Here is a 57,671-nt window from a genome sequence, read left to right as displayed (position 1 = left end):
AATATGCTCCTTCTCAATCTCCTGTAATGTTTTGATATACAAATCATTTTCAGAAGTTGTAGATTCGTTTTTAAAAATCTGCGGAAAACTCATTTCTTTTATCACATCTTCTTTGGCAAACAAAATACTTCTCTCAACAATATTTTCTAATTCGCGTACATTTCCAGGCCATGCATTTGCGGTCATATTTTTAAGTACTTTTTGAGAAAAACCTTTTACTTTTTTGCCCATTTTTGCTGCATGTTTTTCTAAGAAAAAATTCCCTAAAAGCTCAATATCTTCCGGACGTTCACGCAACGAAGGCAATGGAATTGGAAACACATTTAAACGATAATACAAATCGCTTCTAAAACGAGCTTCGGCAACTTCTTTTTCTAATGTTCTGTTTGTAGCTGCGATAACACGAACATTTACTTTTATGGTTTTATTACTTCCTATTCTTTGTATTTCTTTTTCCTGAAGCACTCGAAGCAATTTCCCTTGCAATTCTAAAGGCATCTCTCCTATCTCATCTAAAAAAATAGTACTATTTTCAGCCTCTTCAAATTTACCAATTCTAGATTCTAAAGCTCCTGTAAAAGCGCCTTTTTCATGTCCGAATAATTCGCTTTCGATAAGATTTTCAGGAATCGAAGCGCAATTTACTTTGATCATTTTTTTGTTCGAAACCAATGATAAATTATGAATCGCACTCGCCACCAATTCTTTCCCCGTTCCCGTTTCGCCAGAAATTAAAACTGTCGATTGAGAACTTGCCACTTGCGAAATAAGTTCGTAAACACTTTGCATAGCATCGCTGTTTCCGATAATTCCGTAAAAACCTTCGTTATTTATAACTATAGGTTCTTCTTCTTTTTCCACTTTATTTCTATTCAGTAATTTCAGTTCATTAATTTTACTTTCAAATTTGTGAGTCAAAATAATATTTCTGAGCGTTATAGAAAGCTGCATCCCAATTCCTCTAATAATTCGGTTCGATTCTCTGCTAAAAGTATTCGCGTTTTTAAAGAAAAGAAAAAGTACATTTCGGCTTCCTTTAAGATACGGAAGACAAATTCCAATTCCGTTTTTAAAACCTTTGTTATTGACAGTCGAAATGTAATCAGGGAAATTATTCTTTTTTTCGTTTACCGTTTTTAAATCAAAAATCACGGTATCGGCAGAATCCAAACAAGTGTCAAAAAAGCCATCATTAATAATGTATTTTTTTGATATTGTTTCTTTCTGTAGAAATTGATAGAAAACATGATATTCTGTTTCATTTTCATCGGCAAAAGCCAGAATAAAATCATCAAAAGAAAATTCTTCTTTAAGATTATTACGTACAACAAGATCCAATTCTTCTTTCGTTAAAGCCTGAGCAAGCGCACCACAAATAGACATAATCAGCATTTGTTCTCGTTCTCGTTCCTGCAATCGACTCATTATAATTGCAGTTTGATCATTTGGCTTTTCCATAAATAATAATTCCTGTGGTATTTTGTACGTAACAGCGTAAATTTAGGCATTACCCTTTAGTAAATTACTATTGGTTTTCTAAATAAACCAATATCTGTTTATAAAATTACGATATATCGTAGTATTTCAAATCACAAAAAGAAATCAAAAGTCTAATTTACAAGCATTTAATCTATCTGGAATATTATTTGGTTATTAGCAAGTAAATATGTTTAGTATAATGCAGAAAAATATTCAACACATAGAAACATAGTTTTTTTGCACAATTTAAAGAATACAAAAGAGAAATACATTTCTCGCACATAGCTAACTATGTGTATTTAAAATAAGTAAAATGCCTTTTTGCGAATACATGTCTATGTTTCTATGTGTTAAAATTATTTTCATTCAACAGGTTCCCTTGCAACTTATAATAGAATGGCTTTTTTATTTCTTAATCTAGGTTAATCAACGCAGGGCTATAACCGACGTAAATTTGTAAAACAAAATCAATAACAATTTAATATAAAAATACCATGGAAAATAAAATTTTAGGCTTACACCATATTACTGCAATTGCAGGCGATGCAAAACGCAACTTTAACTTTTACTCTAACATATTAGGATTGCGTTTTATTAAAAAAACGGTAAATTTTGACGATCCGGGAACATACCATTTTTACTTTGGTGATGAAGTTGGAAGTGCAGGAACAATTTTAACTTTTTTCCCTTGGGGCGAAGGAATTCAGCAAGGAAGAAAAGGTTCTGGAATGGCTACAGAAATTGGATATTCTGTACCAAAAGGAAGTCTTGATTTCTGGCAAAAACGTTTTGAGCAATACAATGTGATTTACAATAAACCATCAGAAAAATTTGGAGAAAAATATCTTACTTTCTTAGATCCGGATGGTTTAAAATTGGAATTAATCGAATCTAAAACGGATGATAACAGAAAACCGTGGGAAACTGCCGAAGTAAAAGCTGATGTTGCAACAAGAGGTTTCCACAACATTACTTTGACTTTAAACAGTATAAAAGCAACTGCCGCAATCTTAACAGAATTTTTTGGTTACAAATTGATTGAACAAGATGTAAACCGTTACCGTTATGCTACAGATGCTGTCGAAAATGCTGCTATTGTTGACTTGGTAGAATTGCCTGAGGAAAAACGCGGTTTGGGTGCAAACGGAACTGTGCATCACGTAGCTTTTAGAGTTCAAAATGATGAAATTTTAATGCACTTCCGTGAAAAAATTGAGGAATATGGATTGTCTATTACGCCTCAAATTGACAGAAACTATTTCCATTCTCTTTATTTTAGAGAGCCAGGAGGAGTTTTGTTCGAAATCGCTACAGAAAATCCTGGATTTACAGTAGATGAGCCTTTAGAAGAATTAGGTCAAAACTTAAAACTTCCTGCTCAATACGAATCTGACAGAGCAGCTATTGAAGCGCATTTGGTAAAAATTAATTAATTCTTATAAAAACTAAAAAGGCAGAAAAAATATTTTCTGCCTTTTTTTTTATCTCTAAATGGGCTAAATAGTAAAAACCCATTTTCAACGACTGATTTTGCCTTTTTACCTAAAATAAAATAATTCATAGGAGTTTTTTTAGGAACTTTACGTAAGAAAACAAAGCGATAATGCTTTAAAAATTAAAACTTTACATTATGAAAGCAAATATTGGTATTACAGAAAAAAACACAGAAGCAGTTTCTAGTCAATTGGCAATTTTATTGGCCGATGAATTTGTTCTTTACACAAAAACCAGAAATGCACACTGGAATGTTACTGGAGATAATTTTCATGCAAATCACATTTTCTTTGAAAATCAGTACAATCAGTTAGATGAAATCATTGACAGTGTTGCAGAACGTATTCGTAAAATTGGTCACTATGCGCCCGCAACATTAAAAACATATCTTGAACTTACACATCTTACAGAATATAGCGAAAGAACAAATGACGGATTAGGTTTTATGAAAGACTTATTACAAGATCATGAAAGCATTATCGAATTTATTCGCGGAAACATTACTCCTTTTGCTGACGAATATAAAGATTATGGTTCTAGCGATTTTATAACTGGTTTAATAGAAACTCACGAAGAAATGGCTTGGATGATTCGTTCTTACTTTAGATAAACTAACTAGGAATAAGTATATTTGTCTAAACCAAAAACCAAATACCATGAAAGCATTAATCGTTGATGACAATGATATTGCAAGAACCACTTTGTCGCATTTGGCAAAACAAATTCCAAATCTTGTTGTTGTAAATGAATATTCGAATGCTATCGAAGCGTATCATCATTTACAGGAAAATCATGTCGATTTAATCTTTCTGGATATTGAAATGCCGGAGATGACGGGAATCGAATTAACAAAAAATCTATCGGGCAAAGACGTCATTATCATTTTTACATCTTCTAAAAAAGAATATGCACTTGAAGCTTTTGAGTTGAATATTGCAGATTATATTTTAAAACCCGTTACTCCTGCCCGATTTTTACAAGCAGTAAGTAAAGCACAATCTATAATTGAAAGCCGTAAAGAGAATGTACAGTTTAATAAAGAAGAGTTTTTATTTGTTAGAGATTCTAACATTACAAGACGCTTAAAACTGGATGATATTTTTTATGCCGAAGCTATGGGCGATTATGTAAAGTTTTACACGAAAGAAAAAATGTTTGCGATTCATGGTAAGATGAAAACTGCCGAAGAGCGTTTGCCTAAAGATGATTTCATTAGAGTGCATCGCTCTTATATTGTTTCGATTGGTAAAATTGATACTTTGCAAGATGGTGGAATTATGATTAATAAAAAATTTATTCCCGTTGCCGATGCTTACAGAAAAGCGCTTAATACCAGAATGAATGTTTTTTAAATAACATTTTCTTTTGCCTTTTACGTAAACTACAATCCTGTCTTATTTAGTTAAGATAATCCGCTGAATGTAATTCAAAAAAAACTTTTTAACACATAGAAACATAGATTTTAGATGTTTAAAAGAGTACAAAAAAAAGAAACTCGTTTCTCTACACATAGCTATCTTTGTTAATGCAAGTGAAACGTCTTTTTTTAAGTTTACAAATCTATATTTCTATGTGTTAAAAATAATTACACTCAAAGGGTCGAGATAACACAATTTATTTACACTTATTTTATGATAAATACGTCTACCGTAATGGGCAACAAACGCTTTAGTTATTTTATAATTAGCAGTTTTGTTTTGTGCAGTATATTACTGATAGCTGTACAAATTAACTCCGCGAAGAATACTAAGGCGCTCATTAGAAACAATAATACACTTTTGAACGAATTGCGTTCCAGCAATCATTTAAGAGAAATCGATCGTGATATTTTGGGTGTCGAAAGCAGAATTAGAGCTTCTATTGCAACCAATGACACAACTCATTTAGAAGGCATAGACCAAAAGATTAAACAAATTAGAAATTTTCTTGATTCACTATCCGTAGATAATTCAGATCCTGAAGAAGAAAACTTGATTCAAAGACTTGGAGTTCTTGCGCAGGATAAAATGGCAACCAAAGGAAAACTTTTGCATCGTTATGACTCTCTTGGAAATATGGATGATAATAGTTCTATCGCCAATCCGCATGCCAGAATAATTTCTAACGAAATCACCAATATTACAGCACAAATTTATCGCAAGCGTCAGTTGCGTATGGTGGAACTTAGTAAGCTAAGTCAGGAAATGGGTCAGAGAGCAAAATTTTACGACATTTCCTTATTGGTTTTATTAGTTTTAAGTGGTGCCGTCATTGGTTATCATATTATCCGACAATTTAGAAGACAACATTTTCTAATTAAGGAATTGGATATTGCTGAAAAAAAAGCATCTGTTGCGGCACAAACAAAAGAAAATTTTCTGGCCAATATGAGTCACGAAATCAGAACACCGCTTAGTGGGATTTTAGGATTTACCAATTTATTGCAAAAAAGACCTTTAGACGAAACTTCGGAAGAATTTGTAACTTCTATTCAGCGTTCTGGAGAAAATTTAATGACCATTATAAACGACATACTCGATTTATCTAAAATCGAAGCGGGAATGATGCGCATTACACCCGGAATATTTAGTATCAACGGATTATTAAATTCGGTCGAAACGCTTTTTTCGGAACGTGTAAAAGAAAAGAAATTAACCATTTCCAGTAAAGTCGATACATCAATTCCTGATACTTTAATTGGCGATGCCACGCGATTGACGCAAATATTGGTAAACCTGATTGGAAACGCTATAAAATTTACGCATCAGGGAACGGTAAGTATTGAAGTTTACAACAAAGAACAAAATGAAAATCAGGTTGTTCTGGGTTTTAAAATTGCTGATACCGGAATTGGAATCGACAGAGAAAAACTAAATGAAGTTTTTGAAAGATTTAATCAGGGCGAAGATTCTACAACCAGAAATTATGGCGGAACCGGACTTGGTTTGTCTATTGTGAAAAAATTGATTTTAATACAAAACGGTGATATTGAAGTAAGCAGCGAACAGGGAAAAGGAACAACTTTTAGTTTTTACATTCCGTATGAAATTGCCAAAGAACAACTTAATACAATACCTGTTGCCAGTATAGATCACTTTAAAGATATATCGAATACAGCGCTGAGAGTTTTAGTGGTAGATGACAATGCGATCAATCAGAGTTTAATGAAACATTTACTCTCGCAATGGAATATTGATTTTGAAATGGCATCTAATGGTCTGGAAGCTGTTGAATATCTTAGAAAAAAAGATTGCGATCTTGTTTTGATGGATTTACAAATGCCACAAATGGACGGATATACTGCTACTCAGCAAATTCGTGAAATATTAAAACTCGATATTCCAATAATTGCCATGACTGCACATGCATTGCCTGGCGAAAGAGAAAAATGTTTGAGCCGAGGCATGAATGAATACATCTCAAAACCGATCAAGGAAGAAGAACTTTTTAAACTTATTGCTAATTTTGGGTTGAAAGAAACAGCATTAGAAGAAGTAAAAACTCCAGCATCAGACTCGGTTTTTCAATACATTGATCTTACTTATATGAAGTCTGTAAGTGGCGGAAACAAAAGCTTTGAGCACACGGTAACAAAGCAATTTGTAGACAACGTGCCTTTGCATTTACAACAACTTATAACAGCTTACCAAAATCAGGATTTTAAGATGGTAAAACTTAGAGCGCATGATTTACAATCGAGTGCCGCCATAATGGGTTTATTGCCTCTTTTAGAAGAAAAACTAGATCTTCTTGAAATAGCAATCGAGAAAAACACAACTTTACAGCAAATTCTCGACGATGTAGAGCATATTCTCAATTTGTCGCTTTCTGAAGCTAAAATATTTTTAGAATCGCTGTAAAAAATAGATCAGCAAATAACACTTTTTCAATTCAAAAAAAAATTATTCAAACACATAGAAACATAGATTTTATATCTAAAAAGAATACAAAAAAGAAACTAGTTTCTAACACATAATCCCAACGCTTCGGGATGTGTGTTTATGAAAGTTAAACGCCTTTTTTGAGAAGCCATAGTCTATGTTTCTATGTCTTAAAAAATCACACCCAATAAGAGGTTATTATTAATTATTTGATTTAGAGACTGCCTTAAAGCAGTCTCTTTTTTTGTTTGGTTCTATATTAGAAAAGAACTTTTACGTCGTTAGTTTAAGCTTCAAAAATGTAAACGATTAATTGTGCTTTTTAAACGAGTGTTTTTGCCCATTCGCTGAAAAGTCACTGGCAGATTGCGTTAACGAATGTAAATTTACTCTATTAAAACAATTTAAACCAAGAAATCATGGAAATCACACAAACCAAAGAAAATGCATTATCACATTCAACAGTTACTGCAATTATTAATGCTCCTATCGAAAAAGTAAATATTGCAGACTGGCTTTTAAATTTGCCAGATGCCGAATATCAACGTTGTTCTACCCAACATATTGGTGCGGGAATCACAAGTACTTACGATGGACAACCAATGTCTATTAATGTAGAAACAATTGGCGATGCCTTAATGGTGCAACATTATGTTGCTACAGTTTATCGTCCGGATTATTGCCGCATGTTGTCAATTTCTGATTCTATTACTCAAAACGGACGTAATAAAGTTCAGGTTTTATGGGAACTTAAAGCAACCAAAATCGACGAGAATACTTGTCTTTATACCAACGAGATTCATGCTACGGCAACACCCGAAATGTTTGCTTATTTAAAAGAACACAACGTCGATCTTGCTGGTGCTGCCGCTTCTAGACAAGCCGCTTCTGACGCTCACAACCACGAAGAAACACCTAACTTTGCTAAAAGCATCGAAAACAAAGCTTTAACAGGCAAATACAATCAGCCGTTTTAAATGTAATGATTCAGAATGAGCGCATTAACCTGCGCTCTTTTTTTTACTATTATGGAAAAAAAAATATTCGAAATATTGATAGGCACATGGACTTTAGTCGAATTGATTGAAGTACCTTTAAATGGTGGAGAGACTATACATCCGATGGGAACTGAACCTAAAGGCATCATAATTTACAATAACGACGGTTATATGTCGGCTCAAATAATGAAATCTGATCGTCAAAAGTCCAAAACGAAGGTTTCGACCGATTTTCTAGATAAACAAGATGAAAGCGAAAGCTTAGCGTATCTCGCCTATTCTGGACCTTTTCAAACAAATGATGAAAAACAAACAGTTAGCCATACTATGTTCGTTTCCCTTTTAAAAAACTGGAGAGGTCAAACTCACAACAGGAAAGTTCTTTTTAAAAATGGATTATTGCATCTGGAAACAGAGCAACCTTTTCTAAGTAATTCACAATTAGTAACTCACAAACTTACCTGGAAAAGAATCACACAATCAAACAAAAACATATAATCTTAAACGAATGAAAGCAATAGTTATAACCCAATTTGGAGCTCCGGACGTATTACAATTAAAGGAATATCCAACACCGGAAATTAAAGGTGATGAAGTTTTAATTGAAGTAAAAGCAGCAGGATTAAACCGTTCTGACGTTTTTCAACGCGAAGGTAATTATCCCGCGCCTCCCGGAGTTTCTGCCGAAATACTGGGTCTGGAAGTTGCCGGAATTATTGCGAAATGCGGACCGGATGTTGTTGATTTTAAAATAGGCGATAAAGTTTGTGCACTTCTCGCAGGTGGAGGTTATGCCGAATTTGTCAGTGTACGAGAAGGTCAATGTCTACCAATTCCTTCAGACTTGAGTTTTGCTGAAGCCGCAAGTCTGCCAGAAACAATTTTTACGGTGTGGTCAAATGTATTTCAAAGAGTGGGACTAAAATCTGGAGAAACACTTTTAATTCATGGCGGTAACAGCGGTATTGGAATCACCGGAATTCAGTTAGCGCATGCATTAGGTTCACGCGTAATTGTTACTGTAGGATCTGATGAAAAAGGTCAAAAATGTCTAGAACTTGGCGCAGATTCTTATATTAATTACAAAACACAAAACTTCGAAACCGTTTTGCAGGAAGAAGGAGTTGATGTAATTTTAGATATGATTGGTGGAGATTACCTGAGTAAAAATGTTAACATCCTAAAACCAGAAGGCAGATTAGTTCATATTAATGCAGTAAGCGGCAGTCGCGTAGATCTCGACATTTGGAAAGTAATGATAAAACGTTTAACTATAACGGGAAGCACATTAAGAAGCAGAGAATATGATTTTAAAAAACAATTAACCGAAGAAGTAAAAAAATACGTCTGGCCTCTGATAGAGTCTAAACAATTTAAGCCAATTATCTTTAAAACGTTTCCATTTACTGAAGCTCCTGAAGCCCATCGATTATTAGAAGAAAGCCAACATACAGGCAAGATTATACTCGTTAGATAAGAATTTTGAATTAATTGTATTTTAAACCAAGTTATTACCAACCAAAACAAATAGTATCATGGAAAATCAAGGAGCATCTGTTGTTATTACGCACCATATTCTGGACGGGAAACAACCGCAATATGAAAAATGGCTAGATGAAATTGTTCCCATTACCAAACATTCGCATGGTTTTATCGATTTGCAAATTGTACGCCCAATTCCACATTTAACCTTTGTTTACACCGTAATCATTCGTTTTGACACCATCGAAAACCTTAAAACCTGGATGGAATCTGAAGATAGAAAAATGCTGATTCAAAAAGCACATCCGTTTTTTAGAAAAAACGACAACTACCAAATAAAATCGGGTTTAGATTTCCTTTTTAATTCCGAAAACGAAGGAAATAAAGTTCCTGTACGCTGGAAACAATTTCTTGTAACTTGGTCTGCAATTTATCCTTTGTCGCTTTTAATTCCGTTGTTGGTACTCCCCTTTTTAAGACTTTTGCAAATTCCAGCAAATCATTATTTTGATGCTTTAATAAACTCAGGTTTAATTGTCTTTTTGATGGTATTTGTTATAATGCCAAATTATACCAAACTAATTAAAAAATGGCTTTATAAATAACATGATAAAATCAACTTATACCCTAGAGAATCACTGTTTTACGCAGTGATTTTTTTTTTATCTCAAACTTAGAAAAACAAAATTTATTCTTTAAAATTTTCACTTACTAAACTCAACGACTCTTTTTGCCCATTTAACGAATACGACACATAGAGCGTTCAAATCTTCAATAGCTTTACAATAGAATTAAAAACCAGTACAATTAATTATCAAAATCTATCACCATGAAAACCAATTCATTAAGTTTTAAATACGAATTAGAAAAAAAAGAACCACGTACCAATGACGGCGGTACAACAAGAGGAGCATCAGTAACAGATTTTCCTGCTTCTATTGGGATTGCAGGAGTTTCGATGAGATTACAACCCGGAAGTATGCGCGAATTGCACTGGCACGCTAACGCTGCCGAATGGGCTTATGTTATTTCGGGAACGGTTCGTACTACTATTATTCATCCAAACGGTCATAGTTATACTGATAATTTTGAACCAGGCGATGTTTGGTATTTTCCAAAAGGATATGGACACTCTATACAAGCAACAGGAACTGAAGAATGTCATTTTATTTTGATTTTTGATAATGGTAATTTTTCCGAAGATCATACTTTTAGCGTTACTGATTTTGTTTCGAGCATGCCACCGGAAATTGTTGCTCAAAACCTTGGAATAACTTTAGAAGAAGTTGCCGCCTTACCTCAAAAAGAAGCCTATTTTGCTGCCGGAATTGTTCCTGACGAATTATCCTTTAATGCTGCTCCACGTCTTGAAGAATCAGATATCGAATTAACCAATTTGCACCGTTATCCACTACATTCACAACAACCAAGAATAATTCCGGGTGGTGGTTTACAACGATTGGTAACCAGCAAAGAGTTTCCAATTAGTACCACAATGGCAGGATCTATTATCGAATTGCAACCTGGAGCTTTAAGAGAAATGCACTGGCACCCAAATGCTGACGAATGGCAATACTATATTTCCGGTCAAGCCGAAATGTCTGTTTTTCTGGCAGAAAGCACCGTTGTAACCGAGCAATTTAATGCCGGAGATGTTGGTTACGTACCAATGGGTGCAGGACATTACATTAAAAATACGGGAAATACTGTTTGTAAAATCTTAATTGGTTTTAACAGCGGAGTTTATCAATCTATAGATTTAAGCGAATGGTTGGCAGGAAATCCAAAAGATGTAATCGTAACCAATTTTGGTCTGGCCGAAGGTGAAATAGAGAAATTCCCTAAAAGTAAATTGTTTATTCAACCTGAAAAATAATCCTTTTGATTTCTCAAACAGCACTCACCACAACTTCTAATCAAATTAGAACGCAAGAGAAACTAGCCGTATTTCTGGCTTTTATTGCAGGATATTTGGATGCAGCGGGACTTCTTAAATGGAAAATTTATGTGTCGTTTATGAGCGGAAATACCACACAGTTAGGAGTCGCTTTATCTCATAATAAATGGGCTGTAATTATTACAACCTTAACTGTAATTGGTTGTTTTGTATTGGGAATTTATAGTGGTACGTGTTTGTCATTGTGGAAAAATTGTAAAATTCAAACCTTACCTTTTTACATCGTGTCAGGAATACTGCTAATATATACAGCTATTTCGCTCTATTGCAATATAAATACAACTCTTTCGATCGCCATAATTGGATTTTCGACAGGAGTTATGAATACGATTGTAACATCAATAGGAAATCAACAAATAAATACTGATTTCGTTACCGGAACTTTAAATAGTCTTGCCAGAAACACGGCAATGCTAAGTATGAGTAATGACGAATCTAATTCAAAACAATACAAACTAAACGCTATTCACTTATTACTGTTATGGACAGGCTTTTTGTTGGGAGCATTTACTGTGCCTTTTTTACTTCCTTCGTTAGGAAACTGGACACTGAGCCTGCCCGCAGTACTATTGATAATTTGTGCATTGTTTACGCCAATTACAACCATTAATCCTAAAAAATAAATCTTATGCTGCAGAAAAATGACGTTGCTCCGGATTTTACATTATTTGCAACACCCGACCAAAAAATCACGTTATCAGAATTTAAAGGTAAAAATGTGATTTTAGCTTTTTATCCTGCCGATTGGAGTCCAGTTTGCAGCGACCAAATGGCACTTTACAACGAAATGCTGAAATACTTTAAGAAATACGATGCCGAAATTTTTGGTATTTCGGTAGACAGTAAATGGTGTCATATGGCGTTTTCGCAATCTAGAAATTTACACTTCCCTTTATTGTCTGATTTTGAAGCTAAAGGAGAGACTTCAAAAAAATACGGCGTATACAATACCGAAGAAGGCGAATGTAACCGCGCCCTTTTTGTTATCGATAAAAACGGAATTATACAATGGAGTTACTTGTCGCCAATGGCTGTAAACCCAGGAGCTGATGGAATTCTAGAAGCTTTAGAAAAACTTTAAAAACCAACTAATTATGTCACTAAAACCAGCGGTTAGTAAAACTGACCATACACAAGGAAAAAAAGATGCCGATATCGTAATTGTAGAATATGGAGATTATCAATGCCCTTATTGCGGAGCAGCATATCCAATTCTTAAAGAAATGATGAAAAAATACGGAACTAAGGTAGAATTTGTTTTTAGAAACTTTCCGTTATCCGAAATGCACCAATATGCTCGTCCGGCTGCAATTGTAGCTGAAGCGGCTGCATTGCAAGGGAAATTCTGGGAAATGCACGACGCGATTTATGAAAATCAGGAATATTTGAGTGAAAATTTTCTATTAGAATTAGCAGAAAAACTAGAGCTTGATCCTCATCAATTTAATACTGATATTAAAAAACCTGAATTGGCAAGTAAGATAGATTCTGATTTTGAAAGCGGTGTGATGAGCGGTGTAAATGGTACGCCTTCCCTATTTGTAAATGGCACAAAATTTAACGGTGGGCCTGAAGATTTATTACGACTACTAAGTGAAATTGTAAAATAATTCGGGATTTGCAACTACGTTAAACATTAAACAAAAAATATATTAATTAATTAAAAACCAAAATAACGATGAGCACAATTAAAGTAAAAGACGGAACAGAAATTTATTATAAAGATTGGGGAACAGGACAACCTATTGTTTTTCACCACGGATGGCCTTTATCGAGCGATGATTGGGATACACAAATGATGTTTTTCCTGAAACAAGGATATAGAGTTATTGCACACGACAGACGCGGACATGGTCGCTCTGGTCAAAGTGCACTAGGAAATGATATGGAAACTTATGCTGCTGATGTAGCAGAATTGACTGCTGCTCTTGATTTAAAAGACGCTATTCATATCGGACATTCAACTGGTGGCGGTGAAGTAGTACGCTACGCTGCAAAATACGGAAAAGGACGCGTTGCAAAAGCTATTTTAATTAGTGCCGTAACTCCAATTATGATAAAAAACGAAACAAATCCTGATGGTGTTCCATTGTCTGTTTTTGATGAGATTAGACAAGGAACGGGATTTAGCCGAGCACAATATTTTTATGATTTTCCTATTCCATTTTACGGATGGAATCGCGAAGGAAAAACAATTCAGGAAGGAATTAAACAAAATTGGTGGCGTCAAGGAATGATGGGTTCAGTTTTGGCACATTATGAAGGAATTAAAGCTTTCTCTGAATCTGATTTTACAGAAGATCTTAAAAGTTTAGACATTCCGGTTCTTGTTTTGCATGGCGAAGACGATCAGATAGTTCCTTTTGCTCAAGCGCCAAGAGCTGCTGCATTATTGAAAAACGGAAAATTAATTTCGTATCCCGGATTTCCGCATGGTATGCCAACAACTGAAGCTGAAACTATTAATAATGACATTTTAGTATATCTAAAATCTTAAATAGTAGCATGACTTAAAAAAAAACTTCAAAATGATCTTGGAGTTTTTTTTTATTTCAATGATACTGTACACCATTATTTGATTGCATTGAAACAATAAGATTCCCGCCTTGTTGAAGATTATGAGACATATGATTTTCATAATCTTCCAGAGATATTTCATTCCAAGGACTGGATTGTTTCGGGTTCATAATTTTAAAATAGGATTAAATTCTGGACAACTCTGATTTTATTTTTACTAATTGACCAAGCATTTCTGTAATTGGTACGGCAATATTTCCTTTTAAAAGCGCAGATTTGGCAATAGCTAAATTTAGTGTTTCTATTTCAGTTTCTCGTTTATTTAAGATATCCTGATAGGTTGATATTTTTTGTCCGTCAGACATTTTACTTATCGCAAGTATATTCTCTAACACAATGTCTGTGGTTAAATTAATACCATGCTCTTTTGCAACTGATAAACATTCTGTGATCACTGTTTTTGCAATTGCTAGTACTTCCTCATTACGTTGAAAAATTCCATTATCGGTCTCTAATAATGGACAAATAGAATTAAATACACAATTGCTGATTACTTTTTTCCAAATTAGAGTTTGTATATCCTGTTCTTTTCTAAATGAAAAAAGACTTGTGTCAAGTACGTTGACAATCTCTGTTAGCACTTCATCTGAGCCTTTAATAATACCTATTGGCGAAGGAGCGACCAACTTAAATCGTACTTTGTTATTTTCTAAAGATTCACTGGTTGCCAATAAAACACATCGGTAAAGTTCATCAAAATCTTTATCAATAAAACTGTTTTCAATATGCAAACCATTTTGAAGAAATACAATTGGAGATTTTCCAGTTTTATCTTTCAGCTTATTTGAAAGGGCTGCATTTCCAAATGATTTATTTGTTAATAGAATTGTCCCGTCTAGCTTTTCGTAGTGCGATAATGAGCTAATCAGTACCTCTGCTTCTACTATTTCATCTCCAATTAAAACTTGAATATTTTCAATATTTGCAGGATGGTTGTCAATACTTCCTCGCAAAATGGTTGCTTTTCTTCCATTTAGAATTAAAGCTACTGCCAAAGCTTTTCCAATTACACCATTGCCAATGATGAAAATATGATTTTGATTCGAGTTCATTTTATTTTTTTTAGCAAATCTAGAAATCTAAATTCGAGGGTTACAGATACAAAAACTAAATAAAATACGGGTACAAATTTATTTTACAGTTCAGTAATATTTTATTTATTAAATATTAAAAAATAATTAAATTCGCGAAACAGTTTTTACGAAACAGAACTAAAGTGCTTTTTTTGCAAACTAAGTTAGGCCAAAAGTTTCGTAAAACCTATGCTACCGGTAATACCATCACTGACCAAAAAAACTAAAGAATCAATATTGATTGCCAAAACATTAAAATTAACCAATGACGAATAACTGTTTAAATTGTAATGAAATAATTACGGGAAAATTTTGTAGTAATTGTAGCCAATCAACATCAACACATCGATTTTCTTTATCGCACGTTCTTCAACACGATTTTATTCACGGAATATTTCACTTTGATAAAGGCTTTTTCTACACGATAAAAGAACTTTTTACAAGGCCCGGACATAGTATTCGAGAATATGTACAAGGAAAAAGAACAAAGCATTTTAATTATTTTGCAACTGTAATTCTTTTGCTAACCATAGGTTATTTTATTAAAAAATGGGGCAAAATAGAAGCGTCAGCTTTGTATGATGAGACGAATGTTTCCGGATTATTTAAGATCCTAAAAGACTACTCAAAAATTACTGTTTTTCTACACATTCCAATTATTGCATTTATTAGTTACTTATTCTTCAGAAAAAGCAAACAAAACTATACAGAGAATCTGGTACTCAATATGTATTTGCTGGCTGGAACATTAACACTTAGCCTTATTTTACCAATCTTAATGATCTTTATTGATAATAAAGAATTTCTTCTTCAGGTAAATCTTTATCTGACCATATTAACCTTTCTTTATATAGCAATTTTCTATTATCAATATTTTTCGGCTTTTGATTTAAAAAAGTACAAACTAATTATTCGCGCCATTCTTATTGCATTGTTGTATTTGGCAACAAAACAAACAACAAACAACATCCTGAATATTATTGGACAAAAATATTTACATTAACTACAAACAAAGATCCTAGCGTTAACATTTTCCTTCATAAATAATATTGATTTTCATCCTATTATAGTACTCAATTTCCAAAACAAGACTTCGTTTATATTCATTTTTTGATTAAATTTACGTATCAACTTAAGTGAATTTACATGGAAATGAACGAGTCGGAATTAGTTTCTATTAAAGATATATACATTAGAAAAGTAAATGGTGCAGAAAGCTCATTCTACTCTGATATTCTCTCTATAGAAGAGCCACTTGAAATAAGAATCAGTTATGGTTCTGAGGATAAAAAAACGCATAAGAATATCTCAGTAACCATGCGTACGCCAGGAAATGATTTTGACCTTGCGATTGGCTTTTTATTTACGGAAGGTATTATTTCTTCGTTTCAAAATATCAAAAAAGTGTATCATTCGCAAAAGGAATGTTTATCACAAAAAAAGAATGTAGTTCAGGTTGATCTTGTAGATAATTTCGTTCCTCATTTACAACAATCGGACAGGAATTTTTACACAACTTCGAGTTGTGGCGTTTGCGGAAAAAGCTCTATTGAATCCATTAAAACAGTTAGTTCTTTTAAGCATATAGAGAATTCTAAACTAAGCTTATCTACAGATGTTCTTTATCAATTACCACAAAAAATAAAAACGGCCCAAAGTAGTTTTACTTTGACAGGCGGTATTCATGCATCGGCACTTTTTACCATCGAAGGTGAACTTGTATTCTTACAGGAAGATGTTGGGAGACATAATGCATTGGATAAACTAATTGGTCGCGCTTTGGCTAACAATTTATTGCCGTTGAACAGCTATATTTTATTACTTAGCGGTAGAGCAAGTTTTGAGTTGATTCAAAAAGCTGCGATGGCAGGTATATCAATTGTTGTTGCTATAGGTGCTCCATCTAGTCTTGCCGTTGAGCTCGCTATTGAATTTGATATTACTCTTTTGGGTTTTCTAAAAGAAGATAGATTTAACATCTACAATTCTAGCAATCAGGTTACAATTCTAACTTCTTACACGAATTAGAATCATTCAAAATCTTCATTTTTACACCAATCAAATACAAAAGCCATGAAAGAAGATAAATCTAAAAAAGGCATCGACGATAAAATTGCGAAAGAACCAAACGCTGAAAATCCTTATAAACTATTAGACCTAAAGCTAACAAAAGTTGAAACTTGGGCTGCAGGTGTACCTGCTGTAGTAGCTGCCTTTAGTGATCTTATTGAAGAAAAAACTCTTGTTCGTGGTACAAAAGCTTTGTTTAAAATGAATCAGGTTGGTGGTTTTGATTGTCCGAGTTGTGCATGGCCTGATCCTGATGATGAGCGATCTCCACTAGGCGAATACTGTGAAAATGGCGCTAAAGCATTGGCAGAGGAAGCAACAACTAAAAAAGTTACAGCAGACTTTTTTAAACAAAATTCGGTTTACGAACTTGCCAAACTAGACGATTATCAAATTGGAAAAATGGGAAGATTGACCGAGCCAATGTATCTTCCTCAAAACGGTACACATTATCAACCTATAAGTTGGGATAATGCATTTGAAAAAATAGCAAAGCATCTTAATAAGTTAGAATCGCCTGATGAAGCTGCGTTTTATACCTCTGGAAGAACAAGCAATGAAACATCATTTCTTTATCAGCTCTTTGCTAAAGAATATGGTACTAACAATATGCCTGACTGTTCTAATATGTGCCATGAAACATCAGGTTCTGCATTAAGACCTACTATCGGAATTGGAAAAGGTACTGTAACATTGGATGATTTTTATGATACCGATCTCATTATCATTATTGGTCAAAATCCAGGAACTAACGCACCACGAATGATGAGTGCATTATCGAGAGGTAAAAAAAATGGGGCAAAAATTATTGCTATTAATCCATTACCCGAAGCTGGTTTAATGGGTTTTCATAATCCACAAGAAGTTAACGGAATTCTTCGCGGCGGTGTTAAACTTGCAGATCTTTTTCTGCCTGTAAAAATTAATGGAGATATGGCTTTATTAAAAGCTCTCGAAATTATGTTAATTGAATTTGAAAAGAAAAACCCCGAAAAGGTATTTGATTATGACTTCATCAAAGAAAAAACTACGGGTTATGACGCTTTTCTTAAACAATTTGAAAATTACAATCTTGATGAACTTGTAGCTCTTTCGGGTGTTGCAAAAGAAGCACTTTATGAAGCTGCCGAAATGATCGCATTAAATAAGCGAATTATTGTTTGTTGGGGAATGGGACTTACGCAGCAGCCTAATGGTGTGGAGATGATTCGAGAAATTCTAAATATTTTGTTACTTAAAGGAAGCATTGGTAAGCCAGGTGCAGGCGTTTGCCCTGTTCGAGGTCATAGCAATGTGCAAGGAAATCGGACTATGATGATTGATGAAAAACCTACCGATGAACAACTTGATCGCTTGCAAAGCTTCTATGGTTTTAATCCTCCACGCAAACATGGATATGATGTTGTTCGAGCTATTAAAGCAATGGATGAAGAAAAAGTAAAATTACTGTTTTGTATGGGCGGCAATTTTCTATCGGCAACACCAGACACAACTTTTACAGCAAATGCCATAAGAAAACTCAATTTAACCGTGTGTGTATCAACAAAACTCAATCGTACTCATTTAATTCATGGACAGGAAGCTATAATATTGCCTACGCTTTCACGAAGTGATATTGATATAGTTAATGGAGAAGCACAGTTTATATCTACCGAAAACTCGATGGGTGTCGTACAATCATCAAAAGGAATTTTGAAACCCGTATCTGATAATCTTATTAATGAAACTCAGATTGTATGCAAAATGGCTATGGCAACGCTAGGAAACAAAACGGTTATTAATTGGCAACGTTATCATGATAGTTACGATGCTGTGAGAGATGACATTGAAAAGTGCATTCCGGGTTTTGAAGATTATAATGCTAGAGTACGTCAAAAAGGAGGTTTCTACCTGCCCAATGCGGCACGACATGGGCAATTTATTACAAAAGAATTTGGAGACAGAGTGCCATTTACATTAACCACAGTGCCAAACAACGAGCTTGCTCCTGATGAATATATGATGGCAACAACTCGAACTCACGACCAGTTTAATACCACAATATACGGTCTTGATGATCGATATCGTGGTATAAAAAATGAACGTAGGGTAATATTTATGAATCAAAAAGATATTGAACTAGCGGGACTTAAATCTGGAGATATAGTAGATCTATTTAATTATGATGATGATATCGAACGAATTGCGCCTTTGTTTATTATTGTTTCTTATCAAATTCCTGAGAAAAACACGGTTACCTATTTTCCAGAAACAAATGTTTTGGTTTCTGTTAATAATGTGGTGAAGGATAGCAATATGCCCGCGTCAAAATATGTAAAAATTAAAATTAAAAAGCACGACCCGAAAATTTATGAAAGAATAAATCGATTATAAAAATTAAGCATTAGTTTCACTGGAATATTCGTCTAATACCTCTAAAGTTGGGACAAAAAACAATGCTCCGGTTTGCGCTGTACTAAAATCTAATATTCGATCATAATTTCCCGGTGGATTACCGATAAACATGTTTTCTAACATTTTTTTTGTGGTGCTAAATGTGCTTGCATAAGCAATAAAGTATGTACCAACCTCTCCTTTTGATGGATTCCCAAAAGGCATATTGTCACGTACAATTTTCAAGTCATTCCCATTTTCGTCAGTTATGCTCGTAAGAGCGCTATGCGAGTTATTAGGTTTTACATTATCGTCCATTTCGATATCGTTCATTTTATACCTTCCAATTACTTTTTCCTGATCTTCAGTTGATAGACTTTCCCAGTTTTTCATATTGTGAAAATATTTCTGAACAAAGAGATAACTACCACCTTTATATGTAGAATCCTCATCTCCTACTACTGCAAAAAACTTTCGTTCCTCGCCTATCGGATTTTCTGTGCCATCTACGAAACCAATAATAGACCGACCATCCCAATATCTAAATCCATGAATTTCATCCAAACATTCGGCTACAGGTTGTAAAACATTTGAAATCGCTGTCGCCATATCAAAACAAATTGCCATGTTTAGTCCTCTTAAATGAAAATGAAGATCGCCAGATGTCGCCTTTGCACTGTGCTTTCCACCATTAATAGATTCAAAATTTACCAACTCTTTAGGCAAAGGTGTTGGCAATTGCAATTTTATCCATGCATCATGACCAATACCCATTACACAACTACTTCGCCCATCAGGAATTCTAATGGTAAAAGATTTGTTCAGGTTATTTACCAATGAACAAATTTTTTCGAATGCGGGCTTTATATCGGTCTGATCTTTAAAATTCCACACCATAAAAATGGTATTATTATTTGGATAGTCAGTAACGCTTTGAGATTTATTCATGGTAAGTTTTTATACTTTAAATATATTCAAATTTAAAATTAAAATCCCTAAAAAAGTAGACTACACTTTAATAAAACATTTGAAAAAACATATAAAATTTAATTCAAGGCTCTGTATTCTTTTGGTGCAACTCCAACTCTTTGTTTAAACAATCTGGTAAAGTGCTGTGGATATTTAAAACCTAGCGCGTAAGCAATTTCGCTTAAAGATTTACTTTGGTCAAATATTCTTTCTTTGGCAATTTCAATCACTTTAGATTGTATGTATTCCTGTGCCGTTTTGCCTGTCTCTTTTTTTATTAAATCTCCAAAATAATTAGCCGATAAATTAAGTTCTTCGGCAAAATAAGCAACCGCAGGAAGTCCCATTTTTAAAGGTTTATCAGAAGAAAAATAGGTATTAAGCAGTTCTTCAAATTGCTCTAAAATTCCAACATGAACTACATCTCTGGTTATAAACTGGCGATCGTAAAAACGCGTGCAGTAATCTAAAAACAATTCAATATTTGCTACAATTAAATGTTTACTATGTTTGTCAATCGCGTGTTTCAATTCGTAATTAATCTTAGTAAAACAATCTAAAATTATTTGTTTTTCTTCTTCGGATAAATGAAGTGATTCGTTTGAAGAATAAGAGAAAAAACTATAGTTCTGTATCGTTTTCCCCAACGATGTACCGTGAAGCAAATCTGGGTGAAATACCAATGCAATACCTTGAGGTTGATAATATTCGTCACTATTTTGACCAATAACCTGCCCCGGTGCCAAAAAAATTAAAGTTCCCTGCTCATAATCATAATTACTCAGTCCATAACGCAAATCGCCACAATAAACTTGTTTGAGAAAAACAGTGTAAAAACTATAATTCAATTTTCGTTGTTGTCTTGGCGCTGCATTATCTAAATAAACAAGACTTATTAAAGGGTGTAAAGTTTCTTGTTTATTAAAAGCGTTGTACTGGCTTATGGTATCAAAATTTATAATATCATCCATCGTAAATATGGTTTTCTTTACACAAAGCTATAAAATAAATAACCGCTTTTTCTTAAACATTTCTCAATCCGTAATATTGGTAAGTAATTCCGTAATTGATATAAGCTCCATACTTTTTAATTTATCGAAATTTGCTTTATCAATTTAAACAACTGAATATGAAAAAGATAAAACATATTTCTTTCTTAATAGTCTTAACAATTCAACTTGGAGTTATAACTTCTTTAAACGCTCAGACCAACATGAAAACTGACAAACCATTAACTAATAAAGAACAAAGTATAATTCCTATTGCCGCATTTACAACCAAAGGCGACACTCAACAACTTCGCATTGCATTGAACAGCGGATTAAATGCTGGTTTAAACATTAACGAAATCAAAGAAATAATAGTTCAAATATATGCTTATGCAGGTTTTCCGCGCTCACTTAATGCATTAAGTACTTTTATTACGGTTCTGGAAGAACGCAAAAAGAATGGAATTCACGATGAAATTGGAAAAACGCCCTCTTCTATTGCAGCCAATGAAAACAAACTAAAAAGAGGAACGGCATTGCAAACTAAACTTTTAGGCAAGGAGATGAAAACAAGTACTGCTGATTTTGCTCCAATTATTGATATTTTTTTAAAGGAACATCTTTTTGCAGATATTTTCAGTCGTGACATTTTAGATTTTAAAACCCGCGAAATAGTAACTATAACTACATTGGCAAGTTTAGGCAATGCCGAACCACAACTGCGTTCTCATATTAATGTTGGTATTTATAACGGGATTACGGAAACACAATTATATACTATAGCAGACATTCTTAAAAATAAAGTAGGTCCTGCAGAAAGCAGTTCTATGAAAGAAATTTTAAAAAATATTAATATGAAAAATAATGAAAATACCAAAAACCCATATACATTAGTATATGATGGCGCTCTTACAGAAAATGTAAAAGGAAGAGTAAACATTAACCCTGTTAGCTACAAAATTAAAGATATCACTATAGTTGCCAACGTTTATACACCGCCCAATTATAATCCGGCAAATAAATATCCAGCCATTGTAATTGCGCATCCAAACGGTGGTGTAAAAGAACAAGTTGCAGGTTTATATGCGCAACACTTAGCCGAACAAGGTTATATTACCATTGCGGCAGATGCAGCTTATCAAGGCGGTAGCGGCGGTTTTCCTAGAAATGTAGATAAACCAGCAAACCGAATTGAAGATATCTATTCGATGGCTGATTTTATTTCTCAATATGCTGGCGTTGATGCTTCAAGACTTGGTTTACTTGGTATTTGTGGCGGTGGCGGTTACTCTTTAAAAGCAGCGCAATCAGACAAACGTTTTAAATCTGTAGCTACTTTGAGCATGTTTAACTCGGGACTTGTAAGACGTAACGGTTACATGAATTCTCAAATTTCTACAATTCAAGAACGATTAAAACAAGCTTCGGATGCAAGAGCGCAAGAAGCTGCAGGAGGCGAAATTTTATATGCAAACAATAGTACAACTCTTTTAACTAAGGAACAAATTGCAAGTATTCCTGTTGATTTGTACCGACAAGGAATTGAATATTATTCGATAACTTACCCTCATCCAAATTCTAGCGCAAAATATACTTTAAGCAGTTTATTGGATTTAATGACTTGGGATGCGTCAACAAACATGGATTTAATTGAACAGCCTTTACTGATGATTGCAGGCAGTAAAGCGGACTCTTATTATATGTCTGAAGATGCATTTGCTAAATCAACTAATGCAAAAAACAAGGAACTATTTCTTATTGAAGGTGCAACTCATATCGAAACGTATTGGAAACCTGCATATGTAGATCAAGCGGTTACTAAACTAACTCAATTCTATACAAAATTTTTATAGTTTTTGTTTGTATAAGGAATTGATGTTTTTAAAAATTCAGACTCAATGCAGATCAAATTTGAAGTTGTATCGATATAAAAAACAAACCTCCATTATTTCTAATGGAGGTTTTTGTATACTATGATTATACTGGTAATAAGATTTATCTAAAAAGCGATATTGTATCAGCCAAATCCTCCTTAATTATAAATGCATTGATAAATTCCTGAACTTCCGTTTTTGTTTCGACTGGAGTTTCAAAAGAATTGATATGAAATTCATCATCCTGATCCAGAATATGAATAATCTCGGTATATCCTTTAGAAATTAAACTCCCTTTTAATTTAATTATATTCAATTGTTGTTTACTATCCAACTCCTTACGAACTTTTAGTTTTATAGCTCTTTCCATTCCAAATATTTTTAAATTAATAAATGATCCTATTCTTATCAAATATAGATATAATTTATTTTTTCATCTGTTAAAAAAAAGACGATAATTTATTATTTACTAACAAATTTAAAAAAAGCTTCAGTTTCTTTCTAATCGATATAAAATGTTTCAAAAATCTAAGAATCCAACTTTAAAAATTAGTTTGTATTACTTCCAAACGCAATAAACAAGGGTCTAATTTGTCCTAAAAAACTCATTTTTAATTTAATTGTCTTACTAAAATTAACTTTAAAGCTAAAATTATCGGTATAAAAACACCTCTTTTACACACTGATTATCAACACTATCAATATAAATTTCGTTTTTTTTTAATAAAAACAGCTGCATTATCTGCTCCCGTTTTTAATTGCTTTTATATATTTGTATTGCTATTTTAATTAAGTCTAAATAACCAAATGATACGAATTTCTACTCTACTTCTAGTGTTTCTCGCTATGAGTTCGCTCTCTGCTCAGCAAATTTCTAAAACAAACTCTAAAACCGAAAAAGATAAAAACGTTAAAAATCAGGATACTGTCTTAAAAGATAAAAAAGAAGCTGATAACGAATTACAAGAAATTGTAGTTTCTGCCTCTAGAAAAGCAGAAATTCTAGACGAAGTTCCGTCTTCAGTTACTTTATTGTCTAAAAAGCAAATACAACAACAATTAAGCATAAGTTCTAATCTTAGTGACATCTTAGGTGCATCTGTACCAGGTTTGGGTTTTACGACTAATAGAACTCAAAATTTAGGTCAGACTTTACGTGGTCGTCGTGTATTGGTTATGATCGATGGTATTCCGCAATCTACACCTTTAAGAGATGGTGCTAAAGATATGCGTTCTCTAGATCCTACTGTTTTAGATCGTGTTGAAGTAATTAAAGGCGCAACGGCTATTTACGGAAATGGCGCAGATGGTGGTTTGATAAATTATATTACAAAAAAGGCAAACACAGACAAAACCATAAGCGGATCGACTGAGGTTGGAACAAATTTCTCTCTTGTAAAACCAAAAGAAACGGCTGGTTTCTTTGTGTCTCAGTTATTTTCCGGAAAAGTAAAAAAGATAGATTATGTTGTTAGCGGTCGCTATGAAGAAACGGGTCTTTATCGTGATGCCAAAGGTCGCGTGCTTTCGCCGGAATATGGTATGAATGATCTTAAAAACTACAATGCTTTTGCGAAAATTGGTTATGATATCAATTCAAATAATCGATTGGAAGTAATGTATAACTATTTCCAAAGTACGCAACATACTGATTATGTTGCAAAAGCAGGTGTTTATGGTAATTTTGATTCGCCAACTATTGGGGTTAAAGGACAACGCCCGGGCGAGCCTGAAGGGACTCCATACAATCATAACGCAAGTTTAAGCTATATTGGAAAAAACATTATTGGCAATACTGATGTTAATGCTACGCTTTATTTTCAAGATTATCTTACGTTAATTAACTATAGTGACTTTTTTGAAAATAACGGACAACCTGCTACACAAAGTAAGAAACTGGGTTTTCGCCTAAATTTAAATACACCATATGAATTTAGTTCTCTTATATCTGGTAATTTAACGTATGGATTAGATATTCTTTCGGATATTACTGATACACATCTTACTGATGGACGATTGGTAATTCCTGAAATGAAGATGAACAATTTAGCTCCTTATTTTCAGCTTAAAAACATGTTTGGTCCAGATCTGGTTTTTAAAACTGGTTTAAGGCTTGAAAACGTAAATATTGATGTCCCGGATTATACTACTATTGGTATTCGTAATTATGTAAACGGAACTTATGTTGGGGGTGGTATTGCCGTAAATGGCGGAGCATTAGATTTTAATGCTCTTATGTTTAATGCAGGATTACGTTATACGAAATGGAGCTTATTTAAACCTTTTGTTAGTTTTTCTCAGAGTTTCAGCGTGGCCGATTTAGGTTTGGTTTTGCGTGCTGCAAAAGAAAATACGGTAAGCAATACTTCGATAAAAGCTGTTACGGCAAATAATTATGAATTTGGTTTCTCTGGATCTCTGGACAAACTTTCTTATGAAGGAGCGGTATATTATAGCACATCAAAATTAGGAGCTTCGTATGTTTATATTGATGGAAATCCGCAGATTTCACGCTCACCTGAAAAAATTTATGGTTTTGAATTGTCAGCAAAATATCGTCTTTTTTCGAAAATGGATATTGGAGCGAATTATTCTTTTACCGAAGGAAAACGTGAACTAACAGACAAAAAAGTTTACTTAGGTGGAGATCGTATCAATCCGCCAAAAATAACTGCTTATACTATTTTTAGACCTTTAGAAGATTGGTCTATTTTTCTACAAATGATTAGCACTACTGGTAGAGACAGATTTCAACCTGTAAATGGAGCGTATACTTATGGAACGGGACCTATAAAATCTTTTACGGCTTTTAATCTTTCGTCGAGTTACACTTTCAAAGAAAAAAGCACTATTCGCTTGGGAGTCGAAAATCTATTTAATAAAGATTATTACACAGTTATTTCGCAATGGCAGTCGAGCAATATGAATTATGTAAAAGAAAATGGTACGCGCCTAACAATTAGTTTTGCACAAGCTTTTTAGAATTTCTTTAAAATGACATAATCAAAAGATCTTAAAGGAGCCTCCAAAAATCAGATGTTTTGGGAGGCTCTTTTTTTATTGGAATCTTCTTAAAAACCAATATTGTTTACCGGATCAGTAAAACTGCAACCACAATTGCGACGCATGTTTTTGGCTTGTTTAAAAATGTATTTAAGGTAAAACTGGTGAGACGATTGAGCATATTTACCCAAATCGTTTGTGTTATAATCGTAAGCGTATCCTACCTGAAAGTCCTGTAATATATTAATTCCCATCATGGCGGTCACCGCAGAATTTAATCGGTATGAAACTCCAAAACGAAATTGTTGCATATACTCAAAGTTAAAAGCAAAATCTATTGCAAAAGGTACATTTGAAGCTGCTTTTGCCAATATTGAAGGTTTAAAAAGAAGGTCATCACTAAGCGCTGTCTGATATCCTGTTGTAAAGTAAATTTGAGGTTTGGCCGAAAGTGTAACCTCCTTAACATCGGGATCAAATTTTTCTTTAATCAAATTTGGAGACGATACTCCAATAAACCAACTCTGTGTATTGTATAGAAAACCTAATCCTACTCGTGGCGTTATTTGATTGTTTATATTATTCCTGAAACTGTCATCATTAGAATTGCCTAAATCAAGTCGCGTATAATCGACATTTAGGCTATTAAAACCTGCTTTTAGACCAAAAGTAAGCATGTTTATATCATTTGTATAGATAGTGTAAGAATAGTCTCCGGTTACGATTAATTGTTGGGTTACTCCTGCTTTTTCGTTTATTACATTAAACCCTGCTCCCATATTCATGGTAAGAGGAATATTTACATTAAGGTTTTGAGTTTCCGGAGCGCCTTCAAAACCAGTATACTGCGAGCGATTAAGTAATAAAATGCTTCCGTCAAAGAAACCCGCAAAAGCAGGATTAAAACTCGACATATTAATTTTATAATCTGAAAACTGAGCGTCCTGTTGTGCGTTGCCCGAAAACATAGTAAAAGTAACTAGTATGGCAAGTATATATTTAAGTTTCATTTGTATAATTCGATTTGTAGGTTTAAGGATTTAAGTGCAAAAAGCCTTTTTTTGTTATGCGACTATTGTCATGGTTTGTAAAACTAAATACATAATAATAGGTCCCAAACGGAAGCAAACCATTCCCGCCTCCGAGCCCATTATTAGCGTAACCTTTAAATTTATTATCTTCCTTTCCATAACTTGTAGTTTCGAAAACTAAACTTCCCCAACTGTTAAAAATTTCCAGTTTATTGTCTTTAAAAGTATCTGCACCTTCAATATCAAAAAAGTCATTTACTCCGTCACCATTGGCTGATATACCATTATGTACGACAACATCACAATAACGAAAAATAACCTCGACCTCAAGCCTTTGAGAACTTTCGCATTCTGCTCCTACAAATGCCGCGTAGTATTTATGTTTATCTTCTAAAACCGTAAATCCGTTTAGCGGACTACCTCCTGAAGCTCTGTCGTACCAAAGAATTTCTTGTTCATTGGTAACAAGATCTGTAATTAAGGTTTCTTTTTCTTTACAAACATATTGAACAGAATTTCCTGTTGGAGCCGCAGCATCGTTCACAATTATAGTTACAGGAACTTTTTGGCTATAGCAACTCCCTTTAAAATTTGCCGCATAATATGTTTGACTTTTTAGTAACGTATTTAATGCTAATGGCTGAGACGAACTAGCATCGCTAAACCATTTTACATTGGTTTCTTTTACTTCGATATCGCCAACACTCGCATTATCTACCACACAAAAACTTTGGGTAGTATTAAAAAATGTTGGTATAGAAAGCGGTAAAATTGTAAGGTTTGCGGTTTTCGAAGCCGAATTTCCGCTGGAATCTGTAACGGTTAATGTTATTGTATTTATACCAATATTAGTACAATCAAATGTGGTTTTATCTAATACTCTTGTTGCGATTTTGCAATTATCGGTAGAACCATTATCAATTTGTGATTCATTTATGATAAGATTTCCTGTAGTATCTAATTCAACCGTAATATCTTGTGTAACTATGATAGGCGCAATTTTATCTTCTATTATTACAACCGCAACTTTTGAAGCCGAATTTCCATTAACATCTGTAACGGTCAAAGTGACATTATTTGCACCAATATTGGTACAATCAAATGTGGTTTTATCCAAAGTAATTTTGTCAATCGAGCAATTATCCGTTGAACCATTATTAATCAGCGCCGGAACAATTTCTGCCTTTCCTGTAACATCAAGTTGGACTGTAATGTTTTTGGGGATAACATTTGGGGCAATCAAATCTTCTACAATCACGACAGCCGTTCCTGACGCTGAATTTCCATTTTTATCTAAAACTGTAAGTGTTACTGTATTTGTGCCAATATTCGAGCAATCAAAAGAGGTTTTGTCCAGCGTTATTTTATCAATCGAGCAATTATCAGTTGAACCGTCGTTAATTTGAGATTCGGTTATAGTTGCTTTTCCTAAAGCATCTAATTGCACCAAAATATCTTTTGTGGCAACTATTGGCTTTGTTTTATCTTCAACCGTAACAATTGCTGTTTTGGAATCCGAATTTCCGTTGACGTCTAAAACTGTAAGTGTTACTGTATTTGCACCAATGTTAGAGCAATCAAAAGTAGTTTTATCCAGAGTTATTTTATCAATCGAGCAATTATCAGTTGAACCGTCGTTAATTTGAGATTCGGTTATAGTTACTTTTCCTAAAGCATCTAATTGCACCAAAATATCTTTTGTGGCAACTATTGGTTTTGTTTTATCTTCAATGGTAACAATTGCAGTTTTGGAGTCTGAATTTCCATTGACATCTAAAACTGTTAGCGTTACTGTATTTACGCCAATATTCGAACAATCAAAATCGGTTTTATCCAGCGTTATTTTATCAATTGAGCAATTATCCGTTGAACCGTCGTTGATTTGAGATTCGGTTATAGATGCTTTTCCTAAAGCGTCTAATTGCACCAAAATATCTTTTGTGGCAACTATTGGCTTTATTTTATCTTCAACTGTAACAATTGCTGTTTTGGAATCCGAATTTCCGTTTACGTCTAAAACTGTAAGTGTTACTGTATTTGCGCCAATATTCGAACAATTAAAATCTGTTTTATCCAGCGTTATTTTATCAATTGAGCAATTATCCGTTGAACCATCATTGATTTGAGATTCGGTTATAGTTGCTTTTCCTAAAGCATCTAGTTGCACCAAAATATCTTTTGTGGCAACTGTTGGTTTTGTTTTATCTTCAACCGTAACAATTGCAGTTTTAGAATCCGAATTTCCGTTAACATCTAAAACTGTAAGTGTTACGGTATTTACACCAATATTAGAGCAATCAAAAGAGGTTTTATCTAGAGTTATTTTATCAATCGAGCAATTATCCGTTGAACCGTCGTTGATTTGAGATTCGGCTATAGTTGCTTTTCCTAAAGCGTCTAATTGCACCAAAATATCTTTTGTGGCAACTATTGGTTTTATTTTGTCTTCAATAGTTACAATTGCAGTTTTTGAATCCGAATTTCCGTTAACATCTAAAACTGTAAGTGTTACTGTATTTACTCCAATGTTTGTACAATCAAAAGTGGTTTTGTCTAAAGTTATTTTATCAATCGAGCAATTATCCGTTGAACCGTCGTTAATTTGAGATTCGGTTATGGATGCTTTTCCTAAAGCATCTAATTGAACCGTAATATCTTTTGTTACTACAATAGGAACTTCAGTATCTTTTACGGTAACCTTAAAGGAGCAAGTGTGTATAACATTATTTTTATCTGTAACTTCAAATGTATTTGTGGTGGTTCCAACCGGAAATAAACTTCCACTACGCAATCCGGCAATTCGTTTTATTATTAAAGATCTTCCTACCCATTTTAAAGCATTTGCCATTATTACATCCCCATTTGTAGATGCATCCCAACCTTGGTTAAGCGCCGTGGTTGAAATGGGGAAAAAATTCAAGCTCACACGTCTTGCGTGCTTTAAACCTACATTTTCTCTTGCAATAACCAACATGGCGTTATCGTCATAACGTGAAACTACATAAGAGCCAGGAGCTATTTGTGTAGAGCCGGATCGGTGGCCGAATGATCCTATATTAAATGATTCCACATTATTCATGATCGGATGATTTGGAGAATCGATTGTACCCAAGCTAGAGAATGGTTTTCGAACATTATTGTCTGGAATAAGAACTCTATATGCAGCTGTATTATACAACCCATTAATAGCTTGGTTGCCATTCTCAAAAGCAGCGTCTACAACACCACCACCATTATCAATATATTGAGCCAAAACGTCACCTAGACTAGGCATTCCAATAATACCATAAGAAGTAAAAACAAGTATAACATCATACTTTTTTAAAACTGCTAAATCAGGGGTAAAAGTCGATATATCTATCAGATCTACTACATCAAATTCACGAGTGTTTTCTAATTTCTGTTTCACATCCGAGCCCAAATCATAATTATATCCACCTAGAATGAGTGCTTTTGTTTGTTTGTTTTCAAAATTATAATTAACAATAGCACCACATTTATTCAGATCATTGTTGTTTACGATAATATCGGTAGGACATTTTAAAGGAATTGTTACAATGGCAGTTTTTGTGCTTGTATTACCCGTTAAATCTTTCACAGTTAATGTCACAGTGTTTTCTCCCAAATCGTCAAAACTAAAATTAGTTCTATCAAGCGTCTTCGAAGCAATACCGCAATTATCTGTCGAACCATTATCGATTTGATCGGCCGTAATAGTTGCATTTCCATTTGCATCTAGCTGAACTGTAATATCTTTTGTTTTTACAACAGGAAGTTCAGTATCACTAACAGTCACTGTAAAAGTTTGAGTATAAGTATTTGCATCTTCATCTGTTATCTTTACTGATATTGTTGTCGTTCCTGACTGACCTACAATACTTGTCAAATCAAGGGTACGCAAAGCGCCTGTACCTGAAAGTACTAAATTTGTATCGGGAATAAGAGTTTGATTTGAAGAAGTTGTGGAGACAATAAGATTATTGGGCGATGTTTTATCATCATATATAGTAAACTGAACAGCATCAGATTCGCCCCCACAAACCATTGTTACCGGGTTTATAACTGTAATACCAGATTCACTTGTAAGCTTACTTATCATTCTATACAATAAATTTAGTATTTCAACTTTTGGTCCCCAAGTTGTATTTTCAAACCATGGAGTTGTTAATCCTGAAAAACGAACCAATCCTGAACCTATTTTCTTTTCGGCCAAAATTGTTGCTCCTAAAGGAGAAGTTAAAATATTGTTTAATCCTACACCAGAAAAAGTATTGTGTGCAATGGCTTGTCCCTGATAATTTGTAACTGTTACAGGCTGATAGGGAGATAAAGTAAAAAAAGGATCAGAATTGTCTACTGCTACTGCAGTTAACGAATAAATAAACTCACTAGTAACACCAAAACCTACATTATAAGGTGGTAAACTTAAATTTGTAGCTGCGTTTATCAGTAAAGTTCCTCCTGCATTAACCCAGTTTTCTATGATTGTAGCATTATCGGTAAGAAAAGTTATCATTTGACTAGTACTACTATTACTACCTTCTATCCAAATAAATTTTCTGTTAGCATCAAAAAGAGCAGTTACGTTTACTGTATTATAATTATACTGAGACCAATCTGAGCCATAAACGGTATTCATTGCATTAATATTTGTAGGCAATCCCCAAGGTTCAATGGTTGAGCTTAAATATCCAGCGGTTGTTTGACTATGAAGTTTTAATATGCTAAATAATAAGAAGAATAGTATTTTTTTTTTCATATATAAAATGAGAAGTTAATAGTGATTTCTAAAAACACCAACTCTAAATATCTTTTATTTAACAATTGAAATTATCTAAAAAAAACATGAGGAGTATATTGACAAATTTAAAGCATCAGTTATACTTTCAATAAAAGCAAGGGGGGACAAAAGGGGGACATTTTAAACTTCGAAAACCTGCAAAATCAGCTTATTATAAAGTACTCCTTACTCTAAAGTTATTTTTTTTACTATTTTTACAATCCCAAAAACAAATACTACAGCCAAGAACCAAATGCTTTTAAAAAAAACCTACTGTATCTTTTTACTTTTTTTTGTGTTTCAACTAAAGGCACAAAATGCTCAAATCCGAGTGTCCTCTTTTGAAATTAACAGCAAAAATTTTGAGGCAATTTTAGAGCAGGAAAAATCTTTTGATACGGATACTATCGCCTTAAAAAACTACCTACAACCTCTTACTAAAAATAAATATTACAGTGTTTTTTACGAAGCGTTACTTGCCAACGGATATAGCGATTTTTACAACTCGTTAAACAACAAAAGCGATTTTTACTATTTACAATCTATTAAAAAAGCCAAACTTTTAAATGAGCTAAATATTGAAATCTGGACTCAGCTCAATTATGTAAGTTATCTTTATCACTACAGAAATTATATCCAGATGACTCCTGTATTGCTTAAAGTACTTGATCAAATTGAGAAACTAACGTCAGAAAAAATTATTCAACCCGGTGAATCCTTCAAAAAAATTGGATGGATTATGCAAACGCTTGGCGACTATAAAGAATCTACTTATTACTTAAATCTTGCCAAAAAACATACTTCAAGAAAGACTGCGGAGTATGCCTCAATTCTTGATAATATTGGTATTAACTATTTAAATACGTTAGATTTAAAAAATGCTGAATCTTATTTTCTACAAACTGCTACTTTAGCAAAACAAGTTCAGGATGAGGTTCGATATGCTAAAGCTCTTGGAAATTTAGCAGTCGTAAAACAGAAAAAAGGGGATTTTAAAACCGCTATTTCTTTAGTTAAAAAAGACATTAGCATCTCAAAATCTCAAAAAAGCGACCAGAATACAATGTATGCTTCTATCCTATTGGCAGAATTGTATGTGGCTGACAAAAATTTTGAAGAGGCAATTCAAGTTTTAAATGATGCACAAGATATTGCCCGTTCAAAACAGTATTTTGAAAAATCTGAACTCCAGATAATTCAGATTCAATTAGAAATTTTGCAAAAACAAGGTAAAACGGATAATGAACTGATGTTAAGAAGACGAATGCTTATTCTTCAGGATTCTCTGGAAACCAAAGATGGCGATATGGCTATTAATAAGTCAAACTGGATGATTCAGAAAACAAAATTTCAACAAAATATAAACCGTACAAAAGCGCAATACAAACACGAAACTTCTGTTAAAAACATTTATGCAATTATTACCATTTTGGCTTTTGTATTGCTTATCACTCTTTACTTTATTTTTAAGAAACATTTGAAAAAAAGGCAATTTGAATACAAGCAAAATGTTACTTCTTTAAAAACTGAAAAATTTAAAAGCGAACAAAAATTATCTGAGGTAAACGAAAACTTAAACTCTCATGTTGCCTATCTAAAAGATAAAAACAATCAAATCAAGAGATTAAAACATGAGATTGAGCAAATTAAACAATCACCATCTCATAGTCTTGAAAAAGGAAATTTAAGTACTTTACTGGAATCGCATTTAATGACTGATGAAAACTGGAATAGTTTTAAGAGAGAATTTCAGAAAGAATATCCGGAATTCTATCGTTTACTGGAAGAAGATTTTCCTGAAATTACAGATTCTAATAAACGAATATTATTATTGCAAAAACTACAATTTAATAATACCGAAATCGCCGAATTATTAGGAATTACAACTGAAGCGGTTAAAAAATCGAAGCAACGCCTTAAGAAAAAACTTGGAGACAAATTCGATTTGCTTTTCGAACATATAAGTTCAAAAACCTTGTAAACTAAAAACTATAGAGAAGAATTAAAAAACTTCTTCTCTATAGTTTTACAATCATTTATATATAGATGATTTTGAAATTCCTAAAGTCTTTGCGCATTACTTTAGTTGCACATCCAAAATTGTGTGAGCCATTATAAAAAAACAGTAACAAAACATGGAGACAAAAAGCTTTTGAAATTTTACTCCTTTTATATTGTTATTAAAACCCTGTAAGGTTTATATTTAGCGGCATAATGAAATGCTTTTTCGGTGTCTTGAAATGGGAATTCTTTTTCTATGAAAGTGTGAAATGGATAATCTAAAAAGTGATCTTCAAAAAAATCTACAGCATTGGTAAAATCTTCATAATTATAATTATGCATTCCTCTAATGCTTAATAATTTTCGAATAATTACTTCAGGATTTACTTCAACATTTGCAGTTGGTGTTACTGCACCAATCCAAATGTGCTGTGCTCCTATTGCACTAAACTGTAATCCTGTTTTTATGGCTTCTACAGAACCACTCATATCAATGATTACATCAAATCCTTTTTTGTAAAATCCTGACGTGATTTGAGTAAGTTCCTCAATAGGGTTCAAACTATTGTATACATAATCTGCTCCAAAAAATTTGCTGTTTTCCAATCTTACATCGTCAATATCAAGCATCGTTACAGACGAAGCTTTTTTCTGTTTGGCAATTGTAGAAGCAATTAATCCTAAAACTCCTGCACCCAAAATCAGTACATTTTTTCCTTCTATTTGATCTATCAATCGATGTGCTGCCATTGCTGTAGCTCCGGCACAATTAATAATGGGAGCGAATTTTTCGTCTATTGACGTTGGCAGTTTTAAAATTCCTGTTCCAATTTTTAAAATGCAATGTGTTCCTAATCCACCGTTGAATTTTTCTTTATCCGTAAACTGAACGTGTCCGTATTTAAACAAACTTGCAGATTTTTGAGGCATTTTGTCTTTTACAAACTCATCACTATCTGTTGCTGCAAAAATGGTCCAGGTAATAAGATCACCAACTTTTAAGATATTTCCGTTAAGATCGTAAAAAGGCTCACTTTGTGCCATTTCAAGGATCTCGCCTACAATTTCATGTCCTAAAACAATTGGCGACGGTTCTTTTCGTCTTCCCGCAAAAGTGTGCAGGTCACTTCCACACAATGTAGTGTATTTATTTTTTACTAAAATCTCGCCTTTTTGTAAGGATGGTAAAGCGGTATATTCGGGAAGAATACTACCGTTTTTTTCATTAAAAAGCATAACGCACGAACTACACATTTTTCTTTAAGTTATTTGAGTTATCAATTTTAAAATCAGCTCCTTGTTTTTCTTTACCATTTCGCAATAATATGTCTTCATTGAACTTGTAGCTAATTTTGACTTCTTTTTTGTTCACATTTAGAATAAAATATCCATGTGCTGCAATGTCGTTGTACAACATATGCGGATTGAGTTTGTATAACAATTTGCTCTTTTTTGCAATTTGTTCCGTTGTAAGTCTATCGTCATTTTTTGACGTTATTGATGGCGTTAAAAACTCCCAAGCGATTAGTTTTTTACTATCTGATGCATCAGTTGAATTTAGTTCTAAAACATGACTTTGATGATGATCTCCAGTTAAAATAATGGGTGGGTTTTTTAAGTTTTCAAAAACTTCTATCAATTGATCTCTTTGATACGGATATCCTGTCCACCAATCTTCTTCTTTAGCCTTTTCTTCTTTTTTACTTTTATATCCTGTAAACATGACCTGATTGACTAGAAAATTCCATCTTGCGTCACTTGTTTTTAATCTTTCTGATAAATGATCAAATTGTTTCTTTGAAATCATTTTTCTTTGCGAACTAAATTTCGCCGGATCGTTACTCAAAAGCTGTTTGTCTCGTCCGTCTAATCGTTCTTCTAGAAAAAAGAAGTTGGCATCTTTTCCTATTTTTATCGAACGTATCATTTCGCTAGTCGATTTTGCTCTAACAGGCATCCATTCAAAATAAGCTTGTACTGCCGCTGCACTCCTGTCGCTCCAGCTTCCTTCGTTACTTTGATGATTTTTAGCCCCGCCGAAATACGCATTATTGGCCAATTCGTGATCGTCCCAAATACAAATGAAAGCTTTGGTTCGATGTGCTTTCTGAAGCTCTTTGTCTTTTCGATAAAGCGCATATCTTTTTCTGTAATCTTCTAAGGATATGAGCTCATGCATTGGGTCATTTAATCTATTGCTTTCATCCAGAAATTCCTGGTTACAGTATTGTCCTGTTCCGTATTCGTAGATGTAATCTCCTAAATGAAAGACATAATCAATCTCAGGATTATCTGCAATATGACGGAACGAAGTAAAATAGCCGTCCTCGTAATTATTACAACTTATTACTGCTATTTGCACTGGATTTGAAAGCGAAACTGGCAATGTTTTACAAACTCCAATATCTGAACTCGTTTCGTTGTAAATAAATCTGTAATAATAAACCTGATTGCTGTCGAGTCCTGTTGCATCAACTTTTACAGTATAATCACTGTCTTGCGATGTTGTTACAGAACCTTTTTTAACGATGTTTTGAAAAGCTGCATCATTTGCAACCTGCCATTCGACATTGCAGGCTCCAGAAGTTGCAGCATTAACACGTGTCCATATAATTACAGCATCTATTGTTGGATCTCCCGATGCCACACCATGAGTAAAATAGCTGTTCGTATTGTGGGCAAAAATTGAAAATACTCTTACCGGAAATAACAACGGTATCATTCCTAGCATGGATCGTTTAACAAAGTTTCTTCTGTTCATCTTATCTTGATATAAAGCACAATAGTACTGCTTGAATGTTATGTTACTGTTTAGAAATCTTAAAATCTATAACTCACTCCAACTTTACCACGAACTCCATAATACTCTACTTGTTCCGGTCTCGAAACTACTCCATGATAATAACGTAACTCCTGATTGTTCAAGTTGTTGATATCTACGAAAAAGGTAATATTCTTTACGGTTGTGTAAGAGAAATTCAAGTCCAGATGAAAATCTTTATCCTGATATCTGTCCGCTCCTTTGTTATCACGTATTTCTACTAAAAAAGCTTCGCGATAATTGGCTGCTAATCGGGCTGCAAAACCTTTATACTCATAAATAAGCGATGCATTAAAGATGTTTGGCGACTGATTCATCAATCCAATTTTCTCGTCTCCACGATCTGATAAAGTAGTTTCAGATTTTGTAAAAGTATAATTGGCTTTTAGACTAAAATTGCTTAAAAATCCAGGTAACTCGGTAAATTTCTTATTGAAACCTACTTCTATTCCGTACAAGAAGGCATTGTCAGAATTTAAAGGTCTTGAAACTTTGTACAAATCTTCAGATCCGCCAACGGTTCTAATTTCGTCACTTGTCGAGGTGTAAATCAAATCTTTAAGATCTTTATAAAAAACACTTCCCGTTACGTAATCGTTTCTATTCAGATAATAAGAACCTACCAAATCATAATTCCATGAAAATGTTGGTTTTAAATTAATATTTCCTTCTACAACGGTATGATTATCGGGATTTACTCTATTACTCGGGCTCAATTCGTTAAAAGCCGGACGGGCAAAAGTTCTGGTAACTGCTGCTCTTAAATCTAGTTTCTTTGATGGTTTGTAGATCAAATGCGCCATTGGTAAAAAGGCTCCATAATTCTTATTCCCGTATATTGGTGTAACTACTTTTGTTTTGTCATTAAACTCGTAACTTTTTGCATCTACAACCGTATTTTCATATCGAATTCCTCCCACAAAACGGAAATCTTCGTTAATATTCCATTCTGCAGATCCGTAACCTGCCCAAACTTTTTCGGTAGCATCATAATTACCTGTTGCATAACTAGAATTGGTAGCATCCTGATAATTATATTTTAAGTTCTTGGCAATCGCAGGATTTCCCATTGGGTCAATAAAAGAGCGTTCTGTTGGATAATTGAATTTTAAATTATCATAAGTATTATTCAATTCCGGAAACCAGTTATTGCTTGGAAATGCTTCTCTTTCCCATTGATTTAAATACGCTTTTGGTGCTTTTGTATCGTAAATCCAAGTAATGTAACGGTAATCGTATGTACTGGTTTTATTTCTAAATTTTCCTCCAAACTTAATTTTCAGATTTTCTTTTGCAGCATAATTAAAATCAGCAGCAGCTACTTGGTCTTTTTCTTCGACATTACGAATTGAAGTTACGTATCTGTCTAAATAATATTTTTCCGGATCATAAGGTGTCGAAAAATGTGGCTGAATATTATTACTTGGATCACCAACATAACCCGCAGGCCCGTCGCCTTGCAAGAACTTATAATTTGTACCGTCGACTTTTACCAAATTATCATATTTTACAGTTTGTATCCAGTTTCCGTAATAATAACCTCTGCCGTTTTTTGTTGCCGATGATGGACCATTGTAACCTGCCCAAGAAGTATAAGCTGCAACTTTGGCGTTCATCTTCAATTTGTCGGTAATTTTGCTTTCGTAACCAAATTCACCTCCATAATTTTTAAACAAATAATCTACAGTACTCCAACGTAATACAGCATTACTTGTCGTTTTATTAAAGTAGTGCATTGTTTTTCTGTTTTGCTCTTCGTCTAGAAATTGGCTGTAGTAACCACGAGCATAAATTTTGTTTCGGCTATTAAAACGAAAATCTGTTGCAACATTAAATCCTGTATTGGTTCTTACTCCTTGATAATTTCTAACATCGAGCGTATTTACATTGTGCAATTCATTTCCATACACTACTTCATAATCGTCTGTAGAATAAGTACGTCTGTTGTAATTGGTCATAGCAAGAAAGCCGAATTTCTTCTTAAAAAAGCGGTTACCATATAATAAAGTACTGTTATATCCTACTTTATCGTCGGCACGAAGATTTACCGGAATAGAGACAGTAGCACGAAAAGTCTCTTTTTTAGGAGAAAACTTTGGGATGTAATTAATCGTTCCACCAATTGCATCTCCCTCATATTCTGGAGTTATTGCTTTTACAACCTGAATATATTCCAGAAATTCTGTTGGCAATAAATCCATTGGTACGGTACGATTACCCAGCAAATCTCCTGAGGTTTTTGCAGATGGCATTCGATCTCCATTAATTGTGGCCGAACTCCATTGCGACGGTGTTCCTCTTACGGTTACATATCTTCCTTCTCCCTGATCTCTGTCTATACTCACACCCGGAATTCTTTGTACAGCCTCGGCAGCACTAATATCCGGCATTTTACCCATTGCATCTGCACTAACAACATCCATAATAGCGTTCGAATTTTGGCGCATTTCCATCGCTTTTCTTTCTCCGCTACTATAATATTCTAACACTACTTCGTCGAGTTTTTCTTCTTTTCCAACCAACACAATATCGCCTAAATCAATATTCTTATTGGAAACATTTACTATAATGTTTTTTGAAGTATAATTTTCACTTGATATTTCTAAATGATAATGTCCTGCTTTAATTGTAAAAGAGAAATTACCATTTTTATCGGTATTCACAGTTTTAGATTGCTCTATAACCAAGATAGAAGCTGGATGTAAAGCACCGGATTCACTACTAATTTTTCCTTTAACTTCTTGAGAATAGGAAGAGGTTAAAAATAATGCCGCAACAATGTAGAGTAAAGCTTTCATGGATGTATGAATGTATTAGTTAAGGTTGTTTTTTAAATTGAGATAAATTGTTAATTGTATAATTGCAAAATGGATTCCTGGCTCTATCCTGTCGTATGTTAAGTCAATATTATTTTCGTCTTGAATTTTAACAGTACTTCTCGTAAACAGATGTATTTCCTTTTTTTTGTCTATTTTTACAAGGCAATATTACTACACATTTGTTTACTATATGTAAACAAAAGGTAAAGTAATGTTTATTATTAAACTTTGTATACAAATACTAAACATGGAAGGAGCCATTTTACTAGAAATCAGTAAAAGAATAAAGCAATACCGAACTGAAAAAGGTTTTACAGTTCAAGAGCTTGCAGATTTAAGTGATGTAAGCAAAGGGATGATTTCTCAAATTGAGAACGGAAGAAGTATTCCGTCGCTGAGTGTACTGCTTGGGATTGTCTCAGCATTACAGGTCAATTTGAGTGATTTTTTTAAAGATATCAGTCCCGATGAAGAGATGATTTTAATAAAACGAAAAGGTGATTATGAACATTTTCAGAAAGAGGGATCGAGTGGATTTTCATATGAGCGTTTTTTAACCCGTAGTATAAAAAATTCAACAGTTGATATTGTTTTTCTAACTATTGAACCAGACAACTACAGAGAACAGGTAAGTACGGATGCTTTTGAGTATAAATACATTCTCTCTGGCGAAGTTCAATACATTATAGGAAATGACACTTATACACTAAATGAAGGTGATTCGCTATTTTTTGACGGAAGATTAATGCATGTACCCATTAATAAAGGCAAAAAACCGGTGAGAATGCTTATTATCTATTTCTTTGATAACTAAAACACTTTTTGCATATCAAAGCATTATTAAATCAACAGCATTGCTTAAATGATCATTTTGAATTGTAAAGTAATTTTTAGACTTTTACAATTATTTTACTCATAGTAAATTTTATGGAAGATTATCTTATTGGATTAGGGAAAAGATTAAAAGAGATACGAAAAAAAAACAACTTGACTATAAATACTGTTGCTACAGATGCAGATGTGAGCAACGGTCTTATTTCTCGTATTGAAAATGGAAGAACTATACCTTCTCTTCCCGTTCTCTTGCACATTATCCAAGCATTGGGTATTGAAGTTTCAGATTTTTTTAACGGTTTGCCAAAATCAGATAAAAGCAATTTTATAATTTCCAGAAAAGAGGACAATGCTACAATCGAGAAAGAAGATGAAGCTAAGGGATTTGCTTACCAGTCAATTTTTGGTAAACAATTGTCTTCTGTCGCATTTGAAGCAGTTTTGCTGGAAGTACAGCCAGATTCGGAGCGTGGAAAAGTAGAAACTGATGCTTATGAATTTAAATATATTTTGACTGGAGAATGCTGGTATGTTATTGGCGAAGAAGAGGTTTTGCTTAAAGAAGGTGATTCTATCTTTTTTGACGGAAGAATACCGCACGTTCCGATAAACAAAGGGACAGTTCCGTCTAAAATGCTTGTACTTTATTTCTTTTTGGCTAAAAACGAGTAACCCGTCATTTTTAGTGACGGGTTACAGCAAAATATTTTTAGTTAAATAAAATATCTTCAAGTTCTGTTACATCGTTTAAAATATAATCGGGATTTGCCGCCTCAAGTTGTTCTTTATTCTGAGCACCGCTTAGAACTCCAATAGTTAAAGCACATCCTGAATTTTTTCCTTCTATAATATCGATTTCAGAATCACCGGCTTTTAATACCTGAGCAGGATCAGTAATATTGAACTTTGCCATTGCCAGTTCTATCATATCTGGATTTGGTCGCCCATTTATCACATCATCTGACGTAATTAATGCATCTACTTGGTTGCCTACTTGCCAATTTAATTTTTTTAGCAGCTTGTTTGCTGTATTAGAATCATATCCTGTATTAAGCACAATTTTGATACCATGAGCTCTTAATTTTTCAAAGAACTCCTCTACTCCCAAAAATGTCGAAATTTCAGCCTCATCATAAGCAATTTCAAGTGCTTTCTTGAAATTAGTAAAAGCTTTATCTGCAATGAGTTTAATATTTACAGTATCTGTGCACGCCGTTAGTACATCGGTTATTGCTTTATGCTTTTCTTTTCCTGCACCATATTTTAATACTTGGTCAAGTGAAACTGAAAAACCTTCCTGATTTATTACTTTTTGAACTGTCTTGTATACAAGATTGTTTTCATTTACGGTAGTTCCTGCCATATCAAAAACTACGAGTTTAATATCTGTCATTTATTTTAAATTAAATATATTCTTAATGTTTTCTTTAGAAAATCCTGCACTTCCCGTCATTCCTTTTCCACCAATACCTGTTATTATGTGAATATTATTATCAACCGTATGCTGAAAAATATCATTTTCTTTGCACTGTGAATACATCCCATACCAACGGTTTTGAATTTCAAAAGTGGGAAGATTAAATATTTTTTTTGCTTCTGCTATCATAAAATCATCAACATCCATTCTGAGATCGAATCCCAGATCGTCCATGTTTGCAGCGTCGGCATATTCGTGTGAATCACCAATAATTACTGAACCATCTGTTGCCTGTTTGAACAGAATATGGATACCCCATTTTTTTTCAAAACTATTTGGTTCCTCTTTGGCTTTTATTTCCGAAAAAGAGGAACATTCATAAAAAGCTTCATATCGCCTGATTGACAATCCAGTTAAAATAGAACCTTTCAGTTCATAACTCAATTGTGGTTTCGTTTGAAGCATCTGCAGTTTTGTAACTTCAATATCACTTTTTGCAAATAATTCCGGATACAATGTTTTAAACTCAGAACCACAGCAAAGTATAACTTTTGAAGTTTTATAAACGACACCATTTGCAGTTGTAACTATTGTTTCTCCTGAAACGGCATCACAATTTATTACTTTTGTATTACCAAAATAATTTAGCCCTTTCTCTTTAATTAGAAATTCTAATAAACGATTTATCATTACTCTTGGCTCAACAGTTACTTCATCAGGAAAAAAAAGTCCCCCTAGCACATAATCACTTTTAAGTCCTGGGTATTTTTCAAGACATTGTTCTTTTGTAAGCAAATGCGATTCGTAAGCATTGTGTTTATTTATAGTACTTAACTCTTCTATGAGCTGCACTTCTTCTTGATTGGAAGCCAAATAAACCGAACCGTTTTTTCGCACTGTAATATCAAAACGACTCTGAATATCGTCATAAATTTTTAAGCTCTCACGTCCGTAATTCTGCCATTTTGTATCCATTCCAGACGGAACCACCTGACCAAAATTACGTACTGTAGCACTTATAGGCTGTTTATCTTTTTCTATTATGGCAACTTTTAATCCTGCCTCCAGTGCATGATAAGCGTGGAAAGCACCCAAAGCACCACCACCAATAACAATTAAATCGTATTTAATATTCATTTTTATTATGAGTATAAATTATGAGCAAAGTATTACTTCTGCTTTATGTTTTTTTTGAACAAAACGTCGGTTAAAATACCACATCGAAAAGAGCGCCAGCATTCCTATTACTATAGCTGACAATATATTTAATGAGATAAAAAACTCACTCCAACTCTGGTTAAAACCGGTAATCTCTTTAAGAACAAGAACCACTACACTGCCCAAATATCCAAATGCATCAGCGATGTAAAACAAGAAACCTACATTCCCTTTAAAACTAAGTAAAGCTACAAGGCGCTCAAAAATTAAACAGTGAAATAAAATATAAGGCAAATAAACCCCTATGCCACTGGCAATCATCCAATATATTGGCGAGATCATATGTTTGTTAAATAAAACAGTAGAAATCAAAACCATAACAGATCCAAATACTGTTAGTCCCATACCAACATTGTATGCTTTTTTGTTTTTACGGATTAAAGTACCAGCTGCTGCTATTACTAAAACAGCTATTGCAACAGGAATTTCTGTTAAGGTGATAATTTTTGGTGTCCCCGAATATCCTTGGTCAGCCCAAAACTCGACAATAAAATTATCTCTAAAATCACGAACAATCGTAAGAACCACATAAATAGCTACTAATCCAAAATAGCCCACCCAATTTTCTTTTATAAAATTTTTCCTTTCATTTTTATACATTGGCTGTCTTTCAGAACGTTCTTTTATATCACTTTCACTTGGACCTTTAGAATAGTGAAGAATCAGCACTGAAATCAAAAAGAATGGAAAAAAAAGCAAACCTGTAAAAAATGGCATGTCGTATTCATTTACATTATAGTCACGCATCAAAAGAAGCCCAATAGTTTTAACCAGTCCTGTAGAGAAAATAAAAGTAGCACTAAGCGCTGCAGCGAGAAGTTCTGTATTTTTTCTACCTTCTATATAAGAAAATACAATCCCGAAAACCATTCCAAGAGGCAGTCCATTAAAGAATAACGCAACTACTTTTAATTTTGGCGGTACTATTGCGAACAATCCCAACATTAATAAACTAAACGTTATAAAACAAACCAGCCAAATGGCTCTCTTTTCTTTTTTCATTTCAGAGATTACTTTAATCCCTACAAATTTTGAAACCATGTAACCTAATACCTGACTTATAACTAAAATAATCTTTGCATTTAGACCAAAACCTAATGAGAGATTATTATACTGCCCTGCTAAAAATGACTTTCTTATTGCGTACATTCCTGTATAACACAAAAACACAGCTAAAATAATTAAGACAGTTGAAACTTTTTTACTATTTGTAAATATATTTACTTTTTTACTCATGACTAATCTATTTTGACAGCTACAAAAGTAGCATTCAAAACAATCACTAATATTAAGCAAAAGTAAACTAATTATTAAATTATTTACAAATAGTAAACATTTATTTTAAATTAAAAATACAGTAAACAGCACATAACATGCTTTAAAACCTATAAAAATAGCGACAAGTATAAAAAAAACGCTATCTTAATACAAGTAGCAATCGTAGTTTGAATTAAGAAAAGAATAGCATAAAACAATTTTAATCATTGTTCTAAATAATTACAAATAGTAAAATTTTGATTTATAAATCTTCGCTATATTTATAGTAAAAAGAGAAGCCGGCATATAGCCGGCTCTCAATAAAAAAACAATAAACACAACTCAATTAGTTACATCCGACTGCAACTTTCGACTTATTCTATAAAATTCAGCTCGTTTTGGTTTGCTGCGATTTTAATAATAATATTTTAGCTCCTCATAAGAAAGGATAATTATTTATTTGGTTAACCAACTATCTTTTAAAGGATCATCTACTCCACCAAATTGATCTTGTAAAGCTTTCTGATAGTTTTGCGTATTGTACGCACTTTCTGTTGCCATATACATCCATCTGCGCGGTAAAACACCATTTGCAGTACCAATTCCTACTCCTCCGCTTAACAATGCCGGCATCCCTGTACGACGATAGTTATAGAAAGCTTCCCATCCGGAATTATTAAACATTGCCATGTATTTTTGCGTTAAGATTTGATTTAAACCTGTTGCATTATTTCCTGCATACGTAACATTAGCTATGAACTGCGCAATATTAACGGTAGCTGTTCCCCATGTATCACCTTGCTTAAGACCTTTTGGATTAACTTTTACATTTGTGGAGCTAATTGGGAAATTGATACTTACTGTTTGCCCTTCTTTTAAACCATAAGTTGCAAGCGATGCATTAACTCCTTTTAAGTACCAATCGCCAGCGTTTTGACCTGTTACCCATCCTCTATTGATAGCCTCGGCGATATTAAAACACATTTCCGGATATCCTATAAATATAAATGGTTCTGCATTTGCTCCAGTTTGAGAAACATAATAGCGATTAAAATTTGCAAAGGAATACATACCGTTATCTGAATTAGTAAGCAAAACCGCTTGAGATAAATTAACATCAGAACCAATGTAAGCAGAAAAATCACTTACTACTTTTCCAGCTGTTATTTCGGCCGGTGCTGGTGTAGAGGTAATAAAAATTCTTGGATCTTTAGTTTGTGCTCCTATATTCAAATAAGTAAACCCTGGATTTGAAAAATTATTATATGAATTTAATTGTAAAGAATAGATAGGATACCTGTTTACGGCATTATAAACATAAACCATATTATCAGTATTGCCTTCCATAATTGGGTATTGTACTGGTTTGTTAATGATATTGGCAAACTTTTGAACTACTTGTAAATCGGCATTATCTTGTGCTCTTTTACTTAAACTTACCAAAACGCGTAAAGTATAACTGTTTATCAATTTTTGCCATTGTAGGTATGTAAAATTAAAAATATCACCTCCTGTATCTACTTTTTGTGTAGCCAATGCTGGCGTAGCCACAATTAAGTTATTCATTAAGGTATTAGCATTATCAAGCATCGCTAATGCACTTTTATAAACGTCGTGTTGATTATCATAAACAGGCGTTAAGTTTTTTGGATCTCCTGCTTGCGAAAATGGAATATCTCCTACTCTTTGTGACAACCAGATACCTGAATAAGCTTTAAAAAATTGTGATAAAGCAAAATAAACATTTGTATTATTACCTGATTGTTTAACGGCTTGCTCTTCTAGGCTTAACGCATATTTTAAAATATCATAACTATCGCTTGTATTACCATAATTATAATTATTATTAAACCTATAATATTGGTAATTAGATATGTTGTACTGTGCTCCTCCGGCAGACAAAGCCCATGGTTGTTCATCAGTACGAATCATTGTAGCTGTTAAATGGTTCAGAAGCAATGTTCTGGGAATAATTGCATTTGCGTTTGCTACATTGGGATTATCAATTAAATCGCCTTCCTGGCAAGAAAAAAAACCTAAGCAACTAATACTTACCAGACTATAAACTATATTTCTTAATTTCATGGAGATAGAAAGATTAAAACGTTAAATTAATATTGAAACCATAACGACGAACTGTTGGACTAGAAAGGTCGCTTCCCGCGCTTCCTCCAACCAAGGCTCTGTCTGAAGCATTATAACCCGATGCATATTGATCCAAATCGATATCTTTACGCGCTGCGAAATACAATAAATTTCTTCCTACTAAAGAAAATGTCGCTTTTTTGATAAACGAACCAGCTAAAAAGCTTGCCGGCAAACTATATCCCAACGAAACCTCTCGAAGCTTTGCATAAGAACGACTAATCATATAATACTCATCAGCATTAGCGCCAATACCACTGGATATATAACTTTGTACAGATACAGGTAAATCATTTTGAGCAAAAGTCAAATCTTTTAAATTGTCTATTTGCCCATTAGTATAGTGCGGTGTACCAGTTACAATTTTAACTCCCGGCCCAATATAAGAAGGCGTTGCTGCTTTTGTTCCATTAACAGTACTACTCCATTCTTTTAAACGTGCTGCCCCGAAATCACCAGTTGCTGTTTCCAGATCTGTTCCTCCATTCATTGCGTGATAATAAACGAAATCGTACATTTTACCACCTATACGCCCATCAAATTGAAAACTTAAACTATACCCTTTATACCTGAAAGTATTTGTTATTCCGAAAGAAAAATCTGGATTAGCATGTCCCAAAAAACCATTATTTGCTATACCTCCTGGCGATTGTAAAGGCAATCCACCACTTCCGTTCACGATATTTCCACTACCATCTCTAACGAATTTAGTTCCATAAATTGCATCAAGTCTGTCTCCAACTACGTAATTATGTCCATTTTGCTGTAAAAACTTTTGATCGCCATAAATCTCCTTAAGCGTTTCTTTGTAGGTAGAATAATTAAGATTAACATCCCAATTTAAACCGTCCATATTTTTCAGGACTGCGCCCGTTAATTCAAGTTCTATACCTTTTTTAAGTGTTGTTACTCCATTAATCAATTGATTATTAGAACCTGTTGCAGTTGAAACTGGCAATTGAAAAATATTAGGACCATTGGTTGTCGTAAAATATGTAGCATTAAAGCCTAATCTGTTTGAGAAGAATTTCACATCAAATCCTGCCTCAATTGACTCTACATTAAATGGTTTAATGTTATCATTAGCAATAGTATTTGATAGCGTGATTGATGGCGTTCCATTATAAAAAGTACCAGAAGCAACCGGTGATTCATTTACATAAGTAGGGCCATTATAAGGAGAATAAATTTCTGTCCCGTAACCAATTAATCCAAAAACTGGCTTACTGTTCCAGCCCGTTCCTAATGCAGTAGAATTTAGAGCATTGTAAGAAGTACCAATTGTTGTTGAAGTCAAACCACCCTTTACATCGGCATACGAAGCACGTACTTTTAAGAATGAAATAAACTCCGGTAATTTTGTGTAATCTGAAATTACAGAACTTATAGCTACTGAAGGATAGAAATAAGTATTATTTCCTTTTGGTAAAGTCGACAAATTATCTACACGATTGGTGGTATTAATATTAAAATAATTTTTATATCCAATATCAATCGAATAAAAGCCACTATACACTTGCATCTTTGAAGAAAAATCGTAGCTATAAGGTTTAGCTGCTGAATTATTTAAATTGTAAACCCCAGGTAATGATAAACCTTGAGTAGTTTCCCATGAAGAATTATAAGAAAAAGATCTTTGATTTCCTCCTACCAAAGCACTGATATCCCAATTTCCAAACTTATGTTTGTAGTTTAAAATTAAATCGGTATTATTCTCTAATAATGTTCTTTGGTCACGTCTATAATCTCCGTACCAGCCAAAACTGTACCACGGTAAATACAAATTTAAATTAGCAGAAGCTGGAACATCTTCTGTATTAAGCTGGTTATAAGTATTTACAGCTTGCGTCAATGACAAATTGAAATCATTATTGAATTGATAAATAGCCTTTAGAGAACCATAAATATCTGTTTTAGTTCGTCCTTTTAACCATTCGTTAGCCATAAACCATGCATTGTTCAGTCTTCCATATTCTGGTGCATATTGTGTTAGCCCAGGAACACCTTGAGGGCCTTTATAATAATCCTTTAAGTCATTAATATCATAATCTGCCGAGCCATAAACCTTAAACATATATACATAACTGTTAGGACTATATTGTACATCAGGTACGTTTGGTGAATATTGCATACTTAAATTCATGTCTGCCTCAATTCTTAATTTTTCATTGACATTGTATTCAAAATTAATTTTAAAATTATCTATGTTCAGCTTTGTATTAGGAAAAATACCTTTTTGAAAAGTATGACCGTATGAAGCTCGAAGATTATATTTTTCACCACTTGCAGAAAGACCAATACTATTTGTGCTCACATAACCGTTTTGTACAAACTTGTCAAAATTATTGGCTCCACGATTTAGCCAGTCCGTTTTTTGTCTAATACCAGTTACCAGGTCATAAGGACTGTCGTATTGCTGAGTTTGAAAACCACTGTTAAAACGAGGTCCCCATTCCGGTAAACGTTGTTTATTATCGTACAACTGATTTCCATAAGTATATTGGTAGTTACTGCCTCGCCCATACTCTGTTTGACTTTCAGGCAATACAATAAATCCTTTATCTAATTCTGTTGTACTATTATAATCTATTTGCCATCCGCCTTTGGTTTTTGCGCCTTTTTTTGTAGTAATTATAATAGCTCCATTAATTCCTCTAGAACCATACAATGCAGCAGCATTTGGCCCTTTTAACACCGTATAAGTATCAACATCGTCAGCATTAAAATTATATGAATCTGAGTTTACCGGTTGGCCGTCTACAACATACAGTACATCTTTACTACCACGCAATACAACTGTTGGCGCACCATAAAACTCAGAACTTGCCCCAATTTGCAAACCTGAAACTTTTCCAGCGAGTGAGTTTATAGGATTGGCATCACGTCCCAAAGTAAGATCTTCTCCTTTTACCTGAGATTGGGAATACCCCAGTTTTTTGACTTCTTTTTTTATTCCCATCGCAGTTACTACTACTTCAGATAATGTTTCCTGCTCAGGAGTCATACTAATATTTAATTCGAGCTGATTATCCAGCAATACTTTTTGAGGCTTATATCCCAAAAAATTAAAAACTAGCAATTGGCCGCTTTTTGCATTTATAGAGAATTTTCCCTCTATATCAGTCGTAACAGTGTTATCAGAACCTGCAATTCCAATATTTACTTGTAGCATTGGCTGCTTGAGTTCGTCTACCACACGCCCCTTATATAAGGCTTGACCGAAAGTAATATTACACCCGAATACAAAAAAAAATAACAATCCCTTGCCTATTTTTTTTAAGTTCATTTTCTTTTCTTTTTTTAAGTTCATTTTCTTTTTTTAAATGGTATCATTATTAATTGATTTTTATAAAAAATGCGTAACAAAACTTCGAATACTTCACTAATTAAAATTGAAATCATTTTTTACCAAACTGAACTTCGAATTACTTTTCATGAACCCAACTTTTTTAGATCTGTTCATAATCTATATATCTAATTCTGACTTTAATTATTCGTATTAGTAAAATATTCGATGCAAAAATGACTAAAATTTTACCATTAGTAAACTTTTTGATTTTAAGAAATCCTTAACATGACATTAATCTTAGGTAATTAAATTGTTAAGAAAGAAAGCCAGAGCAGTGTCTTAGGGGATTACCATCATACTACTTTTTGAACACAGGAAAACCCTATTTGTAAAAGTTTACAAATAGTAATGTTTTTTTATAAAAATAGTTTTGAGTTGAGAGTATTTTGAAAGAAGATTAATAAGAAGAAACTATAAAAAAACAGACTAAATTATCATTGTTTTTTTGCTATTTACAAACTACGATTATTTTTATTATAGTTCAAAAATTACTCTTTATAAAACAGATACAAAAAAGCCCATTTAATACTGGTGCAATTTTCTATAACAAAATAGCCAAACAGAGAAATCCCGCGTTTGGCTATATTGATTTAGAGTGATCTTTATTATGATACGATAAAATTAGCTTATATAATAGTCAAACCAAAAGTGAAGTCGAATGTTACTTGCATTATTTTCCAAATTTTGATTAAATCAATTATATGATTGATTCTTGAGTGCATAAAGTTTGCTTCTAAGATTTTTTAACATCGAAGGATCGGAAACTTTACCTCTCTCACGAGCTAAAAAGATAGCATCTCCTATAGTCATCTTCAAAGCATGTCCTTGTTTGTTAAAAAGTTCTGAGATTAGTTTGGAAGTTTGCAACATAGGATGAATTGATTTTAACATGCTGAAGAAAAAACCATTATTTCCATGAAAATAAACTGGTAAAATTGGCACGTTTGCTTTGCAGATAATTTTCCCAACAACTGGATGCCACTCTGGATCTGTGATTTCGCTTGTCTTAAAATTATAAGATGAAACTTCTCCAGCCGGAAATATAGCAACAGGAATACCTTCTGCTAATGCCTTTAGCGTCATTTTTAATCCCGTAATACTTGCAGAATTTTGGACATTTTCAAATGGATTAACTGCTATAATGCATTTTTCGAGATTTGGAATTTCCTTTAATAAAAAATTCCCCATATACATTGTATCAGGACGTCTTTTTGCAATTGTACTTAATAAAGCTAATGATTCGATACCTCCGTAAGGATGATTTGCAACAACTATAAATGCGCCTTCTTTGGGGATATTTAATAATTCGTTTGCATCAAATTGGACCTTTACGCCAATTTTCATTAAGACATAATCAGCAAAATCTGCCCCCTCGAGATTACCTGCCTCTTTTACAATAGTATTTAAATTATTAATTTTCATTACTTTCATTAAATAAGAAGATAATCCAGGAATGGGAATCTTAGAAAGGCCGGCTGCATCAGAAAATTTTTCTTTGGAGATCAATGTCATACTTTACTAGTGTTAATGTTCTATTTAATGTAATTGGGTGAAACACAATTTTGCCAATATTCCACTATATTTTTTATCATCTCCCTCATTTTGTTAAAATCGGCTGGCTTCACAAAAAAACCTTGAACTGACTTTGAATAAGCATCAATAACATGCTGTTGCTCAGCAACAGTTGAAAAAAACAGATATGGAATCGACTTCATTCTCAAATCTTCATTTTCATGAACCTTTGCTCTAAGCTCTATTCCGTTCAATTTTGGCATATTTATATCCGAAAATATAATAAAAGGCTCAATAGTAGTCTGTGTTAGATATTCAAGCGCCTGCTCTCCATCACTAAAAAAAATGATCTCATTTGGATACTGAAGCCCTTCGAAAACATCTGCTAAGAACTCCTGATCATCCTGATCGTCTTCTATGATTATTATTGGGCCGCTTTTATTCATGATTCTTATTTATAAGGTATGGAGCAAGGTAATAAATAAAACTCCGCTTTTCACTTCTAGTCAAAGAAACAAGTAAGTAATATACTTTTATAATTAAACTACTAGCTTATTTATCATTCCCTTAAAAATAAAACCATGAAAAGGTAATACAGAATACCAGTAGAGCTTACCTAATATTCCGTTGGGTTTAAAGGTTGCAGCCTGATACAATGTATTATTAAAAATTTTGAACTCAAGCCATGCTTCTCCAGGCAGCCTCATTTCGGCATATAAAATTAATTTTCCCCGTTCCTTATTTGCATAAACCACACGCCAAAAGTCAAGTGCATCTCCAGCATGTATATCATGTTTATGAGTTCTTCCGCGTCTGGCACCTACACCTCCAAAAATCTTATCAATAAACCCTCGCAGACTCCATAACCAATCTGCATAATACCAGCCAGTTTCTCCGCCTATTGACCAAATTTTGGCAATTGTAGAATCCCTATCAATGATTTTTCTTTTTCTTCTATCAATAAAACAATCCTTTTTAGGAACTTTGAGATAATAAGCTACACTACCTTTAAATTGTCCGCTAATTTGTGAATCTTTCCAGCTTGAAGCTACGGCATCTTCGTCAATCTTTATAAGTGCTCTCTGCAAAGCCTGCTTGTAACTAATAGGTTTTACATTTAGTAAATTATTGATTCTATTATCACGGCAAACTATCTCTACTTTCATACTACTTACTAATGCCGATGCCAGTTTAAAAGAAGTAGAAGTTATGAAATAGAGCCAATATGATGATAATTTAGGCGTCATAACCGGAAGCGTATAAATGTATCTTTTCAGTTTTTTTGCTTCGGCAAACTGTAGTAACATCTCTTTATAGGTCAGAATATCAGGACCGCCAATATCGAAACTTTCGTTGTAAGTTATAGGATTAAGCAGTGATCGAATTAAAAACTCTAAAACATCAGCAATAGCAATAGGCTGGCATTTTGTATTAAGCCATTTTGGAGTAATCATTACAGGTAGTTTATGAATCAAATCCCGTATAATTTCAAAAGAAGCACTACCAGATCCAACAATAATTCCAGCTCTGAGCGTTGTGGTTGGAGTTTTTCCGGCTTTTAGAATTTCTTCTACAGCTTTTCTGGACGATAGGTGTTTAGATAACGATTTGTCATTGACAATACCGCTTAAATAAATAATTTGCTTTGCATTTGTCCTATTTATTTTTTCTTTGAAATAATTGGCAGAAATTTTTTCTAGTTCGTCATAATTATCTGCTGCAGACATGGAATGAATGAGATAATAAGCGGCGTCAATATCATTGGGAATTTTTTCGACACTCTTTGCATCCAAAAAATCAACTTCAATAAGCTGTATGTTTTTTGTCTCTTTTCCAGGGTAATAAAACCTATTTTTATCTCTCACGCAACATATTACTTCATGCCCTTGATCTAATAATAAAGGTAAAAGCCTTTTACCTATATATCCTGTTGCACCTGTTAATAGAATTTTCATTTTTTTGAGTACTTAAATTTTAAAACTAACCAAACCATAGTCCATTCGAAAAATCTGTCCCGAAATTGATGCTGAGGCATTAGAAATTAAATAATCTGCCATTTGTGCTACTTCATTAGGTTTTAAATAGTTTTTGAGCGGGTGACGCTCGATCATATTTTCTTTCATACGATCATTTCGCAAAATTGAAGCAGACAGTGAAGTCTCTGTAATCGTTGGTGCAATGGCATTAATACGGATTGTGGGAGCCAACTCTGCTCCTAGTGATTTAACCAAACCTTCTATTCCCCCTTTTGCAGCAGCAATACTTGCATGAAAAGGCATTCCTAATTTTACAGCAACAGTACTAAAAAGAACAATCGAAGGATTTGTTCCTCTTTTTAAGGCTGGCAGATAATGCTGTATCACTTTTACTGCACCAATGACGTTGATTTCGAAATCATTTCTAAAATCATCAACACTTAAACTTAGTATAGGTTTTAGGTTTATAGATCCCGGACAATAAATAAGAGCATCGATACTTTCTATTTCTGGAAGTGTATCAACTAAAATATCAGCTTTATAGTGTGTTAAACTAGGATGCGAAATTTCAGGAGTAGTCCTGCTAATATTAAAAACTTGCTTGTTTTCTAATTGTTGCAGCACTATAGCGCTTCCTATTCCTTTACTGCCTCCAATAACTAGTATCTTTTCCATTTTTCTATCTAATTTAAAGGTCATATTATTTTTGTACTTGCATTTCAACTTGACAACAAGTTCATTCATACCTTAAAGGTAGTTATTGTTTAACAATTTTATCATAACATTAAACAAAATAAAATTTATTAATTATCTTAGCAGTGCAGTTATTCCATTTTTATTCCAAACAAATCGTTAATATGAGTATAGAACCAAGCAACTTCACGATCCTCGAACTCGATCGTATAATTGAAATGGCATGGGAAGACAGAACTACTTTTGATGCTATAAAGTTTCAATTTAATTTATCTGAAGCCGATGTAAAGGCTTTAATGAAAAAAGAATTAAAATTTAGCAGTTACAAATTATGGCGCAAACGTGTTGAGAACTGCAAAACGAAGCATGCGGCAAAACGTTCCGCCGAAATAGATCGTTTTAAATGCAGCAGACAACGCGCAATTTCCCACAATAAAATTTCAAAGAGACGATAAAAAGAATCTGGATCACAATATATTGAATACATCACAACTTAAAATTGAACAAAAAAGAGATAAATATTATATGGTTCAAACGTGATCTTCGCTTTACAGATCACGAACCTCTTTTTATGGCTCAACAAGAAAATATTCCGCTACTTTTTGTCTATTTTTTTGAGCCTTCAATAATGGCGCACGATGATGCTGATATTCGTCATTGGCGGTTTATTTATGAATCCTTAAAAGAAATGCAGGCTAAATTAAAACCACTGGGAGCGCACCTCTATTATTTTCATAATGAAGTACAGCCTGTTTTTGATCAGTTATCAAGTATTTATGACATTAAAACGGTTTTTTCTCATCAGGAAATAGGCAATAAAATCACATTTGACCGCGATATTGCTATGCAGTGTTTTTTTGAAGATCATAATATATTGTGGAAACAATCGCAGCTACATGGCGTAATCCGAAAACTGAAATCCAGACAGAATTGGGATGAACGCTGGGAAAAAGTAATGCGTGCACATCCTAAAATTATTGATTTAAACGCTATTAATTTTAGCATTTTAGATCCTGATCTTTATCTTAATTTAAAAGGAAAATTACTCTCTAAAGACATTACTGATCGCAATGAGAACTTTCAGCAAGGTGGAGAATATTGGGCTTGGCGATATTTAAAGAGTTTTGCAGAAGAACGACATATAAATTACAGCAAACACATCTCTAAACCCAGTTTAAGTAGAAAAAGCTGTAGCAGGCTTTCGCCCTATCTGGCTTACGGAAACATCAGTATGCGAATGGTATATCATTATACCAATCAGTTTTATCAAGCTTCCCCTAACCAAAAAGCGATGCTCAATTTTGTTTCGCGTCTGCATTGGCATTGTCATTTTATGCAAAAATTTGAAAGTGACTGCCGCATTGAATTTGAAAATATAGATCATCGTTTTGATGTATTAACAAAGCCTAAAAATGATTTCTATATAAAAGCATGGCAAGAAGGAAAAACTGGTGTTCCTATTGTCGACGCCTGCATGAGATGTTTAGCCATAACTGGATTTATCAATTTTAGAATGCGCGCTTTAGTGGTTTCTTTTTTTGTTTTTAATCTTTGGCAAGACTGGCGCGAACTTCATTTTTTAGCACGTCAGTTTCTGGATTATGAGCCCGGAATTCATTATCCGCAATTACAAATGCAGGCGGGCGTTACTGGAACGGGTACTATTAGAATTTACAATCCTATTAAAAACTCTGAAGAGCATGACAGTGATGGAATATTTATAAAAAAATGGATTCCTGAACTCATAAATATTCCACCTCACTTACTTCATGAACCTTGGAAATTAGGTCTAATCGATCAGCAGTTGTATGAATGTGAAATAGGAAAAGACTATCCGTTTCCTATAGTAGATGTCGAAGAGACCAGAAAATATGCCAGTGCCGTTATTTGGAGTATCAGAAAAAAAGAAGAAATTAAAATCTTATAATTCAAATAGCAACTGTTTAATGCGAAAAATAAAAAAAACACTAAACAACAAAACTTTGTACCATAATTTGTACTTACCAAAAAAAAAGCTAAATCTTTCGATTTAGCTTTTTATATTTTTATTGAATAAACTTCAACTCTTTTCAGAATTTTATTTATTTGGCATCAAACCATAATTTTGTTGTCAATAAATCTTTTCCTTGCGCAGATACTGCTGCTTGGTAACTATTTCCGTTTAACGATTGCTCTGTTCCAGGATAGAAAAAACGCGAAGGAATTTGTCCGTCTAAAACTGTTGCAGGCCCCGCTTTTAATACCGGATAATCAAGTCTTCTCCACTCTACAAAAGCATCAAGACCTTGTCCGTAAAATGCAATCCATTTTTGAGTACCTATAGATTTGGCATAATTTGTTGCATCATACTTTACAGTTGCCTGATTAAGATAGTTAGAAATTGCAGTTGCATCTGTAATTCCAAATTGATTGAAAGAAGCTGTAATAGCATCTTTGTAAAGTTGCTCCGCATTTCCTGCAATATAACCACGAGCCACCGCTTCGGCAACATTAAATAACGTTTCTGAATAAGAAGCAATTACAGCAGGCGATGTCGATGTTAGGAAATAAGTTCCCGGTTTTGATGTTTTGGCAAAACCTTGGCTATTTGCATCACTGTTAGACAATCCATTGGCACCTCCAACATATTTACCCACAGTTGCATCTGATGGCAACTGCGCATAAACTGGTAAACGCGGATCTGATAATTCATTTAACTTATCCACCAATGTTTTCGAAATACGAAAATCATCACGAGTTTCAAACCAAGCCGAAGCTGGATTTTGTTGCGGCGAGCTAATGTATGTAAATTTAAAAGTATCACTGTTATTGCTAATTAAACCCGCAGCATCTGATGTTGCGTCGATTGCAGTTTGCTTTGCTAAGGCAGGTTCTTTGTCTGATATTCTCAAAGCAATACGCAAACGAAGTGAGTTTACCAGTTTTTTCCATCTTCCAATATCACCTTTATAAGCCAAATCGCCCGTTACAGCGCCATTTGCTGTACCTAATAAAGATTGCGCTTGTTTTAAATCTTCAAGTAAACCTGTATACACTTCTTTTTGAGTACTATAGGCAGGGTTTACTTTTTGACCTGCTTCTTTGTAAGGAATACTTCCATAAGCATCTGTCAATAATAAAAATGTCCATGAACGCAATGTTAACGCAATTCCTTTATAATTTGAATTTGCCTGCGCTTCAGGAAATTTCAAAATTGTATTTAAATCTGTGATTAATGTTGCATAACCAGTATTCCACAATGAAGTGAAAGAAGTATTCGAAACATCGTATCTATCAGGTTCTGTATATTGGATTTTAGCCCAATGCTGAACAAATAATAAAGACGAATTAAAGTTATTATCTGAACCCCAGTATAAATCAGCACCTTGTTTTAATGATCCTGTTAACAGGTAAGGTGCCAATGGAGTTTCTGTTGCATTCGGATTTTTATTAATATCATCCAACGCATCATTACAAGAAGTCAGCGATAATGCAAATAGAGTTATATAGGCTATTTTTTTAAGCATGATTTTGTGTTTTAAAATTTAACATTTAAACTAAGACTGAAATTTCTGGTAGTTGGCAATGCCAAACTCTCCAATCCCTGTGCATTTCCTGTATTAAAAGCTGTTTCAGGATCA

44 protein-coding genes (2 of these 44 running past the window's edge) are annotated in these 57,671 nt (G+C 33.6%); 23 read left to right on the top strand and 21 right to left on the bottom strand.

Annotated features, from left to right (window positions below; all coding sequences use genetic code 11):
- Positions 1-1,458, bottom strand: partial view of a sigma-54 interaction domain-containing protein gene (locus IW18_RS16325; RefSeq protein WP_052480195.1) — the 5' portion only. 135 nt of this gene lie to the left of the window's left edge; the window shows 1,458 of its 1,593 coding nt (coding positions 1-1,458); it begins with the start codon at positions 1,456-1,458; its stop codon lies beyond the left edge, outside the window.
- 515 nt (positions 1,459-1,973) lie between these two features.
- On the opposite strand from IW18_RS16325, the gene IW18_RS16320 reads away from it, so the two are divergent.
- From IW18_RS16320 to IW18_RS16260, 13 genes are all read left to right on the top strand, one after another.
- The gene (locus IW18_RS16320) at positions 1,974-2,912 is read left to right on the top strand and encodes a ring-cleaving dioxygenase (protein WP_041518943.1); all 939 of its coding nucleotides are present in this window, start codon (positions 1,974-1,976) and stop codon (positions 2,910-2,912) included.
- Between the two features lie 197 nt (positions 2,913-3,109).
- Complete coding sequence (locus tag IW18_RS16315; protein ID WP_041518942.1) at positions 3,110-3,583, top strand: Dps family protein; 474 nt, start codon at positions 3,110-3,112, stop codon at positions 3,581-3,583.
- A 46-nt stretch (positions 3,584-3,629) separates the two neighbouring features.
- Positions 3,630-4,325: a LytR/AlgR family response regulator transcription factor gene (locus tag IW18_RS16310; RefSeq protein WP_041518941.1), complete on the top strand. Its 696-nt coding sequence runs from the start codon at positions 3,630-3,632 to the stop codon at positions 4,323-4,325.
- A gap of 279 nt (positions 4,326-4,604) precedes the next feature.
- Entirely contained in the window at positions 4,605-6,812 is a 2,208-nt protein-coding gene (locus IW18_RS16305) for an ATP-binding protein (RefSeq protein ID WP_041518940.1), read from the top strand.
- Positions 6,813-7,252: 440 nt separating this feature from the next.
- A complete protein-coding gene (locus IW18_RS16300; RefSeq protein ID WP_041518939.1) occupies positions 7,253-7,810 on the top strand; it encodes a hypothetical protein in 558 nt (185 codons plus the stop codon).
- Between the two features lie 51 nt (positions 7,811-7,861).
- Positions 7,862-8,329: a lipocalin-like domain-containing protein gene (locus tag IW18_RS16295; RefSeq protein WP_041519029.1), complete on the top strand. Its 468-nt coding sequence runs from the start codon at positions 7,862-7,864 to the stop codon at positions 8,327-8,329.
- Positions 8,330-8,339: 10 nt separating this feature from the next.
- Positions 8,340-9,308: an NAD(P)H-quinone oxidoreductase gene (locus tag IW18_RS16290; RefSeq protein ID WP_041518938.1), complete on the top strand. Its 969-nt coding sequence runs from the start codon at positions 8,340-8,342 to the stop codon at positions 9,306-9,308.
- Positions 9,309-9,366: 58 nt separating this feature from the next.
- A complete protein-coding gene (locus IW18_RS16285) occupies positions 9,367-9,918 on the top strand; it encodes an antibiotic biosynthesis monooxygenase (protein WP_041518937.1) in 552 nt (183 codons plus the stop codon).
- A 224-nt stretch (positions 9,919-10,142) separates the two neighbouring features.
- Positions 10,143-11,189, top strand: a complete 1,047-nt coding sequence (locus tag IW18_RS16280) for a cupin domain-containing protein (protein WP_041518936.1) — start codon at positions 10,143-10,145, stop codon at positions 11,187-11,189.
- Positions 11,190-11,194: 5 nt separating this feature from the next.
- Complete coding sequence (locus IW18_RS22720; RefSeq protein WP_052480193.1) at positions 11,195-11,893, top strand: YoaK family protein; 699 nt, start codon at positions 11,195-11,197, stop codon at positions 11,891-11,893.
- Between the two features lie 5 nt (positions 11,894-11,898).
- Positions 11,899-12,351: a redoxin domain-containing protein gene (locus tag IW18_RS16270; RefSeq protein WP_041518935.1), complete on the top strand. Its 453-nt coding sequence runs from the start codon at positions 11,899-11,901 to the stop codon at positions 12,349-12,351.
- A 13-nt stretch (positions 12,352-12,364) separates the two neighbouring features.
- Positions 12,365-12,880: a DsbA family protein gene (locus tag IW18_RS16265; RefSeq protein WP_041518934.1), complete on the top strand. Its 516-nt coding sequence runs from the start codon at positions 12,365-12,367 to the stop codon at positions 12,878-12,880.
- Positions 12,881-12,948: 68 nt separating this feature from the next.
- Positions 12,949-13,767, top strand: a complete 819-nt coding sequence (locus IW18_RS16260) for an alpha/beta fold hydrolase (RefSeq protein WP_041518933.1) — start codon at positions 12,949-12,951, stop codon at positions 13,765-13,767.
- A 205-nt stretch (positions 13,768-13,972) separates the two neighbouring features.
- Here IW18_RS16260 and IW18_RS16255 read toward each other — a convergent pair whose 3' ends face one another.
- Entirely contained in the window at positions 13,973-14,899 is a 927-nt protein-coding gene (locus IW18_RS16255) for a ketopantoate reductase family protein (protein WP_041518932.1), read from the bottom strand.
- A 286-nt stretch (positions 14,900-15,185) separates the two neighbouring features.
- On the opposite strand from IW18_RS16255, the gene IW18_RS16250 reads away from it, so the two are divergent.
- The 3 genes from IW18_RS16250 (at position 15,186) to IW18_RS16240 (ending at position 19,363) form a co-directional block, all read left to right on the top strand.
- Entirely contained in the window at positions 15,186-15,923 is a 738-nt protein-coding gene (locus IW18_RS16250; RefSeq protein WP_041518931.1) for a DUF3667 domain-containing protein, read from the top strand.
- A 143-nt stretch (positions 15,924-16,066) separates the two neighbouring features.
- Positions 16,067-16,948 (top strand): formate dehydrogenase accessory sulfurtransferase FdhD, encoded by an 882-nt coding sequence (gene fdhD, locus IW18_RS16245; protein ID WP_041518930.1) that lies wholly within the window; start codon positions 16,067-16,069, stop codon positions 16,946-16,948.
- A 45-nt stretch (positions 16,949-16,993) separates the two neighbouring features.
- Positions 16,994-19,363 carry an FdhF/YdeP family oxidoreductase gene (locus IW18_RS16240; protein WP_041518929.1) on the top strand — a complete coding sequence of 790 codons (2,370 nt, stop codon included), beginning with the start codon at positions 16,994-16,996 and terminating at the stop codon, positions 19,361-19,363.
- A 3-nt stretch (positions 19,364-19,366) separates the two neighbouring features.
- On the opposite strand, the gene IW18_RS16235 is transcribed toward IW18_RS16240, so the two are convergent.
- A complete protein-coding gene (locus tag IW18_RS16235; RefSeq protein WP_041518928.1) occupies positions 19,367-20,311 on the bottom strand; it encodes a Dyp-type peroxidase in 945 nt (314 codons plus the stop codon).
- 98 nt (positions 20,312-20,409) lie between these two features.
- Entirely contained in the window at positions 20,410-21,303 is an 894-nt protein-coding gene (locus IW18_RS16230) for a helix-turn-helix domain-containing protein (protein WP_041518927.1), read from the bottom strand.
- Positions 21,304-21,461: 158 nt separating this feature from the next.
- Here IW18_RS16230 and IW18_RS22970 point away from each other — a divergent pair, with 158 nt between their 5' ends.
- Positions 21,462-23,174 (top strand): carboxymuconolactone decarboxylase family protein, encoded by a 1,713-nt coding sequence (locus IW18_RS22970; protein ID WP_084607969.1) that lies wholly within the window; start codon positions 21,462-21,464, stop codon positions 23,172-23,174.
- Positions 23,175-23,316: 142 nt separating this feature from the next.
- Here IW18_RS22970 and IW18_RS16220 read toward each other — a convergent pair whose 3' ends face one another.
- Positions 23,317-23,565, bottom strand: a complete 249-nt coding sequence (locus IW18_RS16220; RefSeq protein ID WP_041519026.1) for a hypothetical protein — start codon at positions 23,563-23,565, stop codon at positions 23,317-23,319.
- Between the two features lie 437 nt (positions 23,566-24,002).
- On the opposite strand from IW18_RS16220, the gene IW18_RS16215 reads away from it, so the two are divergent.
- Positions 24,003-26,177 carry a TonB-dependent receptor gene (locus IW18_RS16215; RefSeq protein WP_084607968.1) on the top strand — a complete coding sequence of 725 codons (2,175 nt, stop codon included), beginning with the start codon at positions 24,003-24,005 and terminating at the stop codon, positions 26,175-26,177.
- A gap of 89 nt (positions 26,178-26,266) precedes the next feature.
- Here the strand turns inward: IW18_RS16215 and IW18_RS16210 are convergent, their stop codons facing one another.
- Both IW18_RS16210 and IW18_RS16205 read right to left on the bottom strand, forming a co-directional pair.
- On the bottom strand, positions 26,267-27,208 hold the full coding sequence (locus IW18_RS16210; protein ID WP_084607967.1) for a PorP/SprF family type IX secretion system membrane protein: 942 nt from the start codon (positions 27,206-27,208) through the stop codon (positions 26,267-26,269).
- A 22-nt stretch (positions 27,209-27,230) separates the two neighbouring features.
- Positions 27,231-31,988, bottom strand: coding sequence for a gliding motility-associated C-terminal domain-containing protein (locus IW18_RS16205; RefSeq protein ID WP_041518925.1), 4,758 nt, complete (start codon positions 31,986-31,988; stop codon positions 27,231-27,233).
- A 316-nt stretch (positions 31,989-32,304) separates the two neighbouring features.
- On the opposite strand from IW18_RS16205, the gene IW18_RS16200 reads away from it, so the two are divergent.
- On the top strand, positions 32,305-33,990 hold the full coding sequence (locus IW18_RS16200) for a tetratricopeptide repeat protein (RefSeq protein ID WP_123902491.1): 1,686 nt from the start codon (positions 32,305-32,307) through the stop codon (positions 33,988-33,990).
- 188 nt (positions 33,991-34,178) lie between these two features.
- On the opposite strand, the gene IW18_RS16195 is transcribed toward IW18_RS16200, so the two are convergent.
- The 3 genes from IW18_RS16195 to IW18_RS16185 all read right to left on the bottom strand — a co-directional run bounded on the left by IW18_RS16195 (position 34,179) and on the right by IW18_RS16185 (position 39,629).
- The gene (locus tag IW18_RS16195) at positions 34,179-35,246 is read right to left on the bottom strand and encodes a zinc-binding dehydrogenase (RefSeq protein WP_160113227.1); all 1,068 of its coding nucleotides are present in this window, start codon (positions 35,244-35,246) and stop codon (positions 34,179-34,181) included.
- Positions 35,247-35,256: 10 nt separating this feature from the next.
- On the bottom strand, positions 35,257-36,741 hold the full coding sequence (locus tag IW18_RS16190; RefSeq protein ID WP_041518923.1) for an alkaline phosphatase D family protein: 1,485 nt from the start codon (positions 36,739-36,741) through the stop codon (positions 35,257-35,259).
- Positions 36,742-36,830: 89 nt separating this feature from the next.
- Positions 36,831-39,629 carry a TonB-dependent receptor gene (locus IW18_RS16185; RefSeq protein ID WP_041518922.1) on the bottom strand — a complete coding sequence of 933 codons (2,799 nt, stop codon included), beginning with the start codon at positions 39,627-39,629 and terminating at the stop codon, positions 36,831-36,833.
- Between the two features lie 268 nt (positions 39,630-39,897).
- On the opposite strand from IW18_RS16185, the gene IW18_RS16180 reads away from it, so the two are divergent.
- On the top strand, positions 39,898-40,464 hold the full coding sequence (locus IW18_RS16180; RefSeq protein ID WP_041518921.1) for a helix-turn-helix domain-containing protein: 567 nt from the start codon (positions 39,898-39,900) through the stop codon (positions 40,462-40,464).
- Positions 40,465-40,577: 113 nt separating this feature from the next.
- Positions 40,578-41,156 carry a helix-turn-helix domain-containing protein gene (locus IW18_RS16175; RefSeq protein ID WP_041518920.1) on the top strand — a complete coding sequence of 193 codons (579 nt, stop codon included), beginning with the start codon at positions 40,578-40,580 and terminating at the stop codon, positions 41,154-41,156.
- A 37-nt stretch (positions 41,157-41,193) separates the two neighbouring features.
- Here IW18_RS16175 and IW18_RS16170 read toward each other — a convergent pair whose 3' ends face one another.
- The 9 genes from IW18_RS16170 to IW18_RS16130 all read right to left on the bottom strand — a co-directional run bounded on the left by IW18_RS16170 (position 41,194) and on the right by IW18_RS16130 (position 54,033).
- Entirely contained in the window at positions 41,194-41,877 is a 684-nt protein-coding gene (locus IW18_RS16170; protein WP_041518919.1) for a phosphonatase-like hydrolase, read from the bottom strand.
- Entirely contained in the window at positions 41,878-43,038 is a 1,161-nt protein-coding gene (locus IW18_RS16165; RefSeq protein ID WP_041518918.1) for a TIGR03364 family FAD-dependent oxidoreductase, read from the bottom strand.
- 18 nt (positions 43,039-43,056) lie between these two features.
- On the bottom strand, positions 43,057-44,355 hold the full coding sequence (locus IW18_RS16160) for a DUF5690 family protein (RefSeq protein WP_041518917.1): 1,299 nt from the start codon (positions 44,353-44,355) through the stop codon (positions 43,057-43,059).
- A 477-nt stretch (positions 44,356-44,832) separates the two neighbouring features.
- Positions 44,833-46,461 (bottom strand): SusD/RagB family nutrient-binding outer membrane lipoprotein, encoded by a 1,629-nt coding sequence (locus IW18_RS16155; protein ID WP_052480189.1) that lies wholly within the window; start codon positions 46,459-46,461, stop codon positions 44,833-44,835.
- A gap of 13 nt (positions 46,462-46,474) precedes the next feature.
- Entirely contained in the window at positions 46,475-49,831 is a 3,357-nt protein-coding gene (locus IW18_RS16150; RefSeq protein ID WP_052480188.1) for a SusC/RagA family TonB-linked outer membrane protein, read from the bottom strand.
- A 732-nt stretch (positions 49,832-50,563) separates the two neighbouring features.
- The gene (locus IW18_RS16145; RefSeq protein ID WP_052480187.1) at positions 50,564-51,382 is read right to left on the bottom strand and encodes a 1-acyl-sn-glycerol-3-phosphate acyltransferase; all 819 of its coding nucleotides are present in this window, start codon (positions 51,380-51,382) and stop codon (positions 50,564-50,566) included.
- A gap of 20 nt (positions 51,383-51,402) precedes the next feature.
- Positions 51,403-51,828, bottom strand: coding sequence for a response regulator (locus IW18_RS16140; protein ID WP_041518916.1), 426 nt, complete (start codon positions 51,826-51,828; stop codon positions 51,403-51,405).
- A 93-nt stretch (positions 51,829-51,921) separates the two neighbouring features.
- Positions 51,922-53,337, bottom strand: coding sequence for an SDR family oxidoreductase (locus IW18_RS16135; RefSeq protein WP_041518915.1), 1,416 nt, complete (start codon positions 53,335-53,337; stop codon positions 51,922-51,924).
- A gap of 12 nt (positions 53,338-53,349) precedes the next feature.
- Positions 53,350-54,033, bottom strand: coding sequence for an SDR family NAD(P)-dependent oxidoreductase (locus IW18_RS16130; protein ID WP_041519020.1), 684 nt, complete (start codon positions 54,031-54,033; stop codon positions 53,350-53,352).
- A gap of 182 nt (positions 54,034-54,215) precedes the next feature.
- Between IW18_RS16130 and IW18_RS16125 the strand changes: the two genes are divergently transcribed.
- Both IW18_RS16125 and IW18_RS16120 read left to right on the top strand, forming a co-directional pair.
- Entirely contained in the window at positions 54,216-54,506 is a 291-nt protein-coding gene (locus IW18_RS16125; RefSeq protein WP_041518914.1) for a TIGR03643 family protein, read from the top strand.
- 44 nt (positions 54,507-54,550) lie between these two features.
- Complete coding sequence (locus tag IW18_RS16120) at positions 54,551-55,978, top strand: cryptochrome/deoxyribodipyrimidine photo-lyase family protein (RefSeq protein ID WP_041518913.1); 1,428 nt, start codon at positions 54,551-54,553, stop codon at positions 55,976-55,978.
- 154 nt (positions 55,979-56,132) lie between these two features.
- Here IW18_RS16120 and IW18_RS16115 read toward each other — a convergent pair whose 3' ends face one another.
- Both IW18_RS16115 and IW18_RS16110 read right to left on the bottom strand, forming a co-directional pair.
- Positions 56,133-57,557: a SusD/RagB family nutrient-binding outer membrane lipoprotein gene (locus IW18_RS16115; RefSeq protein ID WP_041518912.1), complete on the bottom strand. Its 1,425-nt coding sequence runs from the start codon at positions 57,555-57,557 to the stop codon at positions 56,133-56,135.
- Between the two features lie 11 nt (positions 57,558-57,568).
- On the bottom strand, positions 57,569-57,671 hold the final stretch of the coding sequence (locus IW18_RS16110; RefSeq protein ID WP_041518911.1) for a SusC/RagA family TonB-linked outer membrane protein. 3,083 nt of this gene lie beyond the right edge of the window; 103 of the gene's 3,186 nt are visible here — the last part of the coding sequence; its start codon lies beyond the right edge, outside the window; its stop codon occupies positions 57,569-57,571.

This window comes from Flavobacterium hibernum (assembly GCF_000832125.1).
Taxonomy (GTDB): domain Bacteria; phylum Bacteroidota; class Bacteroidia; order Flavobacteriales; family Flavobacteriaceae; genus Flavobacterium; species Flavobacterium hibernum.
This window is presented reverse-complemented; position numbering and strand designations above follow the sequence as displayed.

What these genes read in the sequence shown, in the direction of transcription:
- IW18_RS16315 (WP_041518942.1), top strand. Translation starts at nt 3,110, where the DNA reads ATGAAAGCAAATATTGGTATTACAGAAAAAAACACAGAAGCAGTTTCT.
- IW18_RS16270 (WP_041518935.1), top strand. Translation starts at nt 11,899, where the DNA reads ATGCTGCAGAAAAATGACGTTGCTCCGGATTTTACATTATTTGCAACA.
- IW18_RS16185 (WP_041518922.1), bottom strand. Translation starts at nt 39,629, where the DNA reads ATGAAAGCTTTACTCTACATTGTTGCGGCATTATTTTTAACCTCTTCC.
- IW18_RS16255 (WP_041518932.1), bottom strand. Translation starts at nt 14,899, where the DNA reads ATGAACTCGAATCAAAATCATATTTTCATCATTGGCAATGGTGTAATT.
- IW18_RS16300 (WP_041518939.1), top strand. Translation starts at nt 7,253, where the DNA reads ATGGAAATCACACAAACCAAAGAAAATGCATTATCACATTCAACAGTT.
- IW18_RS16310 (WP_041518941.1), top strand. Translation starts at nt 3,630, where the DNA reads ATGAAAGCATTAATCGTTGATGACAATGATATTGCAAGAACCACTTTG.
- IW18_RS16290 (WP_041518938.1), top strand. Translation starts at nt 8,340, where the DNA reads ATGAAAGCAATAGTTATAACCCAATTTGGAGCTCCGGACGTATTACAA.
- IW18_RS16230 (WP_041518927.1), bottom strand. Translation starts at nt 21,303, where the DNA reads ATGGATGATATTATAAATTTTGATACCATAAGCCAGTACAACGCTTTT.
- IW18_RS16130 (WP_041519020.1), bottom strand. Translation starts at nt 54,033, where the DNA reads ATGGAAAAGATACTAGTTATTGGAGGCAGTAAAGGAATAGGAAGCGCT.
- IW18_RS16135 (WP_041518915.1), bottom strand. Translation starts at nt 53,337, where the DNA reads ATGAAAATTCTATTAACAGGTGCAACAGGATATATAGGTAAAAGGCTT.
- IW18_RS22970 (WP_084607969.1), top strand. Translation starts at nt 21,462, where the DNA reads ATGAAAAAGATAAAACATATTTCTTTCTTAATAGTCTTAACAATTCAA.
- IW18_RS16175 (WP_041518920.1), top strand. Translation starts at nt 40,578, where the DNA reads ATGGAAGATTATCTTATTGGATTAGGGAAAAGATTAAAAGAGATACGA.
- IW18_RS16190 (WP_041518923.1), bottom strand. Translation starts at nt 36,741, where the DNA reads ATGCTAGGAATGATACCGTTGTTATTTCCGGTAAGAGTATTTTCAATT.
- IW18_RS16295 (WP_041519029.1), top strand. Translation starts at nt 7,862, where the DNA reads ATGGAAAAAAAAATATTCGAAATATTGATAGGCACATGGACTTTAGTC.
- IW18_RS16210 (WP_084607967.1), bottom strand. Translation starts at nt 27,208, where the DNA reads ATGAAACTTAAATATATACTTGCCATACTAGTTACTTTTACTATGTTT.
- IW18_RS16145 (WP_052480187.1), bottom strand. Translation starts at nt 51,382, where the DNA reads ATGACATTGATCTCCAAAGAAAAATTTTCTGATGCAGCCGGCCTTTCT.
- IW18_RS16195 (WP_160113227.1), bottom strand. Translation starts at nt 35,246, where the DNA reads ATGCTTTTTAATGAAAAAAACGGTAGTATTCTTCCCGAATATACCGCT.
- IW18_RS16160 (WP_041518917.1), bottom strand. Translation starts at nt 44,355, where the DNA reads ATGAGTAAAAAAGTAAATATATTTACAAATAGTAAAAAAGTTTCAACT.
- fdhD (WP_041518930.1), top strand. Translation starts at nt 16,067, where the DNA reads ATGGAAATGAACGAGTCGGAATTAGTTTCTATTAAAGATATATACATT.
- IW18_RS16260 (WP_041518933.1), top strand. Translation starts at nt 12,949, where the DNA reads ATGAGCACAATTAAAGTAAAAGACGGAACAGAAATTTATTATAAAGAT.
- IW18_RS16240 (WP_041518929.1), top strand. Translation starts at nt 16,994, where the DNA reads ATGAAAGAAGATAAATCTAAAAAAGGCATCGACGATAAAATTGCGAAA.
- IW18_RS16125 (WP_041518914.1), top strand. Translation starts at nt 54,216, where the DNA reads ATGAGTATAGAACCAAGCAACTTCACGATCCTCGAACTCGATCGTATA.
- IW18_RS16180 (WP_041518921.1), top strand. Translation starts at nt 39,898, where the DNA reads ATGGAAGGAGCCATTTTACTAGAAATCAGTAAAAGAATAAAGCAATAC.
- IW18_RS16265 (WP_041518934.1), top strand. Translation starts at nt 12,365, where the DNA reads ATGTCACTAAAACCAGCGGTTAGTAAAACTGACCATACACAAGGAAAA.
- IW18_RS16250 (WP_041518931.1), top strand. Translation starts at nt 15,186, where the DNA reads ATGACGAATAACTGTTTAAATTGTAATGAAATAATTACGGGAAAATTT.
- IW18_RS16305 (WP_041518940.1), top strand. Translation starts at nt 4,605, where the DNA reads ATGATAAATACGTCTACCGTAATGGGCAACAAACGCTTTAGTTATTTT.
- IW18_RS16220 (WP_041519026.1), bottom strand. Translation starts at nt 23,565, where the DNA reads ATGGAAAGAGCTATAAAACTAAAAGTTCGTAAGGAGTTGGATAGTAAA.
- IW18_RS16320 (WP_041518943.1), top strand. Translation starts at nt 1,974, where the DNA reads ATGGAAAATAAAATTTTAGGCTTACACCATATTACTGCAATTGCAGGC.
- IW18_RS16285 (WP_041518937.1), top strand. Translation starts at nt 9,367, where the DNA reads ATGGAAAATCAAGGAGCATCTGTTGTTATTACGCACCATATTCTGGAC.
- IW18_RS16140 (WP_041518916.1), bottom strand. Translation starts at nt 51,828, where the DNA reads ATGAATAAAAGCGGCCCAATAATAATCATAGAAGACGATCAGGATGAT.
- IW18_RS16205 (WP_041518925.1), bottom strand. Translation starts at nt 31,988, where the DNA reads ATGAAAAAAAAAATACTATTCTTCTTATTATTTAGCATATTAAAACTT.
- IW18_RS16235 (WP_041518928.1), bottom strand. Translation starts at nt 20,311, where the DNA reads ATGAATAAATCTCAAAGCGTTACTGACTATCCAAATAATAATACCATT.
- IW18_RS16215 (WP_084607968.1), top strand. Translation starts at nt 24,003, where the DNA reads ATGATACGAATTTCTACTCTACTTCTAGTGTTTCTCGCTATGAGTTCG.
- IW18_RS16150 (WP_052480188.1), bottom strand. Translation starts at nt 49,831, where the DNA reads ATGAACTTAAAAAAAGAAAAGAAAATGAACTTAAAAAAAATAGGCAAG.
- IW18_RS16115 (WP_041518912.1), bottom strand. Translation starts at nt 57,557, where the DNA reads ATGCTTAAAAAAATAGCCTATATAACTCTATTTGCATTATCGCTGACT.
- IW18_RS16165 (WP_041518918.1), bottom strand. Translation starts at nt 43,038, where the DNA reads ATGAATATTAAATACGATTTAATTGTTATTGGTGGTGGTGCTTTGGGT.
- IW18_RS16280 (WP_041518936.1), top strand. Translation starts at nt 10,143, where the DNA reads ATGAAAACCAATTCATTAAGTTTTAAATACGAATTAGAAAAAAAAGAA.
- IW18_RS16155 (WP_052480189.1), bottom strand. Translation starts at nt 46,461, where the DNA reads ATGAAATTAAGAAATATAGTTTATAGTCTGGTAAGTATTAGTTGCTTA.
- IW18_RS16170 (WP_041518919.1), bottom strand. Translation starts at nt 41,877, where the DNA reads ATGACAGATATTAAACTCGTAGTTTTTGATATGGCAGGAACTACCGTA.